At 55.5% G+C, this 46843-nt stretch carries 47 protein-coding genes; 16 read left to right on the top strand and 31 right to left on the bottom strand.

Going from position 1 to position 46843, the window contains the following annotated elements; translation table 11 throughout:
* The 3 genes from C2U68_RS17805 to C2U68_RS17795 form a co-directional block, all read left to right on the top strand.
* Positions 1-616: PilX N-terminal domain-containing pilus assembly protein (locus tag C2U68_RS17805; RefSeq protein WP_222101931.1), on the top strand; the 616-nt coding region annotated here is incomplete at its 5' end.
* A gap of 31 nt (positions 617-647) precedes the next feature.
* Complete coding sequence (locus tag C2U68_RS17800) at positions 648-5600, top strand: pilus assembly protein (protein WP_140913814.1); 4953 nt, start codon at positions 648-650, stop codon at positions 5598-5600.
* A 9-nt stretch (positions 5601-5609) separates the two neighbouring features.
* A complete protein-coding gene (locus C2U68_RS17795) occupies positions 5610-6041 on the top strand; it encodes a type IV pilin protein (RefSeq protein WP_140913813.1) in 432 nt (143 codons plus the stop codon).
* A 39-nt stretch (positions 6042-6080) separates the two neighbouring features.
* Here C2U68_RS17795 and queA read toward each other — a convergent pair whose 3' ends face one another.
* The 9 genes from queA to C2U68_RS17750 all read right to left on the bottom strand — a co-directional run bounded on the left by queA (position 6081) and on the right by C2U68_RS17750 (position 13692).
* Positions 6081-7100: a tRNA preQ1(34) S-adenosylmethionine ribosyltransferase-isomerase QueA gene (gene queA, locus C2U68_RS17790; protein WP_140913817.1), complete on the bottom strand. Its 1020-nt coding sequence runs from the start codon at positions 7098-7100 to the stop codon at positions 6081-6083.
* Between the two features lie 72 nt (positions 7101-7172).
* On the bottom strand, positions 7173-7460 hold the full coding sequence (locus C2U68_RS17785; protein WP_140913812.1) for a succinate dehydrogenase assembly factor 2: 288 nt from the start codon (positions 7458-7460) through the stop codon (positions 7173-7175).
* Positions 7457-8239, bottom strand: a complete 783-nt coding sequence (locus C2U68_RS17780) for a succinate dehydrogenase iron-sulfur subunit (protein WP_140913811.1) — start codon at positions 8237-8239, stop codon at positions 7457-7459. The genes C2U68_RS17785 and C2U68_RS17780 overlap by 4 nt, the downstream gene beginning before the upstream one ends.
* Complete coding sequence (gene sdhA, locus C2U68_RS17775) at positions 8239-10023, bottom strand: succinate dehydrogenase flavoprotein subunit (protein WP_140913810.1); 1785 nt, start codon at positions 10021-10023, stop codon at positions 8239-8241. The genes C2U68_RS17780 and sdhA overlap by 1 nt, the downstream gene beginning before the upstream one ends.
* Positions 10024-10026: 3 nt before the next feature.
* Entirely contained in the window at positions 10027-10407 is a 381-nt protein-coding gene (gene sdhD, locus C2U68_RS17770) for a succinate dehydrogenase, hydrophobic membrane anchor protein (protein ID WP_140913809.1), read from the bottom strand.
* A gap of 15 nt (positions 10408-10422) precedes the next feature.
* Entirely contained in the window at positions 10423-10794 is a 372-nt protein-coding gene (gene sdhC, locus C2U68_RS17765; RefSeq protein WP_140913808.1) for a succinate dehydrogenase, cytochrome b556 subunit, read from the bottom strand.
* Between the two features lie 36 nt (positions 10795-10830).
* Complete coding sequence (locus C2U68_RS17760; RefSeq protein ID WP_140913807.1) at positions 10831-11004, bottom strand: DUF1674 domain-containing protein; 174 nt, start codon at positions 11002-11004, stop codon at positions 10831-10833.
* A complete protein-coding gene (locus tag C2U68_RS17755) occupies positions 11001-12329 on the bottom strand; it encodes a citrate synthase (RefSeq protein WP_140913806.1) in 1329 nt (442 codons plus the stop codon). Before C2U68_RS17755 ends, C2U68_RS17760 begins: the two co-directional genes overlap by 4 nt.
* A 181-nt stretch (positions 12330-12510) precedes the next feature.
* On the bottom strand, positions 12511-13692 hold the full coding sequence (locus C2U68_RS17750; protein WP_140913805.1) for an NAD(P)/FAD-dependent oxidoreductase: 1182 nt from the start codon (positions 13690-13692) through the stop codon (positions 12511-12513).
* A 144-nt stretch (positions 13693-13836) separates the two neighbouring features.
* Here C2U68_RS17750 and ppdK point away from each other — a divergent pair, with 144 nt between their 5' ends.
* Positions 13837-16578: a pyruvate, phosphate dikinase gene (gene ppdK, locus C2U68_RS17745; RefSeq protein ID WP_140913804.1), complete on the top strand. Its 2742-nt coding sequence runs from the start codon at positions 13837-13839 to the stop codon at positions 16576-16578.
* A gap of 45 nt (positions 16579-16623) precedes the next feature.
* Here ppdK and C2U68_RS17740 read toward each other — a convergent pair whose 3' ends face one another.
* Positions 16624-17862 carry a diguanylate cyclase domain-containing protein gene (locus C2U68_RS17740; protein WP_140913803.1) on the bottom strand — a complete coding sequence of 413 codons (1239 nt, stop codon included), beginning with the start codon at positions 17860-17862 and terminating at the stop codon, positions 16624-16626.
* Positions 17863-18061: 199 nt separating this feature from the next.
* Between C2U68_RS17740 and C2U68_RS17735 the strand changes: the two genes are divergently transcribed.
* The 6 genes from C2U68_RS17735 (at position 18062) to C2U68_RS17710 (ending at position 22766) form a co-directional block, all read left to right on the top strand.
* On the top strand, positions 18062-18544 hold the full coding sequence (locus C2U68_RS17735; RefSeq protein ID WP_140913802.1) for a transcriptional repressor: 483 nt from the start codon (positions 18062-18064) through the stop codon (positions 18542-18544).
* A gap of 210 nt (positions 18545-18754) precedes the next feature.
* Positions 18755-20710: a BRCT domain-containing protein gene (locus C2U68_RS17730; RefSeq protein WP_140913801.1), complete on the top strand. Its 1956-nt coding sequence runs from the start codon at positions 18755-18757 to the stop codon at positions 20708-20710.
* Positions 20707-21486, top strand: a complete 780-nt coding sequence (locus C2U68_RS17725; RefSeq protein WP_140913800.1) for a hydroxymethylpyrimidine/phosphomethylpyrimidine kinase — start codon at positions 20707-20709, stop codon at positions 21484-21486. Before C2U68_RS17730 ends, C2U68_RS17725 begins: the two co-directional genes overlap by 4 nt.
* On the top strand, positions 21483-22094 hold the full coding sequence (gene thiE, locus C2U68_RS17720; protein ID WP_140913799.1) for a thiamine phosphate synthase: 612 nt from the start codon (positions 21483-21485) through the stop codon (positions 22092-22094). Before C2U68_RS17725 ends, thiE begins: the two co-directional genes overlap by 4 nt.
* A gap of 17 nt (positions 22095-22111) precedes the next feature.
* The gene (locus tag C2U68_RS17715) at positions 22112-22318 is read left to right on the top strand and encodes a dodecin (RefSeq protein WP_054763253.1); all 207 of its coding nucleotides are present in this window, start codon (positions 22112-22114) and stop codon (positions 22316-22318) included.
* A gap of 10 nt (positions 22319-22328) precedes the next feature.
* Positions 22329-22766: a nucleoside deaminase gene (locus C2U68_RS17710; RefSeq protein WP_140913798.1), complete on the top strand. Its 438-nt coding sequence runs from the start codon at positions 22329-22331 to the stop codon at positions 22764-22766.
* 7 nt (positions 22767-22773) lie between these two features.
* On the opposite strand, the gene C2U68_RS17705 is transcribed toward C2U68_RS17710, so the two are convergent.
* From C2U68_RS17705 to C2U68_RS17650, 12 genes are all read right to left on the bottom strand, one after another.
* A complete protein-coding gene (locus tag C2U68_RS17705; RefSeq protein ID WP_222101930.1) occupies positions 22774-23322 on the bottom strand; it encodes a methylated-DNA--[protein]-cysteine S-methyltransferase in 549 nt (182 codons plus the stop codon).
* Positions 23315-24316: a hypothetical protein gene (locus C2U68_RS17700; RefSeq protein ID WP_140913816.1), complete on the bottom strand. Its 1002-nt coding sequence runs from the start codon at positions 24314-24316 to the stop codon at positions 23315-23317. Before C2U68_RS17700 ends, C2U68_RS17705 begins: the two co-directional genes overlap by 8 nt.
* 132 nt (positions 24317-24448) lie before the next feature.
* Positions 24449-25372, bottom strand: coding sequence for a 1-aminocyclopropane-1-carboxylate deaminase/D-cysteine desulfhydrase (locus tag C2U68_RS17695; protein WP_260839389.1), 924 nt, complete (start codon positions 25370-25372; stop codon positions 24449-24451).
* The gene (folP, locus tag C2U68_RS17690; RefSeq protein ID WP_140913795.1) at positions 25372-26187 is read right to left on the bottom strand and encodes a dihydropteroate synthase; all 816 of its coding nucleotides are present in this window, start codon (positions 26185-26187) and stop codon (positions 25372-25374) included. The genes C2U68_RS17695 and folP overlap by 1 nt, the downstream gene beginning before the upstream one ends.
* Positions 26188-26310: 123 nt before the next feature.
* The gene (locus C2U68_RS17685; RefSeq protein ID WP_140913794.1) at positions 26311-26529 is read right to left on the bottom strand and encodes a Nif11-like leader peptide family natural product precursor; all 219 of its coding nucleotides are present in this window, start codon (positions 26527-26529) and stop codon (positions 26311-26313) included.
* 202 nt (positions 26530-26731) lie between these two features.
* Complete coding sequence (locus C2U68_RS17680) at positions 26732-27220, bottom strand: flavin reductase family protein (protein WP_140913793.1); 489 nt, start codon at positions 27218-27220, stop codon at positions 26732-26734.
* 95 nt (positions 27221-27315) lie between these two features.
* A complete protein-coding gene (gene lysS / locus C2U68_RS17675; RefSeq protein ID WP_140913792.1) occupies positions 27316-28812 on the bottom strand; it encodes a lysine--tRNA ligase in 1497 nt (498 codons plus the stop codon).
* 33 nt (positions 28813-28845) lie between these two features.
* Positions 28846-29214, bottom strand: coding sequence for a DUF5615 family PIN-like protein (locus C2U68_RS17670; protein WP_140913791.1), 369 nt, complete (start codon positions 29212-29214; stop codon positions 28846-28848).
* Complete coding sequence (locus C2U68_RS17665; protein WP_140913790.1) at positions 29211-29441, bottom strand: DUF433 domain-containing protein; 231 nt, start codon at positions 29439-29441, stop codon at positions 29211-29213. The genes C2U68_RS17670 and C2U68_RS17665 overlap by 4 nt, the downstream gene beginning before the upstream one ends.
* Before the next feature lie 29 nt (positions 29442-29470).
* Positions 29471-30568: a peptide chain release factor 2 gene (gene prfB, locus C2U68_RS17660; protein ID WP_140913788.1), complete on the bottom strand. Its 1098-nt coding sequence runs from the start codon at positions 30566-30568 to the stop codon at positions 29471-29473.
* 69 nt (positions 30569-30637) lie between these two features.
* Positions 30638-31426: a prolipoprotein diacylglyceryl transferase gene (lgt, locus tag C2U68_RS17655; protein ID WP_140913786.1), complete on the bottom strand. Its 789-nt coding sequence runs from the start codon at positions 31424-31426 to the stop codon at positions 30638-30640.
* Positions 31427-31520: 94 nt separating this feature from the next.
* The gene (locus C2U68_RS17650; RefSeq protein ID WP_140913785.1) at positions 31521-32468 is read right to left on the bottom strand and encodes a LysR family transcriptional regulator; all 948 of its coding nucleotides are present in this window, start codon (positions 32466-32468) and stop codon (positions 31521-31523) included.
* Between the two features lie 109 nt (positions 32469-32577).
* Here C2U68_RS17650 and ppc point away from each other — a divergent pair, with 109 nt between their 5' ends.
* From ppc to C2U68_RS17625, 5 genes are read left to right on the top strand one after another with little or no spacing between them, the layout of a single operon-like run.
* Complete coding sequence (gene ppc, locus C2U68_RS17645) at positions 32578-35376, top strand: phosphoenolpyruvate carboxylase (protein WP_140913784.1); 2799 nt, start codon at positions 32578-32580, stop codon at positions 35374-35376.
* A gap of 27 nt (positions 35377-35403) precedes the next feature.
* On the top strand, positions 35404-37062 hold the full coding sequence (locus C2U68_RS17640) for an ABC transporter ATP-binding protein (RefSeq protein WP_140913783.1): 1659 nt from the start codon (positions 35404-35406) through the stop codon (positions 37060-37062).
* 1 nt (position 37063) lies between these two features.
* Positions 37064-38419, top strand: a complete 1356-nt coding sequence (locus tag C2U68_RS17635; RefSeq protein WP_140913782.1) for an HlyD family secretion protein — start codon at positions 37064-37066, stop codon at positions 38417-38419.
* Entirely contained in the window at positions 38416-39828 is a 1413-nt protein-coding gene (locus C2U68_RS17630; protein ID WP_140913781.1) for a TolC family protein, read from the top strand. Before C2U68_RS17635 ends, C2U68_RS17630 begins: the two co-directional genes overlap by 4 nt.
* Before the next feature lie 10 nt (positions 39829-39838).
* A complete protein-coding gene (locus C2U68_RS17625; protein WP_140913780.1) occupies positions 39839-40279 on the top strand; it encodes a hypothetical protein in 441 nt (146 codons plus the stop codon).
* A gap of 22 nt (positions 40280-40301) precedes the next feature.
* Here C2U68_RS17625 and C2U68_RS17620 read toward each other — a convergent pair whose 3' ends face one another.
* From C2U68_RS17620 to C2U68_RS17600, 5 genes are read right to left on the bottom strand one after another with little or no spacing between them, the layout of a single operon-like run.
* Complete coding sequence (locus C2U68_RS17620; RefSeq protein WP_140913779.1) at positions 40302-40616, bottom strand: non-heme iron oxygenase ferredoxin subunit; 315 nt, start codon at positions 40614-40616, stop codon at positions 40302-40304.
* 34 nt (positions 40617-40650) lie between these two features.
* A complete protein-coding gene (locus tag C2U68_RS17615; RefSeq protein ID WP_409563865.1) occupies positions 40651-41394 on the bottom strand; it encodes a class I SAM-dependent methyltransferase in 744 nt (247 codons plus the stop codon).
* 27 nt (positions 41395-41421) lie between these two features.
* Positions 41422-41817, bottom strand: a complete 396-nt coding sequence (locus C2U68_RS17610; protein WP_140913777.1) for a hypothetical protein — start codon at positions 41815-41817, stop codon at positions 41422-41424.
* Between the two features lie 6 nt (positions 41818-41823).
* Positions 41824-42279 carry a Fe-S cluster assembly sulfur transfer protein SufU gene (gene sufU / locus C2U68_RS17605; RefSeq protein WP_140913776.1) on the bottom strand — a complete coding sequence of 152 codons (456 nt, stop codon included), beginning with the start codon at positions 42277-42279 and terminating at the stop codon, positions 41824-41826.
* Positions 42279-43502 (bottom strand): cysteine desulfurase, encoded by a 1224-nt coding sequence (locus C2U68_RS17600; RefSeq protein WP_140913775.1) that lies wholly within the window; start codon positions 43500-43502, stop codon positions 42279-42281. The genes sufU and C2U68_RS17600 overlap by 1 nt, the downstream gene beginning before the upstream one ends.
* 80 nt (positions 43503-43582) lie before the next feature.
* Between C2U68_RS17600 and C2U68_RS17595 the strand changes: the two genes are divergently transcribed.
* A complete protein-coding gene (locus C2U68_RS17595; protein ID WP_140913774.1) occupies positions 43583-44143 on the top strand; it encodes a Uma2 family endonuclease in 561 nt (186 codons plus the stop codon).
* 20 nt (positions 44144-44163) lie between these two features.
* On the opposite strand, the gene sufD is transcribed toward C2U68_RS17595, so the two are convergent.
* Genes sufD through C2U68_RS17575 form a run of 4 tightly spaced genes read right to left on the bottom strand, consistent with a single transcriptional unit; the run spans position 44164 to position 46713 of the window.
* The gene (gene sufD, locus C2U68_RS17590; RefSeq protein WP_140913773.1) at positions 44164-45468 is read right to left on the bottom strand and encodes a Fe-S cluster assembly protein SufD; all 1305 of its coding nucleotides are present in this window, start codon (positions 45466-45468) and stop codon (positions 44164-44166) included.
* Positions 45465-46214, bottom strand: coding sequence for a Fe-S cluster assembly ATPase SufC (gene sufC / locus C2U68_RS17585; RefSeq protein WP_140913772.1), 750 nt, complete (start codon positions 46212-46214; stop codon positions 45465-45467). The genes sufD and sufC overlap by 4 nt, the downstream gene beginning before the upstream one ends.
* Positions 46215-46253: 39 nt before the next feature.
* Positions 46254-46496 carry a DUF2442 domain-containing protein gene (locus C2U68_RS17580; protein ID WP_140913771.1) on the bottom strand — a complete coding sequence of 81 codons (243 nt, stop codon included), beginning with the start codon at positions 46494-46496 and terminating at the stop codon, positions 46254-46256.
* Complete coding sequence (locus C2U68_RS17575) at positions 46468-46713, bottom strand: DUF4160 domain-containing protein (protein WP_260839390.1); 246 nt, start codon at positions 46711-46713, stop codon at positions 46468-46470. Before C2U68_RS17575 ends, C2U68_RS17580 begins: the two co-directional genes overlap by 29 nt.
* Positions 46714-46843 lie beyond the last annotated feature (130 nt).

Below are 46843 nucleotides of genomic sequence, written 5' to 3'. Positions count from 1 at the left end.
GACAAGCTCAGCCCGAACGACATTTAACGGCCGGGTTCACAATCATTCGCACCGCGTTATGCGGACAGCAATATCTCCGGGGCATCGCCAAAGCGGCGCGACGTTGTTTACCGCCCTAATCTTTTTGATCATCCTTGCTGTATTTGGGGTGAATGTCGCCCAGATGAGCACTCTGGAAGAACGGATGGCCGGAAACAGCCGTAATCAGGACTTGGCGCTACAAGCCGCTGAAGCTGCACTTGAATATGTTGAAAAAAATTTAACAACCGGCATCAAAATACGCACGTTAATTCCGGTTCCCGCCGATACCACCAGCGGCACGGTAACGGGTCCCGGCCTACGAGCAATCAACGTCTGCTTACCCAACAACGCCAGCTATTGGAACGGAACCGGAGCAGCCGATTGCAACGGTACTACTCGCCAATTTGACTGGTCCGACACTACCGCGCTAACTGCAGCGCTTGCGCTCAACCAAATTGCGGCACAGCCGATGTATGTCGTGGAACGTATGCCGAATGAAGGTTCAACGGAAAAATACCGTGTCACCACGCGGGCTATCGGCGGCGATAGTAATGCAATCGTTATTCTGCAAGCCTTGTTTAGCGTCACCCCTTAGGGATGGGTAACAAATTTTTAGGACAACAATCATGAATAGAATGTCTGCAAGATTATTGTTACAGGCCGTTGCGTTTTTCGCGATTTCCCGCGGAGTTTATGCCGCACAACTTAATTTGGCCGATACCCCGTTGTTCCTAACGTCGTCGACAACGCCAATTTTGATGCTCAACATTTCTAAAGACCACCAGTTGGCATTCAAGGCATTCGACGATTACTCCGACCTTGACAACGACGGCGTTCCGGAAACTTCATACAAGCATAGCTTCGATTACTACGGGTATTTTGACAGTTACAAGTGTTATACCTATAACACGACAAACAAAAGATTTGAGCCTAGCGCCACGACCAGCAATAAATATTGCAGTGGGGCGTGGAGTGGTAACTTTCTGAATTGGGCGAGTATGACCCGGATAGATACCATACGGAAAATATTGTACGGCGGGAACCGTTCAACCGATACCGGCGACACTACTAGCACGACCACGACAACCACGCCTCCCGTAACCTCTGCCCCGGTTGCAACTGGTCCTGCCTCGCCCGCGACAGCTTACACGTTGACAAACACGTCCCTGACCAACACCACCCAAGGTGAGACATACAACGGAACAAATACGCAATGTTCCCAACTGCCGATAACCAGCGGCGAGACTTTACCAAGCGGCGATTCAAACCCCAGCACGACTCAGAACGGCCCAACGACGGATAGTGTTGCGACGAATACCACGCCCACCAATAGTACTCCGGTTACCACGTACACTGAGTCGGCATTGGGTACCGTGACCACGACAACCTATACGACCAGCTACGACAGCTCCTTCAATAGAACGACTTCTACCTTCTACACCACAACCTATACCGCCTCGTATACTGTTACCGTAAAGAAAGACAAGTTATCTGGCGGCATGTGCAGCACCAAGGTGACGCCCTATACCAACACCTACACCAAGACATTCAGCTCTACCAGCACGACCCCTTACCAAACCACCACCACCACTACGACCACAACAATTACAGGCCCGGTTGTCGGCACTACCGTTCTGCAACGCAGTTACCTGCCGAACGATGCCCACAGTTTCGCCAAATTCTACAGCGGGTCCGATCTAACCCAGTTAACCCCGTTCTCCTCAACCGACGTTACTAACGGCATCACGCTATGTAACACAACGGTTTCGAGTACAACCTTGTCGCAAAACGTTACAGACGACCCGTTAATTCGGGTAGCAAAAGGCAATTATTCTTTATGGGCATCTAACGAGCGCTGGCAATGTCGCTGGTCGGAAGAAAAAGCCGCTTCTAACGGTAATGTATCCGCCAGCTCCGGAATCAGCGCCCAAAGCAGCAATCCGAGCAAAGCAAGCCAAGGCTTGGGGTCGCAAGATTATGTGGCTAAGGTGAAAGTATGTGACGCAAACTACATCGGCACCGAAAACTGCAAAATTTATCCTGACGGTACCCGCAAACCAATCGGTTTATTACAAACCTACGGTGACGACGATAAAGTGCGTTTTGGCCTGCTAACCGGTTCGTACGGCAAAAACAAATCCGGCGGGGTCCTTCGCAAAAACGCATCGTCACTATCTGACGAAATCAACGTATCAACGAACGGCACCTTTAAGTCAGCCCCCTCTACCGGCGCAATCATTAACACGTTAGACAAGATGCGAATTTACGGGTACCGCCACGATGATGGTACCTATCACAGTCTAACCGGCAGTGCGGGTTGTATCTGGGGATTGAATAGCTTCTCTAACGGTTCCTGCAATAACTGGGGCAACCCACAATCCGAGATATTATTAGAGTCGCTACGTTATCTGGCAGGTAAATCCGCGTTATCGACCTTTAACGTTGACGACTCCAGCTACATCTCCGGCCTTACCACCGCAACTGCCAGCGACCCGGTGATACCAGAGCAGTGGTGCGCCACCCAAAACATCATCCAGTTCAACTCCAGCACCAGTTCTTATGACGGCGACGAACTCAGCGCTGTTACCGATTTGGGCGCCTCAGGCATGGACACGTTGACCAACGCCGTGGGGACCGGGGAAAGCATCCCAGGCAATAGTTACTTCGTCGGCGAAAACGGCGCCGATAACAACCAATTGTGTACCGCCAAAACGGTGAGCAGTCTCAGTGGCGTGCGCGGTACGTGCCCAGACGCGCCAAGGCTTGCAGGTTCATATCATATTGCCGGATTAGCGCATTATTCCCATACTAACGATATTCGGTCCGCTTTAAAGGGTAAACAAGTCGTCACCACTTACGGAGTGGCCCTATCGCCGCAGGTTCCGAAAATCGTAGTGCCAGTGCCGGGTAGCTCAACAAAAACCGTGACTATTTTACCGGCCTGCCAAAACACCGATATCGGCGGAAACTGTGCAATCGTCGATTTCAAGATCGTCAGCCAGTCCAGCACCGCGACGACGAACACAGGCAAACTCTATATAAACTGGGAAGACAGCGAACAGGGCGGGGATTTCGATCAGGATCAATGGGGCGTTCTCAGTTACTCGGTCACCTCGACTCAAGTCACTATCACTACCGACGTTATAGCCCAGTCGACTCCCTATCAAATGGGTTTTGGTTACATCATCAGTGGGACAACCCAAGATGGATTCCACGCCCATTCCGGCATCAACACTTACGATTACACCGATCCTCTAGGCGTCACCGCATGCACAAGCTGTAATACCAGTGATGCGGCAACCTCGGTAACCTATACGATCGGTTCGAGCTCAGCGAACAGCTTGCAACAACCGCTGTATTATGCCGCCAAGTGGGGAGGTTTTATCGATGCCAATAACGACAATATACCGAGCACTACTGCCGAATGGGATAGTAATCTGGACGGAAAACCGGACCGCTATTTCTTCGCGATAGATCCCAAAAATTTGGAAACATCCTTGAAAAGTGCATTGGACGATGTTTTGAAGCGTACTGCAGCTGCCTCCGCTGCCGCGGCAAACTCAACCAGCATTCAAAGCGGTACCATGCTATACCAAGCGCAATTCAACTCGACAGATTGGAGCGGACATTTATTTAACTTCCCAGTCAATGCCTCCGGATTTGTGGTGGATGTCAATAACGACGATAAACTTGATATCAACGACGCCAATTGGGATGCGGGGGCGCTAATCCCGTCAGCGGCGGCCCGTAACATCTATACCTTTAACCAATCTGCGGGTACCACTTTTCTGTGGGACAACCTGAGCTCCGGTCAGCAGACGGCTCTTCAGACCAACTCGTCGGGTGTACTCGGTACCGTTACTACCGGTCAAAATCGTTTGAATTGGATCAGGGGGGATTCCAGCAACGAAGTTCGTAACGGCGGCAAGTTTCGCGACCGTACCGGCTCCGTGTTGGCAGACGTTATCAACTCCGACCCTCTTTACACCAAAAGCGAAAGTTATGGCTACGAAAAATTACCGACCACGGTTTCCGGTCAATCGAGCTACGCCCAATTCGTAACCAACAAAACCAGTGTGTCATCCCCGCGTATTCCGATGATTTACGTCGGCGGGAACGACGGCATGTTGCACGGATTTCGGGCCGATACCGGAAACGTCAACTCCGGCAAAGAGGTCATCGCCTATGTGCCTGCTGGTGTCTATGACAAGCTCAGCAAACTCACCGACACGGATTACGCTCACACCTACTACGTAGACGGCTCTCCACATATCAGCGACGCTTACTTAAACGGCTCGTGGAAAACAGTACTCGTAGGGGGCCTAAATAAAGGCGGGAAGTCAATTTACGCGTTGAATATTTCAAATCCTGCCGCATTTAGCCCCGCGGCAGACGTATTGTGGGAGTATCAAGGAACCAGCGCCGATACCGGAAATGTCGGTACAACCGATAGTAACGGACTGGGCTTGACCTACAGTCAACCTCAAATCGGTTTACTGAGTAGCGGCGATTGGGTTGCTATTTTCGGGAATGGTTACAACAGTACATCGGAAAAAGCCTTTCTCTATATCGTCAATTTAACGACCGGTAGTTTAATCAAGAAAATACCAACCAACGCCAGTACCAGCAACGGCCTGTCCACACCAAAACTATACGACAGCAATGGCGATAAAATCATTGATTACGTCTACGCCGGGGATCTGCAGGGTAATCTCTGGAAGTTTGATTTAACGAGTACTTCTGCAACCGGCTGGGGCTTAGCAAACGCCGGCGCGCCGTTGTTTACCGCTGAACGAACGACTGGCGTACCCCAACCTATTACCGCGCAGCCGATTTTGGGGGCTCATTCCGATGGAGGTGTCTTAGTTTTTTTCGGCACAGGCAGATACTTAACCACTACAGATGTAACAAATAATGATGTTCAGACTTTTTACGGTATTTGGGATAAACCTAATACAACGGGCACCGTATCTCGTAGCAATTTAGTCGCGCAAACGATTACCGAAGAAGTGGCCAAAGGCACAACAAAAACGATAAGCGACTGTACTGACGATCCGTTAACCCCAACAAACGAGTGCCTAGTAACCTACCAATACAACTTAAGAGGAACTTCGGCAAACTCTGTGGACTATACTAGCAAACGCGGTTGGTATATGGATTTACTGCCTTCCTCTGCTACGCCTGAAGGAGAGAGAGTTATATCCGGCGCTCTGTTAATGTTAGACCGAATCATATTTTTGACGGCAATTCCATCTTCAGACCCCTGCAGTCCAGGTGGAGTCAGCTGGCTAATGGAACTCAATTTCATGACCGGCGGCGCAACAACTACCTCCTCATTCGATTTAAACGATGACGATAAATTTGATAGCAAAGATTCATTACCCAGCGGAGGATTCGCATCCGGCGCTCAATTCTCAGTCGGTATGGTTAAATCTTTAGTTTGGTTAGATAAAGAAGGCACCGGAATAGCCGTAAAAGAAGGCTCGGGCACCAGCAGTAAAATCGAATCGATTAAAAATAAGGGACAAACGGTTTCCGCAGGAACTGCTAACCGTTTATATTGGTTGCAAATTCAATAAAATAGCGTTATGAAAAATACCTTACAAGATGGTGTTACTCTAATCGAATTGATGGTGACGGTGGGAATCGTCGGAATTCTTGCCGCTATCGCAATTCCATCGTACTCGGAGTACGTTCACAGAGGAAACCGAACCGAAGCCAAAGCTATTCTTTTAGAAACCGCCCAGTTTCTGGAAAGAAACTTCACTGAAAATAATAAATACGATAAAAACTCTTCGGGAACTAACGTCGTTTTGCCGTTTAGCACGTCCCCCAAAACTGGTACCGCTTTATACAATATCAGTGCCTCGTTAAGTACGACAACTTATACGATCACGGCTACTCCGGTTGCCGGGGGAAGCATGAGCGACGACAAATGCGGGTCTCTGTCCATCGACCAACTTGGGCAAAAGACAGTCGCTTCGGCAACATTAGACGCGAATAGTTGCTGGAAAAAATAGCAAGGCCGGCACCAATTTAATGTTTTTTGCGCAATTAAGTCAGTAAATCAACATCGCATCGCCGTAACTGAAAAAACGGTAACGTTGGTCTATGGCATGGCGGTAGGCGGCCATTACCGCGTCGTAACCGGCAAATGCGGAAACCAACATGAGTAATGTCGACTCCGGCAAATGAAAGTTGGTGAATAACGCGTCGATCGATTTAAAACGGTAACCGGGCGTAATAAACAAATCGGTATCGCCGACTCCCGCCGCCAGCTGACCGCCAGCTGACGCCGACTCCAACGCCCTGACCGCAGTCGTCCCTATCGCGACCACCCGCCCTCCCCGCAACCGCGCAGCTTCGACTGCAGCGACAACGCTTTGCGACACGCTGTAAAACTCTTTATGCATGGTGTGCTGGCTCAGGTCTTCCACTCGCACCGGCCTGAAGGTGCCGCTACCGACATGTAAGGTCACAAACGCCCGTTTCACCCCTTTGCGGTCCAGCCTATCCAACATCGCTTGGTCGAAATGTAGACCGGCGGTCGGCGCCGCGACGGCGCCGGCCTGCTCCGCGAATACGGTCTGATAGCGTTCCAGATCGCTATTTTCATCATCGCGATTGATATACGGCGGCAGCGGAATATGTCCAACTTCGTCCAACAACGCCAGGACACCATCAGCCCCAGAAAAACGTAGACGGAATAAATCCGCCTCCCGCTCGACGACTTCCAGACAAGAGCCGTTTTCCAACTGAATCCTGGCGCCCGGCTTCGGCGACTTGCTGGCTCTGATATGAGCCAAAGCCTGCTGCTGGCTTTCGATGCGTTCGATCAAAATCTCGACCTTACCGCCGCTGGCTTTACGACCGAAAATACGGGCTGGAATAACTTTAGTATCATTGAATACTAATAAATCATCAGGCGACAACAAGTCGACCAAATCGGTAAACTGGCGGTCAAACACTACACTGCTTGACTTATCCAGGTGTAACAGGCGGCTGGCGCTACGCTGCGGTAAGGGGTATTGGGCAATTAACTCTTCCGGCAAGCGGTAATTGAAGTCGCTCTTTTTCATCATAAGATTGGGTAACGATAAGACGTCCGGTGGCTACCGAACCGAGAATAGATGGGCAAACAAAAAACCGGCTTAATTCGATATGTCGTCGGGGGTAGCGGACGATTCGTCCGTTTGCTGTATGGCAGGTAATGAGCGTATGGCAATAACCAGCTCTGCCAAACTATCGTCTGCCGGTAACCGGTCGGTCATCAAATACGGCATCAGTTCGACGTCTTCCATATCCAATACGCGTAGAAAGGCATGTTGCCGTTCTGGGGGGGCGGACAAATACGCGTGTTCTAAATAGCGGAGCAATAATAAATCCAGTTCCAAGGTGCCGCGCCGGCAACGCCAGCGCAGTTTATTCAATTCGCTCACAAGTGGTCGCGTTCTACCAACCGCTTCTTGATTTCGGCAATGGCCTTGGCCGGATTCAGACCTTTCGGACAAGTGTCGGTACAATTCATGATGGTATGGCAGCGGTAGAGCTTGAACGATTCGTCCAATTCGTCTAAGCGTTCCTTATCGTTGTCGTCGCGGCTATCCGCCAACCAGCGGTAGGCTTGCAACAAAATCGCCGGCCCTAGGTACTTATCGCTGTTCCACCAATAACTCGGGCAACTGGTCGAACAGCAGGCGCACAGCACACATTCGTAGAGACCGTCCAATTTAGCCCGATCTTCCCGACTTTGCAGCCGTTCGCTATCGGCCGGCGCTTCACCTGAAGCCGTCAGCCAAGGTTTGATCGATGCATACTGTTCGAAAAAATGGCTCATGTCGGCCACCAAATCCTTGATTACCGACATATGCGGCAGCGGGAATATCTTGATGGTGCCTTGGTAATCGCTGATGGCTTTGGTGCAGGCCAAGGTGTTTTTGCCGTTGATGTTCATTGCGCACGAACCGCAGACCCCTTCTCGACAGGAGCGGCGAAAGGTCAAGCTGCTATCGATTTCGTTCTTGATCTTCAAAATCGCATCCAGCACCATCGGGCCGCAGTGATCCATATCGATCTCGTAACTATCGATCCGCGGATTTTCTCCCGAGTCGGGGTCCCAACGGTAGACTTGAAACAAGCGGACGTTAGTTGCCCCGTCAGCTTTGTACAACTTGCCTTTTTTGACGACGGAGTTTCTGGGTAAAGTAAATTCAACCATTAGTAGACCCTCTCTTTCGGCGCCACGACTTCCACTTCGTCAGTCAGCGTATATAAATGGACAGGACGATAATCGATAGTTACTTGATTATCCTGGCGCCAAGTCAATGTGTGTTTCAGCCAGTTTTTGTCGTCACGCTGCGGAAAATCCTCGCGGGCGTGGCCGCCGCGGCTTTCTTGCCGGTTGGCGGCGGCGGCAATCGTGACTTGGGCTTGGCCCAACAGATTATCCAGCTCCAGGGTTTCCACCAAATCGGTATTCCAGATCAACGATTTATCGCCGACTTTGACATCACCGAACGATGCGGCAATCTCTCCGATGCGTTCCACGCCTTCCCGTAACGTCTCGGCGGTACGGAATACCGCCGCCTTGGCCTGCATCGTGGTTTGCATGTCCAAGCGAATCTCCGCGGTCTTTCTGCTGCCATTGGCATGGCGGATAGCGTCGAACCGCGACAAGGCTTTGTCGCAGGCGTCTTTTATCAACGGTTTATGCGGCATGCCCGGCTTGATCAATTCGGTGGCACGAATCGCGGCGGCGCGGCCGAATACGACCAAGTCCAGCAAAGAATTGGACCCCAACCGGTTGGCGCCGTGAACCGAGACGCAAGCCGTTTCCCCGATCGCCATCAGACCCGGCACCACGCTGTCGGGATCGCCGTCCTTCAAGGTCACGACTTCGGCTTTATAGTTGGTCGGAATACCGCCCATGTTGTAATGCACGGTTGGAATCACCGGAATCGGCTGTTTGGTGACATCGACGCCGGCAAAGATGCGCGCCGTTTCGGCGATACCGGGCAGGCGTTCGTGAATGATGGCCGGATCGAGGTGTTCCAGGTGCAGCAATGCGTGGTCTTGTTTCGGACCGACGCCGCGGCCGGCGTTAACTTCCATCGTGATCGCCCGACTGACCACATCGCGCGACGCCAAGTCTTTCGCGTTGGGCGCGTAATTGGGCATGAACCGTTCGCCTTCCGAATTGGTCAGGTAACCGCCCTCGCCTCTCGCGCCTTCGGTGATCAGACAACCTGAGCCGTAAATACCGGTCGGATGGAACTGGACGAACTCCATGTCCTGTAGCGGCAAACCGGCCCGCAGGACCATGCCGTTACCGTCGCCGGTCACCGTGTGCGCCGAGGTACAGGAGAAAAACGCCCGGCCGTAACCGCCGGTCGCCAGCACGGTTTGATGGCCGCGAAACAGATGAATCGAACCGTCATCCAGACACCACGCCAGCACGCCGCGGCATTCGCCGTCTTCCATGATCAGATCCAGCGCGATGTATTCGACGAAAAACTCGGCGTTGTGCTTTAAAGCTTGTTGATACAGCGTGTGCAGAATGGCATGGCCGGTAACGTCGGCCGCCGCGCAAGTGCGTTGCGCCTGCGCCTTACCGTAATGGGTGGACATGCCACCGAACGCGCGCTGGTAAATTTTGCCTTCCGCGGTCCGCGAAAACGGTACGCCATAGTGCTCCAGTTCGATGATGGCCGGAATTGCCTCTCGGCACATGTATTCGATGGCGTCCTGGTCGCCCAGCCAATCCGAACCTTTGACGGTGTCGTACATATGGAACCGCCAGTCGTCTTCGCCCATGTTGCCCAATGCCGCACTGATACCGCCCTGCGCCGCCACCGTATGACTGCGGGTCGGAAACACCTTGCTGATACAAGCGGTTTTCAGCCCTTTCTCCACCATGCCGAAAGTCGCTCGCAAGCCGGCACCGCCGGCGCCAACCACCACCACATCGTGCTGGTGTTCAATGATGTTATATGCTGAGGCCATGATTTACCTTGCCAGAAGAATGATGACGATCGCCACTAACGCTGCGATGCCCAAAACCAAAAAAGTCAGATTGGTAGCCCGAATCGCCAAATGCCTTACCGGAATCGTCGATACGTAGTCCTCGATCACCACCTGTACCCCCAAAGCGGCGTGGTAAACCACCGCAACTGTCCAAGCGATGATAGCCAGCGTATTAAGCGGCGACGACAACCATGTCACGGTATCGGCGTATGGCGCATTCAAGGCCTTGTGCAACAGTATCAACAACCAAACCGATAGAGGCACCAAAGCAACTGCAGTCACCCGCTGGTACCAAAAGTGGCCCGATCCGCTGTGCACCGAGAAAAAATCGGCGGCTTTTTCCACGCAGGCTTTGTAATCCATAACCATCCTCCCTAATCAGGAAACGATAAACGTTAATAGCGTCAACGACGCCGAACACGCCAGTTCGTAAATTGCAAATTTATCCAGCGTCGCCCGCTCGAAGGTCTTACCGACATCCCAGATCAAATGCCGGATACCATGGACCAGATGAAAAAATAGCGCGTAAATAAAGCCCCAATACACCAGTTTGAATAACCAATACGCCATAAACGCCTGCATCGCCAGATAGGCGCTTTCGCCGGCGGCAATGGCAAACAGCACGTACACGAACAACACCAGGCCCATCGACAAAAACACGCCGGTCATCCGGTGGGTGATGGATACCAACCCGGTCAACGGTAAGCGGTACACCTGCAAATGGGGGGAAAGCGGTCGATTGGCAGACATAAATGACCCTATGTTGAGTTTGAAGTAATTGCGGCGTCAAAAATCGACGCATCGTCCCTTGCGCTCCCAATCGCCGAAGCGAGTGGGTTCCGGTCCTTTCGGACCGTTGAACTCTTCCGGCTTGGCCGGGGTTGGTTCGGCTGAAGCCGGCTTTAATGCCGCCGTCTCCTCAGCAGTCACTTTCTCGTCGCTAACGTTCGATGGTGTCATATCGATTTGACAAAAGGCTGGCGATCGACAATTGCCACAAAATCCCGGCGCGGCGGCCCCACGTAAAGCTGCCGTGGCCGGCTAATCGGTGTGGCGGTTTCTTCCATCATTTCCAGCCAATGCGCGACCCATCCCGCGGTCCTGGCGATAGCGAACATCACGGTAAACATATCCACTGGAATATGCAGTGCCTTGTAGATGATGCCGGAATAAAAATCGACGTTGGGATAGAGTTTTTTCTCGATGAAGTAATCGTCTTTCAGGGCAAATTCTTCCAAAGCCAACGCCAATTCGAATAGTGGGTCGTTGGTATGGGTGCGCTCTAAGACCTCGTAGCAGGTTTTACGAATGATGGTCGCCCGCGGATCGAAGTTTTTGTATACCCGATGCCCAAAACCCATCAAGCGGAACGGGTCGTTATGATCCTTGGCCTTGGCGATGTATTTCGGCACGTTCTCTACGCTGCCGATTTGTGCCAGCATGTTCAACACGGCCTCGTTGGCGCCGCCGTGGGCAGGTCCCCACAAAGCGGCAATCCCGGCCGCGACGCAGGCATAAGGATTGGCGCCGGTGCTGCCGGCCATCCTTACCGTCGAGGTACTGGCGTTTTGCTCGTGGTCCGCATGCAGAATAAACAACAGGTTCAATGCCTTGACCAGATTGGGATCGATATAGTGGTTCTGGTCTATGTAGTTCTGCGAAGAGCGCGAAAACATCATGTTCAGAAAGTTTTCGCAATAGCTCAAATCCATGCGCGGATAGACGAAGGGCCGACCGACCGAGTGCCGGTAAGAGGCTGCAGCGATAGTCGGCATCTTGCCCAGCAGCCTTGCCGCGCAGATGCGCCGGCTGTCGGGATCCTTGATATTCAAATCGCTATGGTAGAACGCCGACAAGGAACCGACCACTCCAACCAGCATTGCCATCGGATGGGCGTCGTAATGAAAACCGTCGAAGAATTTGCGCAGCGATTCGTGGATAGTGGCGCGGTCGCTGATTTCCTCGTTGAAGTCGCGCAACTGGGTCTGATCCGGCAACTCGCCATTCATCAACAAGTAAGCCACTTCGGTGAATTCGCAGTTCTCGGCCAACTGCTCTATCGGATAACCGCGGTACAACAAGATACCCTTGTCGCCGTCGATATAGGTAATTTTGCTTTTACAGCTGGCGGTCGCGATAAAGCCCGGATCGTAAGTGAAACAACCCAAATCCTTGTTCAAGGAGCGCATATCCGCAGTATCTGCACCTAAAGACCCCTTCAACAACGGATATTCCACTTCTTTCCCGGTGGCATTATGCCTAACCGTTAAAGTCTCGTTTGACATGGTTTCCTCAGTATTCTGTTAGCAGAAGCTTAGCAGGCAGACCGATTATCACACAGCATGATTGATCGACCAACCCTAAATCCGCAGCTCGGCGCGGAAGGATGGGCCGGTATGGCTGGCTAGCCGCGTCGAAGTCCGGTATTCGCTACCAGCCGGTGAATTGGCGCTTTGAGGTCGTCGGTTAAACGTACTGTCCGGCGCACCAGCCCGACGCCCAAGCCCATTGAAAGTTGTAGCCGCCCAGCCATCCGGTCACGTCCACCACCTCGCCAATGAAATATAAACCCGGTACCTGCAAACACTGCATGGTCTTTGACGAAAGACTGTCGCAATCGACTCCACCTACTGTAACCTCTGCGGTTCGGTAGCCTTCGCTGCCGTTTGGTTTGACGGTCCAGGTGTGGAGGCGTGCAGCCACCGCATCTATTTGCTTGTCGGAGCAATTTGCCGCCGCAGCCAGCAGGTAATTGTCGTCGAGCAAGGCTTGCAACAGTCGTTTGGGCAGATACTCTGCGAGTAAATTTTGCAATTTGGTATTGTTGCCATTACTACGCGCGGCTTTCAAGCGTTCGACCAGATCGAATTCGGGCAGCAAATCGATCGACAAGGTCTCGCCGGGGCGCCAATAAGACGAGATTTGTAAAATCGCCGGGCCGCTCAAACCTCTATGGGTAAACAGCAGGTTTTCTCGAAAAGTCCGCTCGCCGCAACTAGCCCGACAAGCCACGGCAATTCCGGATAGCGGCGCAAGGCGCCGACCATCGTCATCCTGCCAAGTCAACGGCACCAAGCCGGCCCGAGTCGGCCAAACCTTGATGCCAAATTGCTCGGCGACCCGATAGCCGAAAGGCGTGGCACCCATCTTCGGAATCGACAAACCGCCGCTAGCGATCACCAGGCTGTCCGAGCGGCGCTCGCCGAGGCTGGTGTCTAAGACGAAGCCGCCGTTTTCTGTCTGTTGCAACTTGTCGATCCGGCAATTCAACTCGATGACCACGCCATATTGCCGACATTCCGCCAGCAACGCATTCAGAATATCCTTGGCGCTGTCGTCGCAGAACAATTGGCCGTGCAAACGCTCGTGGTAGGGTATTCCATGCCGGTGAACGAAATCGATGAAATCCCATTGCGTGAAGCGGCTTAACGCCGATTTGCAAAAATGCGGATTGTGCGAAATGTAATTTGCCGCCTCCACCGTGTAATTGGTGAAATTGCAGCGACCTCCGCCCGACATCAATATTTTCTTGCCCGCCCGGTTAGCATGATCCAGCACCCGGACTTTACGGCCGCGTTTGCCGGCCTCGATGGCACACATTAATCCGGATGCACCAGCGCCAATAATAATCACGTTCGAATTATCCATTCCGAGCAACTTGTAATAGCCTAAAAAAATCGGTAAAAAGTGAGGGTATTCTAACCGCATTTCTCCGCAGGCCGCGGCGCTGCTCACGGCAACGCTCCGTCGGCTTGCAAGCCCTCAATTCTCACCACTTCGACAAGAGCGACAATGACTGCACAATACAGCTACTCATTCAACACCGGCGATGGTAAAAACAAGGCCTTATTAGGCGGTAAAGGCGCCAATCTGTGCGAAATGACCCAAATGGGTTTTAACGTGCCGCCGGGCTTTGTCATCACTACCCAAACCTGTCTCAGCTACCTGGAACAGAAACGCTTGCCGGACGGTTTGATGGACGAAGTGCGCGCACAAATTTCAGAGATCGAGCGGGTGACCGGCAAACATTTCGGCGGCGCCAACGACCCGCTGCTGGTCTCGGTGCGGTCCGGCTCGGCGATTTCGATGCCGGGCATGATGGACACCATCTTGAACCTGGGCCTGAACAAACAGACCCTGGCCGGCCTGATCGAGGAAACTTCCGACCCGCGTTTCGCTTACGACGCTTACCGGCGCTTCATTCAACTGTTCGGCAAGGTCGCACTCGGGATTGAAGACGAGAAATTCGACACCCATTTCAACAACGTCAAACGCGCCGCCGGCATCAAGGCCGACGTCGCATTGAGCGCGGACCAGTTACAAGAAATCAGCGAATTGTTCTTGATGGTCGTGCATGAAGAAACCGGCCGGCCGTTTCCGGAAGACGTTTACCAGCAATTGGAAATTGCGATCTGCGCCGTATTCAATTCCTGGATGGGCAAACGGGCGGTCGACTACCGCAAAGAATTCCACATCACCCCGGATATCGCCAACGGCACCGCAGTCAATATTGTGACCATGGTGTTCGGCAACATGGGCGACGATTGCGCTACCGGCGTCGGCTTCACCCGCAACCCCGGCACCGGCGAAAACGAGATGTACGGCGAATATTTGGTCAATGCCCAGGGCGAAGATGTCGTGGCCGGCATCCGCACCCCAAAACCGGTGCACGAAATGGCCAAGGAAATGCCGGAGCAATACCGGCAATTGGTGGAATTGCGCAACAAACTGGAAGCGCATTACCACGAAGTCCAGGACTACGAATACACCATCGAACGCGGCGTGTTGTACTGCCTGCAAACCCGCAACGGCAAAATGAATGCGGCGGCGATGGTCAAAACCTCGATCGACATGGTCGCCGAAGGCCTGATCAGCAAGGAGCAAGCCTTATTGCGGATCAATCCGGAGTTATTGGAACAGTTACTGCATCCGCAACTGGCGCCGGATCACACCAACAAACCGATCGCCACCGGCCTGCCGGCTTCACCGGGGGCGGCCTGCGGCCATTGCGTATTCGACGCCGATAGCGCCGTCCGCCTCGCTAAAACCGGTCAGGATTTAATCCTGTTGCGGGAAGAAACCAAACCGGAGGACATCCACGGTTTCTTCGCCGCCCAGGGCGTGTTGACCAGCCGCGGCGGTAAAACTTCGCACGCCGCGGTGGTGGCGCGGGGCATGGGCAAGGCCTGCGTCGCCGGCGCCGAAGACATCAAGGTCGATGTGCGGGCGCGGCTAGCCATTGTCGGCGACATCCACATCAAGGAAGGCGATCTGATCACGATCGACGGCAGTAACGGCAATATATATCTGGGCCGGATTCCGACCATCGCCCCGCGATTCTCCGATGAACTGAAAATCTTGCTCGGCTGGGCCGACGAAGTCGCCCGGCTGCGGGTCCACGCCAACGTCGACACGCCGGAAACCGCGCGTCTGGCGGTCAGTTACGGCGCCAAAGGCATTGGCCTGTGCCGCACAGAACGCATGTTCAACGCCGCCGACCGGTTGCCGCTGGTAGTCGACATGATCCTGGCCCACAACACCGAAGAGCGGGAAGCGGCGCTGGCCAAACTATTCCCGATCCAGCGCGACGACTTCGAACAATTGTTCGAAGCGATGTCGCCGCACCCGGTTACCGTCCGCTTGCTGGACCCACCGATGCACGAGTTCCTGCCCAACGAACACCAACTGACTGACGAACTGGACGCACTGAAACATTACCTCACCATCGTCAAGGGCCAACGGGTGACGCTGGACACCTTGACCAATGCCGGCGACCTGCCGGCGCCTTTCAACCGGCTGAACGAAGACGTGATCTTGGAAGCGATCGCCAAGAAGCAAATGATGCTGGACAAGGTGCTGGAGCTGTACGAAGTCAATCCGATGCTGGGCCACCGCGGCGTTCGCCTGGGCATGAGCTATCCGGAAATCTACAAGATGCAGATCCGCTCGATTCTGGAGGCGGCGGCGCGTTGCATCAAACAACGGATTCCGGTCGAGCCGGAAATCATGGTGCCGCAAGTCATCACGGCGCAAGAACTGAAAAAGGTGAAAGGCTACGTCGACGAAATCCAGAACGAGGTCGAAAGCCAGTACAAGATCAAACTGAATTTCAAATTCGGCACGATGATCGAAACGGTCAGGGCCTGCACCCGTGCCGACCGCTTGGCGGCGACGGCCAGCTTCTTCTCGTTCGGCACCAACGATTTGACCCAGGCCACCTTCTCCTTCTCGCGGGAAGACGCCGAAAACAAATTCCTGCCCTTATACGAAGAATCCGGCTTGTTGGAAGACAACCCGTTTGAAACGCTGGATATCGAGGGCCTCGGCAAACTGATGAAAATGGCGGTGGATTTGGGCCGGCAACAACGCCCGGAGTTGAAAATCGGCATTTGCGGCGAACACGGCGGTCATCCACGTTCGATCCGTTTCGTCCATAACTTGGGCTTGAACTACGTCTCTTGCTCCGCGCCGCGAATTCCGGTGGCCCGGCTGGCGGCTGCCCACGCCAAACTGTTGGAAAATAAGCCAATATAAGTCGATGCCGCCGGCGCCAAAACCAGGCGCCGGCCGCTTCGCTGTTTATTCCCGGTAACGTCCGACCCGGTTCCGACCCGAAGCTTTGGCGTCGTACAAGGCTTGGTCGGCACGATACAGCAAGCTATCGAAGGCTTGATCGTGGCCCGGAATGATGGTCGCCACGCCGAGACTGATCGTCACAAACTCGGAAATCTTCGAATCCGGATGCGGCATCCGCATGTTTTCTACCGCTTTCCGCAGGATTTCCGCCAACACCAGGATTTGGTCGGCGTCGCATGCCGCCACCACACAAAACTCTTCGCCGCCGTAACGGGCGATCAAATCGCCGGGCCGGCGAAAAAACCGCTTCAAGGTTCTTGCCACCTGCCGCAAACACTGGTCGCCTTCCAAATGCCCCAGATTGTCGTTGTAGGATTTGAAAAAATCGATGTCGATCATAATCATCGACAATGGGTATTGATGCCTTAACGCCCGTTTCCACTCGCGCTTGACGAAAGCGTCGTAGTAGCGACGATTCGGCAGTAATGTCAGCGAATCCAAATAGGCCAATTGCAGCCGGCTCTGGGCTTTGTCCAGTCGTTTGCTCAGCCGGGCTTGCGCCAAATACGACAATAACAACACAATCAAACCGATCAGCGCGACGATAGCATGCGTGATCACCAAATGCTCCACCCGCTCGTTGACGAAACTATCCAGGCTGGAGGCCGGTATATTCACGCTGACGCCACCCCTGACGTCGCCCAGCTTGTATCCGTCTTGATCGTGGCATTTCAGGCATTCCGGTTCGACCAGCAACGGCGCCATATAGCGGTAAAACGGTTTACCGTCGATCATGCCGGACCCGCTGACGCTTTTTTGGCCTTGCTTGAACGCAGCCATCGCTCCGGCCTCCCAACTATCCGGTTTGTTCTCCGGCCGCAACGGTTCGGTACTGGTGATATGGAAGTTGATACCGCTTTGACTCTGGCTCATTTCCGCCAACTGCCGGGTCATGAATGCCGGATTGATCAAAGTCAGCTTGACGCCTTCCTTGGTTTCGACATCGCGGTTGGGCACTTTCAAATAAGGATTGGGTTGCGTGCCTGGATCGATCGGAACGTACACGCCGCCGTGCGAGGCATTCCACTTTCTGACCAGCACAATGTGATCGAAAAACATTTCGGCCTGACGGGTGGCGATATTTTGCGCGTACTGTTTGGTGTCCATTACTTGCTGGTATAGGTTCAGGCTAAGCAGCATTAGCCACAGAACCGCATAAACCAGGAACGTAATCCGTCTCATCAATTGCCTCAAAAAATACTTGCCACCACGCCGTGCTCCTCACCGGCCGCGTATCCAACAACCATACTATGGCGCCCGTGGAAGCGCTGTCACATCATATCAGCAGACAACTTCGATATGAATTGAAATGGCCTGTTGATGCTGGCACTATAAACAAGCCGGACGCCCAAATGAATGAACCTTATCACTCTTCCAGCAAATGACAGAATCAGAACGTATCAGCCACGCGGAACACGACCACAACCAATGCATTCGAAAAGCGATAAGTGTAGCGGAACAGCTTTGCTTGTCACGCGGCGTGCAGTTAACCCCGATCCGGCACAAAATTCTGGAGTTGATTTGGAACAGCCACAAGGCGGTTAAAGCTTACGATCTGCTCGACCAAATCCGCCCGGTCAACGATGCCGCCAAACCCTCGACCGTCTACCGGGCGCTGGATTTTTTACTGGAACAAGGCCTGATTCACCGAGTGGAAAGTCTTAATGCTTTCGTCGGCTGCCATTGCTCCGGCACCCAGCACGACCAACTCTTGCTGATCTGCACCGCCTGCCATACCGTAGAGGAGCGCGCCGCCCCAAACGTACTGAGCGCGCTGGCGGTGGAATTGACCACTGCCAACTTCATCCCGCAGCGGAAAACCATCGAGATACACGGATTGTGTAAATCCTGTAAACCTGCTTAGACCACCGCGTCAGAAAAAGCGGACAAACATTGACCTGGGTCAATGCTTTTATCGGCTAAAGCCCTAAACTGCAGCCATGTCGAACGCTTTCCTACCGTCGACATGATCCTCTTGAAAGATAGATGCCTGGCGGGCGAGTTTACTCTCCCGCCTTTTTTTTGCCGCGCGATCCTCCTATAATCGCCGCCCTACCCACTCCAAACCACCCGCATGCTCAGCGACAGCCAAAAACGCCTGCTCCAACAAACCGGAGACGAGTTGCAGGACATCGGCGAACACCGTTTTTGCGAGCTGTGTCGCCATCCGCAGCAAATCGAATCCACCGCCGACAACGAGTTGATCGCCTTTTTGAAAGTCGCCAACGCCCTGTACCGCGGCGGCGAACCGGCGATCAGCGACAGCGACTACGATTTCGTGTTTCTGGCCGAACTGAAACAGCGCCACCCCGAACATCCGTTGCTGCACGAAGTGGAGCCGGAACCGGCCTTCGCCGGTAAAACCGTCGATCTGCCGGTGATGATGCTATCGACCGACAAGGCTTACAGCCGCGACGAAGTCGAACGCTGGGCGGCCCGCATCGAAAAAGCGGCGGAAGAACTGGGCCAGAACTTTGCCGAGCTGCAATTCAAAATCACGCCAAAACTGGACGGTTACGCCGCCTACGACGACGGCCGCATGCTGTATACCCGCGGCGACGGCCGCAAAGGCCAGGACATCAGCCGCGTGTTCGAGCGCGGCCTGCAAGTTGCCAACCAAGGCCAGCGCGGCCTGGGCGCCGGCGAAATCGTGGTCAGCCGCAGTTATTTCGATCGGAACCTGGCCGACTTTTTCGACAACCCGCGGAATTTTCAGGCCAGCGTGATCAAGGAAAAAGAGCTGGACGAACACGCCCAACAAGCCATCAACGACCATGCCGCGGTATTTTATCCGTTTGCGTTACTGCCGGCCTGGACGGGCGCCTGGGCCGAATTGATCGCCGACTTCGAAAGCCACGTCAAAACCATCTGGCATAAAGTCGACTACGACGTCGACGGCGTGATTCTGGAAATCGCCGACGAGGGATTGAAAACTTACTTAGGCGCCACCCGCCACCACCACCGCTGGCAGTTGGCGTACAAGGAAAACCTGGAAACCGCCGAAGTCAGAATTTTGCATGTCGTGCCGCAAACTTCGCGCTCGGGCCGGATTACGCCGGTCGCCGAGCTGGAACCGACCCGACTCAGCGGCGCCCTGCTGTCGCGGGCCACGGCCCACCATTACAAAATGGTGCTGGACAAGGGCATCGGACCCGGCGCGCTGATCCGCCTGGCACGTTCCGGCGAGGTGATTCCGAAAATCGAGGCGGTCATCCGCCCGGCCGAACCCGACATCCCCGAGGCCTGTCCCAGTTGCGGCCACGCTTTGATTTGGGATAACGACTACCTGCTTTGCCCGAACAACCTAGCTTGTCCGGCACAAATCAGCAACAGCATGGAGCATTTCTTCAGGGTATTGAAAAACAACGACGGTTTCGGCGCCGCCAGCATCAAACGCCTGTACGAACATGGTATCCGCCGCGTCGACCAAATCTACGCCCTCAACGCCGAGCAATTCGAAAGCATGGGCTTCGGCCCGAAACAGTCGCAAAATCTGGTCGACCAGTTGTTGCGCAGCCGGCGCGAAGCGGTCGAAGACTGGCGCTTCCTGGCCGCGTTCGGCGTGTTCCGCATGGGCTTGGGCAACTGCGAACGTTTGCTGGCCCACTACCCCCTGCAAGCTATCTTCGAATTGAGCGAAGCCGATATCGTCGCGATCGAAGGCTTTGCCGAAAAAACTGCCGCCGTGATTACCGAAGGCTTCGCCAATATCAAACCCTTGTTCGACAATTTAATGGCGCTGGGATTTAACTTACAGGCCAGTCAAGCGCAACCCGACGAAAACGCACACCCGTTGGCCGGCAAAACCCTGGTATTTACCGGCACTTTGCACAGCGGCAGCCGCGACGAGCTTAGCAAACAAGCCAAAGCCAAGGGCGCAAAAGTCGGTAGTTCGGTATCGGCCAAGACCGACTATCTGGTGGCCGGCGACAATGTCGGCGCCAACAAAACCAACGCCGCCCGCGAAAAAGGCGTCGCGGTAATCAGCGAACAGGAATTTGTGGCCTTGCTAAACGGAGACACAGCATGAGCCGGCCGATCATATTGTGTTTTTCCGGCCACGACCCCAGCGGCGGAGCCGGGATTCAAGCCGATATCGAAGCCATCGTCAGCCACCGCTGTCACGCCGCCAGCATCGTCACGGCATTAACCGAACAAGACAGCCGCAACGTCAAAAAGCTGATTCCGCAGCGCGCGGAGGATATTCTCAGCCAAGCCGAAACGCTGTCAAACGACTTCATAGTTGCCGCCTGCAAAATCGGCCTGATCGGCGACGCCGAAGTAGCCAGAGCGATTGCCCAGGTATTGCGGCAATATCCGACCGTTCCGGTGGTACTGGACCCGGTGCTGGCTGCCGGCGGCGGCACCGAGTTGGCCGGCCGGCAGTTGATAGACGTCATCGTCTCCGAACTACTCCCGCTCACCACCTTACTCACCCCCAACAGCGATGAAGCCCGCCGCCTCTCCGGTCAAACCGATCTGGCCGACTGCGCGCACTGGCTGCAACAGCGCGGAGCCGAGTACGTGCTAATCACCGGTACCCACGAAAACTCCGAGCTGGTACACAACCGTTTATACATGCCCGACGGCCTCAACCAAACCTTCAATTGGGAACGCCTGCCCTACCACTACCACGGCTCCGGCTGCACGCTGGCCAGCACGATTGCCGCGTTGCTGGCCCAAGGCCTGGACATGTTCACCGCCGTCAGCGAAGCCCAGGAATTTACCTGGCAATCCCTGGCTGCGGCCTACCTGCCCGGAAAAGGCCAACATCATCCGGACCGGCTATTTTGGGTGGAGGCATGAAGTTTCCCGGCAAAGGCCTGTACGCCATCACCCAACCGGACGGCAAATCCATTGCTCAAGTCGTCGCAGACGTTGAAGCGGCGTTACGCGGCGGTGCCGCCGTGATCCAATACCGCGACAAAAATCCCCTGGATGCCGGCAAACTGGCCGCCGCGCTGTTGGCCGTTTGCCACGCTTACCGGGTGCCGCTATTGATCAACGACAGCGTCGAATTGGCGCTGGCGGTTGGTGCCGACGGCGTGCATTTGGGCCGCGACGACGGCGATCTGGCGGCCGCCAGGACCGCATTGGGGCCCGACGCGATCATCGGCGTGTCCTGCTACAACGACATCGGCAGAGCGACAGCGGCCGTCGCCGCCGGCGCCGATTACGTGGCCTTCGGCCGCTTTTTCCGTTCCGGCTCCAAGCCATTGGCCGCGCCGGCCGAAATCGGCACGCTAGAAATAGCCAAGCGCAGCTTGCAAGTCCCTATCGTCGCGATCGGCGGCATATTGCCGGAAAACGCTGGACAGCTATTGGCAGCCGGTGCAGACTTACTCGCCGTCATCGGCGGCGTATTCGACGGCGACCCGTTCGCAGCCGCGCGCCGTTTCCAGGCATTGTTCTAATTTTTGCGGAGGCCGCCATGCCAGACCATGTCTACCAAAAAATCGAATTAACCGGCTCGTCCACTGTCAGCATCGAAAACGCGGTGGAAAACGCCGTGGCCAAGGCCGGCGAATCGGTGGCCAATATGCGTTGGTTCGAAGTAATCGAAACCCGCGGCCATATCGCCGACGGCAAAATCGCCCACTGGCAAGTCACGATCAAAGTCGGTTACACGCTGGATTAAAGCGCCGGTTATGGACGCCTTTCTGCAAGCCGCGATCGCCGAAGCTGAAGCCGGTTTGGCGGAAGGCGGCATCCCGATCGGCTCGGTGCTGGTTTATCAGAATCGTATCATCGGCCGCGGCCATAACCGCCGGGTGCAACAGGGCAGCGCCATTCTGCACGGCGAAATGGATGCGCTGGAACATGCCGGCCGCTTACCGGCCCAGGTCTACCGCGACAGCGTGCTCTACACCACCTTGTCGCCTTGCGCGATGTGCAGCGGCGCGATTTTGTTATACGGCATCCCGCGCGTCGTAATCGGCGAGAACCAAACCTTCGTCGGCGAAGAAGAATTACTGCGCCAACGCGGCGTAAGGCTGGAAATATTCCAAGACCAGCGCTGCATCGAGTTAATGCGGGATTTCATTGCCGCCCGTCCCGAACTCTGGAACGAAGACATCGGCGTCTAAGCCTCGCCTAACGGCGGGCGGTCAAAGCCTCGCGCTCGCGTTTCAACAACTCGGCTTTGCGTTCGATTCCCCAGCGGTAACCGGCCAGTTTGCCGTCGCTGCGAACCGCCCGATGGCACGGCACCGCCAAGGCCAGCGGATTGGCGGCGCAAGCCGAGGCGACCGCACGCACGGAGCGTTCCGCACCGATACGGCCGGCGATAGCCTGATAACTTAGCGTCGCACCCAACGGAATCTCGCCTAAAACCTGCCACACCCGCCGCTGAAACGGCGTACCTCGCAAATCCAAAGGCAAGGCCAACCCCTTAGCCGGCTGCTCGATAAAAGCGATGATTTGCTGCAGCCATGCTTTGCAATCCACATCGCTCGCACCGATTTCCGCATCCCGAAATTGCAACCGGAGTTGGTTGACCAGCGTATCAGCGCCGTCGCCCAGCGCGATCGCACAAACGCCGCCTGCCCCGCCGGCGACCAGTACTGCCCCCAAAGCACAACTACCGACGGCATAGCCGATGCCGTAGCCGTTCCGGGCGATTCTCGGCGACGGGCTAGACACCGCTAAACCGAATGTAGCGCCGCAACGGTGAACCGGCAGTCCAGACGAAGGCTTCGGTGTAGTAGTGCATCAAGGCCAGATAACCTATCAGCCCCAAGGTAACCGCCTTGTAGACTTGTGTCGCGAACAGGGTTTGTAGCAACAGATTGACCAAGCCGTCGCCGTAAGCCTGCAACAGGTAAGTCAACATAAACGATAACAGCGGCAATACCACCGCCGCCGGAATCCGGCAGCTTGCGGCAAACCGGAACAATGCGTTTTCCGGGCGGATGCCGTGGCGGTTGACGTCGTGGGTCACGTAAAAACTATAGGCGGTAATGTCATGCACCAGGCGCGGCATCAAAATTGCCAAAAAATAATACTGCTGGCTGTAGACGTAACAACTGGCGACCACCAACAAGGTATTCGCCCACAAAAAATACCAGCCCAAACGGTTCGACACGTAGCGTTGGCACACCAGCGTAGAAATACACAAGGCCGCAGTCAGCAATACCGCAACCTGCAACACCCGGGCGGCTGGTTCCGGCTCCAGGCTGTTGTGCATGAAGATGCCGATATAGGTAAAGATTCCGGCGCTGACGCTGAGCCACAATTGCAGATAAAACAACCGGTTCGGCAAACGGCACACGGCCTTGGCGACGCCGTGCTGTTGTTTCAACACATGGTAAACCGTCCAGCAGGCGCTGATCAGATACAGCACCCGGTACGGAATAAACAGGCTGCCGACCCCGAAAAACAGCACGATAAAGCCGGTCATGCCGATCAGCTTGTTTTTGTAAGTCGCCAGATACTCGGTGTGGCTGGCCAGCAGTAAATTACTGGCGATGATATGCGGCGTGCCGAACAAGACTTGGAACAACAGGAAATGGCTGGGACTGGTCGGCAAGGCTTCGCGCAAGGCGTGGTCGAATCCGGCGCTATCCAGCCACACCAGCACCAAACTCAGCGGTACGATGGCGTACAAACCGAGCAGAAAACGGAACGACACCGCCATCGGCCGGGCTATGTCGGGTTGGGGGTTGGTCAGGCTTACTGTCGCCACGGTGCCACCTATCGTTATTATTTTGGGCAGCCGTTATTATCGCTATTTTGCCCCGCGACTCAATACGCTTGGTTTTTCTGGCGGTTAAGCGTTACCGCGCTTGCCTTGCAAGCCGCCGGTATGCATCGCAACGATACGATGCCCGGCCGGAAAATAGCCGCGCGCGATCAAGTCGTATAGCGCATATAGCAATTTACCGGTGTAAACCGGTTCCAGCTCGATAGCGTGCCGGTTTTGAAAATCTACGATGAAATCGAGCAATTGCGGGGTGGTCTTGGCGAAGCCGCCGCAGTGGTAATCAGTCAGAATCCGCCATGCGGCATCGTTGGCAGCGCCAGCAGCATCCAACAAGGACTGGATATCTTCGATCAGGAATTCGCCGCCTTTCAGCGCGGCGACGCCGATCAATTCGGTGCCGGCCGGCGTAGCGCCGATCAAACCCGCCAACGTGGTGCCGGTGCCGCAGGCAACGGCCAGAGTATCGAAGCCGATATCGATTTCGGCGACCGATTCGGCGACGCCCTGCAACGCCAAATCCAGCGCTCCGCCTTCTGGCAGCCAATATTCTCCCGGTTTAAGGCCCGGCAGGCTGTCGGGGGTCCTAAAGGCGCGCAATTGCCGATAGTGCTGGCGCGACAGAAAACGCAGCTCCATGCCCCAGGCCACCAAATCCTGCAACGTTGGATTCAGTTCCGGCGGCCGCTCGCCGCGAATGTAGCCCACCGTGTTTAAGCCCAAAACACGGCCGGCGAAGGCCAAGGCATGCAAATGGTTGGAATAGGCTCCGCCCATGCTGAGTACGGTATCGGCGCCCCGATACAACGCATCGTTCAGGCTGTATTTGAGTTTGCGCCATTTATTGCCGGACACGACGGGGTGCAGCAGATCGTCGCGTTTCAGCCAAAGCTGGATGCCGCGCCCGGATACGATCGGATCGTCGACCCGCGTCAACGGCGACGGCTGCAATTGAGTTTGAAAGGCTTGCAGCCGCGGATGTAAGCCGCTCACTACGCCGTTTTGATCGCCCAGACCACATCGATGGCTTGGCGATTGGCTTTGACGTCGTGCACTCTAAACATCCGCACGCCGGCCATCACGCCCAGCGCCGTGGTTACCGCCGTGGCGGTGACTAGCTCGGCGGGCTGTTCGACATTGCAGATGTTGCCCATGAAGCGCTTACGGCTGGCGCCCAACAGCACCGGATACCCCATCGCAACAAACCGCTGCAGATGCGCCAATAGCTGCAAATTATCCTGCTTACGCTTGCCGAAACCGATACCGGGATCGATGGCGATATTCTGCGCCGCAATCCCGGCATTCAAAGCCGCATCGATGCGTTGTTGCAAGGCTGCCGCCACCTCCTCGACGACATTCTCGTAGTAAGGGTTCTCCTGCATGGTTTTCGGCGCGCCTTGCATGTGCATCAGAATGATGGGCATGCCGCTGCGGGCGGCGAAAGCCAACATATCACTATCGCCCTGCCCGGCCGATACGTCGTTGATGATATCGGCACCGGCATCGCGAGCGGCCGCCGCCACTTGGCTGGACATGGTATCGATGCTGATTCTGAGCGTCGGATCGAGTTGGCGAATTGCACGAATAGCCGGTACTACCCGGCGAATTTGCTCTTCCGCGGTGACCGGATCGGAGCCGGGCCGGGTCGACTCGCCGCCGACGTCAATGATGTCGGCACCCTCGGCGATCATTTTCTCGGCTTGGCTCACGGCTGCCGCCACACCGGTAAACTTGCCGCCGTCGGAAAAACTATCCGGAGTCACATTGAGTATCCCCATCAACTGGGGCCTGGCGGTGGGATTGAACATGTGGAAAAGCTCCTCGAAGACAGCCGGATAGTTTACCGCCTTGGAGTCGTTTTGGGGTTACCGGCCGCAACAGCCGGTTGGGAAACCGCCCCGCGCCAAGCGGCGAGAGGCGGTCGGGCTCGCTTAAGCCCTGAGCAAGGCCTTGACCAGTCTCTCCGACAGCTGTTCCTCAACGAATTGCGGTTCATTTGGCGGATATAACGAGACCTCATCGATCTCAAAACCGTATTCCTTGCCCAGTAAAATCAACTCTTTGATTTTCAAGCAAGCTTTGAGCTTTTCTTTCAAAGCCTCATCGGCTTTGGCTTTCTCGGAAAATTCTTTGATAACCTTTACTGACATTGTTAACTCCGTGATAACACTAAAAATGGATAGAATCCATTTACACGGAAGCAAAATTTCTGCCAGTTGTGAAATCGGAAATACCGCTGCTTTCGCGGCGCTTTAACGGGACCCGCTAACCGGGTTCAATATTTTCCCTTACAAATCTTGGTAAATTTGTCGCAAACCCAACAATGCGACAAATCAGCAAACCGCCCGCCAATTAGTCGGTCGCAGCCACCCGCCGATACGCGGAATGGTAGTAAAGCAACGGATCACCATCGCGGCAGACAACGCGGTCGACTTCGCCGATCACCACCCAATGGCTTCCGGCCTGGATTTGCTGCACCACCCGACATTCCAAAGCCGCCAGCGCTTCGTCCAAGACCGGCGCACCGTTTTCTCCGGCTTGCCAGGGTACGGCAGCGAACCGTTGCTCCTGCGTGGTACTGCCGGCAAACTGGTTGGAGACGTCTTCCTGGCTTTCGCCGAGGATATTGACCGCAAAGCGGCGACTCTCCAACAGCGCAGCGCCGGTATCGGTCGCCTGATTCAGGCACACCAGAATTTGCGGCGGCTCCAGCGATACGCTGCTGAAGGCGGTGGCGGTCATGCCCTTAGGCTGGTTTTCCCGGCTCAGAGTGGTCACCACCGTGACGCCGCTGGCCCATAATTTCAGCGCATTTTTGAATTGTTTGGCTTCGACACTCATGATGATTCACTTCCCGTAAGATTAATTTTCGCGATTGGCGGCCGCACAAAACCGGCAACGGCGCGGCCTTAGCCGGTGTTACGCCAATTATTCCGTCAATGTTTAGGCCGCATATGCGGGAACAGCAACACGTCGCGGATACTCGGCGAGTTGGTGAACAACATCACCAACCGGTCGATACCGATGCCTTCGCCGGCCGTCGGTGGCATGCCGTGTTCCAGCGCGGTGATGTAATCGGCGTCGTAATGCATGGCTTCGTTATCGCCGGCCTCTTTTTCCTCGACCTGCTTGCGGAAACGCTCGGCCTGGTCTTCGGCGTCGTTCAACTCGGTGAAGCCGTTGGCAATCTCGCGGCCGCCGACGAAGAACTCGAAACGGTCGGTGACGTGCGGATCATTGTCGTTGCGCCGCGCCAGCGGCGACACTTCCACCGGATAGGCGGTGATGAAGGTTGGGTTCATCAAACGGTGCTCGACGGTTTTCTCGAAAATCTCGATCTGTACCTTGCCCAGGCCGTAACTGTCTTTGACCGGTATTTTCAGATTTTCGGCAACCTTGACTGCCGCTTCGCGGCTGGTCAAATCGGCCAGCGTCAAATCGGGATTAAAGTGCAGAATCGACTCCAGCACCGTCATCCGCGCAAACGGCTTACCGAAATCGTAAGTTTCACCTTGGTACTCGATTTGAGTGTTACCGACGATGTCTTCAGCAATACCGCGCAGCATGGCTTCGGTCAAGTCCATCAAGTCGCCGTATTCGGCGTAGGCCTGATAGAACTCCAGCATCGTGAACTCCGGATTGTGCCGGGTCGACAGACCCTCGTTACGGAAGTTGCGGTTGATTTCGAACACGCGCTCGAAGCCGCCGACTACCAAGCGTTTGAGATACAGTTCAGGCGCGATGCGCAGATACAACTCCATGTCCAGCGCATTGTGAAAGGTCGTGAACGGCCGCGCCGTCGCGCCGCCCGGAATCACCTGCATCATCGGCGTTTCGACTTCCAGGAAGTCGCGGGCCACCAGAAAATCGCGAATGTAATTGACGATTTTCGAGCGCATGACAAAGGTCTTGCGCGCCTCGTCGCTCATGATCAAGTCAAGGTAACGCTGACGGTACTTGATCTCCTGGTCGGCGATGCCGTGAAATTTTTCCGGCAACGGCCGCAAGGCTTTGGTCAGCAGGCGAATGTCGTCGACCTTGACGCTGAGCTCGCCGACCTTGGTTTTGAACAAGGTACCTTCGGCGCCGAGAATGTCGCCGATATCCCACTTTTTAAACTGGTCGTTATAGACGCCCTCCGGCAGGTTGTCGCGCGCCACATACACTTGAATCTGGCCGGACATGTCCTGCAAATGGCAAAAACTGGCCTTGCCCATGATGCGGCGCGTCATCATCCGTCCGGCAATCTTGACCCTGATCGGCTCGGCCAACAATTCCTCTTCGGATTTTTCGCCGTATTCGGCCAGCAATTCTCCGGCCACTACGTTGCGGCGAAAATCGGTCGGAAACGCAATGCCTTCCTCGCGGATGGCATTCAGTTTTTCCCGGCGTTGTTTAATCTGTTCCTGTTCGTCGTGTTCGAGTTCTGACATGTTTTTAAAAACTAAAGCAAAAATAAAAATTAACTATCGGTCCAGCGGCAGCAAGCGCACCCGTTCACGTAACTCGTCGGCAACAACCAGAGCGCCGTTCTCGAGTTCGGTATGAAAACGCCGCAACAGCTCGATTGCCCTCGGTCCCAACGCTTGCGGTGCAATGTTTTGAGTGCGAATTTGAAACACACTGGGCGATTCAGCACCCGTCAGCGCCAACAAAGTCCCGAAGTCCAAATCATGGGTAAAAACCACGGCGCCATTCTCGCGCGCCCATCCAAACAACACGTGATCAGCGGAATTTGCTGCGCCTATTTCTGACCAATGCAGCGCCTCGAAACCCGCGCCAACCAACACCGGCACCCACGTCGGCGACAAGTTCATATCCAGCAATAGTTTCACGCCGCGTGCAAAGGCAATTCGATCTCCTCGGCTCGCCAAGCCGCAAAACGCAACGCCTCGGTGATATCGTCAGCCTCCAAATAAGGGTATAAATCGAGAATCTGCTGCACCGAATAACCGCTGGCAACCAAACCGACCACAGTACCAACGGTGACCCTAAGGCTGCGTATGCAAGGTCTCCCACCCATTAGACTCGGGTTGAAAGTAATCCGTTGAAAATTTTTCATCGCGCCCTCCGGTTCAGGTAAGGTTCGTTTTACAACCCGCTCTTCAAGCTCGCCTCAATAAACTGATCCAACGCCCCGTCCAATACCGCCTGGGTATTGCCGGTTTCGACGTTGGTGCGCAGGTCCTTGATCCGCGATTGGTCCAGCACGTAGGAGCGAATCTGGCTACCCCAGCCGATGTCGGATTTTGAGTCTTCAATCGCCTGCAAGCCTTCGCTGCGTTTCAGCATTTCCATCTCGTACAGCTTGGCTTTGAGCTGCTTCATCGCCGTGTCTTTGTTTTTGTGCTGCGAGCGGTCGCTTTGGCATTGGGTGACGATGCCGCTGGGCGCGTGGGTAATCCGCACCGCCGACTCGGTCCGGTTGACGTGCTGGCCGCCGGCGCCGCTGGCGCGGTAGACGTCGATCCGCAAATCGGCCGGGTTGATGTCGATTTCGATATCATCGTCGATTTCCGGCGAGACGAACACCGACGCGAACGAAGTATGGCGGCGGTTGCCGGAATCGAACGGCGATTTGCGCACCAAGCGGTGCACGCCGGTTTCGGTACGCAGCCAACCGAAGGCATACGGGCCCTCGAACTTGATCGTCGCGCTTTTGATACCGGCGACGTCGCCCGGCGATTCTTCGATCAGTTCGGTTTTAAAGCCCTTGGCCTCGCCCCAGCGCAAATACATGCGCTCTATCATCGATGCCCAATCCTGCGCCTCGGTGCCGCCGGAACCGGCCTGGATATCCAGAAACGCGTTGTTGGGGTCCATTTCGCCACTGAACATGCGCTGGAATTCCAGATTGGCAACCTGTTTCTCGTAGCCTTCCAGATCGCTGGCGACGGTATCGACCGTATCGGCGTCGTTTTCCTCGACCGCCATTGCCAACAACTCCTCGGCATCATTCAGGCCTTGCTCCAGATCCTTGATGGTATTGACGATACCTTCCAGCATCGCCCGTTCCTTACCCATCGCCTGCGCCTGTTCCGGTTTGTTCCAGATCGCCGGATCTTCCAGTTCGCGCAAAACTTCCACCAACCGTTCGCTTTTGCTGTCGAAATCGAGATAGTTCTTCAACCCGGCGCTACGCTCGCGCAGATCGGCAATCTTGTATTTAATCGGATTAATTTCTTGCATGAACCTATGCTCAAACAAAACGCCGGGCAAAGAACCCGGCGCAGATAAAAAACCGGTGATTATAAACGATTAGCCGACCGGTTTGGATTCCCGCGTGCGGAACGACCAGACGATACAACCGATTCCGGCCAATACAAACGGCACGCTCAACAACTGGCCGGTGGTGATCGCCATACCGTTGTCGTACATGGCTTGCTCGGTTTTAAAGTACTCCAGTACGAAACGGACGCTGAACAGCATCGCAATAAAGCTGCCGAATACGAAGCCGGGCTGGCCGCCGCGCTTGGTATAAATTCGCAATGAAACGACATAAACCAGCAGATAGCAAAACGCTTCGTAAAGCTGCACCGGATGGCGCGGCAAGTGGTCGACACGAGAAAACACCACACCCCACGGCTGCGCAGTCGGGATACCCAGAATTTCGGAATTGAAAAAATTGCCGATTCTGATCAAGGCGCCGGCCAATGCAGTCGGAATGCTGACCCGGTCCAGCAACCAGAAATAGCTATCGCCGTATTTGCGCCGATATAGATACAACGCCAGAATGATGCCCAGGGTGGCACCGTGGCTGGCCAAGCCGCCCTCCCATACCGCCAGGATTTTCAGCGGGTGCGACAGGTAATAACCCGGATCGTAAATCAGCGTGTGCCCAAGCCTGGCGCCGAGGATGGTCGCGATCACCATATACCAGAGCAAGGTATCCAGTTCCTCGACGTTCTTGCCTTCGCGCTGGTAAATCCATTGCATGGTCAAAAAGCTGCCGACGAAACCGCAGGCAAACAACAAACCATACCAGCGAATTTTTAAAAAACCGAAATCGACCAGAATCGGATCGATATTCCAGATCAAGTGTTCCATGACAGTGACGCGCTTGGTTGAGATCGTTAAAGGTTACTAGGTTACAAAAACCGGGGCAAATCGGCCGCCCCGAACCGAGCCTCAGCGAAGCCGCCTAAGCGCGGCTAACAGTGGCCGAGTCCGAAACGGGCGAAGTATCGGACAACAAGCCGAACAAGCCTTTTTGCGCCTGCTCCAAAATCGTATTCACCAACGGATGCTTCAGCCGCCGCTGTGCGGTCACTGCATAAAACCGCTCGACCACGCCGTCGGCGATGCCCAACGTGCGCACTCCGTATTGGTTCTCGATCGCCTCCGCCACCGCCAGCGGCGAGAAAAACAAGCCGCTGCCGCCGGCGCCGAAGGTCTTCAACAAGCCGCTGTCTTCGACCTCGACCTGCACCGTCGGACTGATTTGATTGACATCGAACCATTGGTCCAACGAGCGGCGCAATGCGGTATTAGCCGTCGGCAACAGAAACGGCGCGCCGTTCAGACAACGCGGAAAGTCGCGGCGGTAACGTTCGGCCAGCGCCGGAGCGGCGAAAATCGCCACCTGCGACTCGCCCAGAAAATGGTTGAATACTCGAGCACCGGTGGCCGGCGTGGCCGGTACGTCGCACAACACCAGATCCACGCCATGCAGGGCCAGCTCCGCCAGCAGACGCTCGGTCTTGTCCTCCAGACAATGGATTTGAACCGGCTCGGCCATCCGCAACAAAGGCTCGACCAAACAGTAAGACAACAATTTCGGCAATGCATCGCTGATACCCAAATTCAGGCGCATGCCGCGGCCGCCGCCGCCTTTCAGCATGTGCGTCAACTCGCGCCCCAGACTGAATATCTCCTCCGCATAGTGAAATACCGCACGCCCGGTATCGCTCAACACCAATTTCCGCCCCTGTTTGACGAACAATTGGCAGCCTACGGCCTGCTCGAATATCGCCAATTGGCCGCTGATGGTAGGCTGGGCCAAATGCAATACCTCGCAGGCAGCACTGATGCTGCCATGTTTGGCAACGACCCAAAAATAGTAAAGATGCTGGTAATTGATTCTATCCACGGCCTTAATACATCGCTATTTTCTATGAAATAAATTTATTTATCCGATTTTACTATTTTTTTAACAAGGCATATCTTTTGATCAAGACAAATTTTTTGCGAGACTACCCATGACCACCGCCCAGACATACGACGACAAAGCCCTGCGCAGCAACTTCCGCTTACTGAAACAAATTCTGGCGCAAGTACTCAAGACCGAAGCCGGCCCCAACATCTCCGGCATGGTCGAGCAACTGCAACGCCAATTCGCTGCGTTACAGCGCGACAACAGCGCCAGCCGCCGCCGACAGTTATCGGACACGCTGAACAAACTGCCGCCCGAGGCGCAAACCGAAGTGATCCGCGCCTTCAGCATGTTCTTCAGTCTGCTCAACATCGCTGAGGAATCAGCCAACTTGCACCAGCGCCGGCGCCTGGCCGAAAACGACAAGCACTTTTGGCCGGGCTCGTTCCACGATACCTTACTGAATTTGCGTCAGGCCGGCGTGGATGTCGCCCAATTGCAATGTTTACTCGATAATTTGAGCTATATGCCGGTGATGACCGCGCATCCGACCGAAGCCAAGCGGCGGGCGGTACGCGGCGCGTTGCGCAACATTTTCCTCAGCCACGAGAAACTCGACGACCCGCGGTTGAAAGGTTATTTCCGGGCCGAAGTGCTGGAGCGACTGCACAGCCAGATCCAATTGCTGTGGAAGACCGACGAGGTACGCGCCCGCGGCATGGGCGTAGTCGACGAGATCGACGCCGGCTTGTATTACTTTCCGTTGTCGTTGTTCGAAGCCACCGCCCGGGTGTACCGCAATTTCCAGCGCGCCCTGCATGACGTCTACGGCGCCGACGCCGCCGCGATCAAAGTCCCCAATTTCCTCAGCTTTGGTTCCTGGATCGGCGGCGACCGCGACGGCAACCCTAACGTCAAACCGGAAACCACCGCGCTGGCTTTGCGGATGCAGACCCGCACCGTCTTGCAAGCCTACATCGCCCGCGTCGCTGCGCTACGCGAACAACTGTCTTATTCGTACGGCTTGTGCCAACCCACTGCAGCGTTTTTGCAAAGCCTGCAACACGAACGCGAGCTGCTGGGCGACGTTGCAATTCCATTGGAACTCAGCTGCCGCCAAGAACCCTACCGGCACAAATTGAGCTTAATGAAATACCGGCTGGAAGCGGCATTGAACCGGGTCGAACAGCGCATCGAGCAAACGTCGGGCGCCAGCGATATTCACGCCTACGCCGGCGCCCCGCAGTTTTTAGCCGATTTGCGGCTGATCCGCGAGTCATTGATCAGCCACGGCGATCAAGCGGTAGCCGACCTGGAGCTGCTGGACTTGATCCGGCTGGTCGAGACCTTCGGTTTCCATCTGATGCAGCTTGACGTGCGCCAGGAATCGACTCGGCATAGTGATGCGGTGGCGGAAATATTTACCCTGGCGTTGCAAATCGACTACCACAGCCTGCAAGAATCGGAACGCTTGCAATTGTTGGGCGAAGCGATCGCCGCGCCCGGCAGCTTGAGCTACGACAATCAGCTGGTGAGCGACGCCACGCGAGAAACGCTGGAAGTGTTTCAAGTCATGGCCGACATGCGCCGGGAAATCGGCGCCGACTGTTTCAGCCGCTACGTGATTTCGATGACCCACTCGGCCAGCCACATCATGGAGGTCTTGCTGTTAGCCGCACAAACCGGCCTGGCCGGCCGCATCGGCGGCCGTTGGTATTGCCATGTCGGCGTGTCGCCCTTATTCGAGACTATCGAAGATTTAAGCCATATCGACACAGTTTTGCGCACCTTGCTGGCGCAGCCGGTCTACCGCGCGTTGCAACAGGCTTACGGCCAGCGTCAGGAAGTGATGTTGGGCTATTCCGATTCCTGCAAGGACGGCGGCATTCTAGCCTCGGCCTGGGGCCTCTACCGGGCTCAGCAACTGGTCATGGAAATCAGCGACAGCGAAGGCATCCCCTGTCGTTTATTCCACGGCCGCGGCGGCACCGTCGGCCGCGGCGGCGGCCCCACCCACCAGGCGATTCTGGCGCAACCGCCGGCTACCGTGCGCGGCCAGATTAAATTCACCGAGCAAGGCGAGGTGTTATTCTACCGCTACAACAATATGGAAACCGCGGTCTACGAATTAACCATGGGCATCACCGGCTTGATGAAAGCCAGTGTCAGCCTGGTGCAGCCGGTCGCCCCGGACCGGGCCGAATCGCTGGCGATCATGAGCGAATTAGCGGCCCTGGGCGAGCGCGGCTATCGGCAATTGACCGAACATACGCCCGGTTTCCTGGACTATTTTTACGAAACCACGCCGGTCACCGAAATCGGCCAACTCAACATCGGCTCGCGGCCGTCGCACCGGAAAAAGCAGGATCGCTCGAAAAAATCGGTGCGGGCCATCGCCTGGGTCTTCGCCTGGGCCCAATCCCGGCAGACCTTCCCGGCCTGGTACGGTATCGGCTCCAGCCTGGAAAATTGGTGCGCCGGCAAACCGGAGCGGCTGAAAACTCTGAGCGAGTTATACTGCACCTGGCCGTTCTTCCGGAATCTGCTGAGCAACGCGCAGATGGCATTAAGCAAATCGGATATGGACATCGCCCGCGAGTACGCCGCCTTGTGCGCCGATCCGGAAGTCGGCAAGCGTATCCATGGCTTGATCGCCGCCGAGCACCGCCGTTGCGTGGACTGGATTCTGGAAATTGCCGAAAGCGACAAACTGCTGGCCGATAATCCGGAGCTGGCTGCTTCTTTACATCGGCGCAACGATTATCTGGGTCCCTTGAACTTTTTGCAGGCCGATCTGCTCAAGGCGGTCAGACAAACGGAAGACAATGGCGAAGAAATAGCCGCGATGAAGCCATTGCTACGTACCATCAACGCTATCGCGGCCGGTATGCGCAATACCGGCTAATCTTGCTAGTCCGTTACGGAGAACACTATGGCTACATCAAATCCGCTACACCGCCTGAAACAGCTCATGCTGGCCGAACGCGAGGACATTGGCTCGTTGCTGGCCTACGGCGTCGGTATCGGTTTGATGTCGCTGGCCACGCCGATCGCGGTACAGGCACTGGTAAACACCATCGCCTTCGGCGCGCTGTTGCAACCCCTGGTGGTATTGACGCTAATCCTGCTGGTATTGCTGTCATTCAGCAATACTCTGGTGGCGCTACAGTTTTACGTCGTGGAGATGCTACAGCGGCGGCTGTTCGTACGCTTATTCGGTACATCGGCCCAACGCTTACGCAACGCTGTGATGTCGGTGCGCGACCACCAGTACTTGCCGGAGCTGGCCAATCGCTTCTTCGACGTGGTCTCGCTGCAAAAGACCGCCGCATCCTTGCTGCTGGAAACCCTAGGTTATCTGCTGCAAACGCTGATCGGCATGATATTGCTGGCGTTTTACCACCCTTTGCTGCTGGCCTTCGATTTATTCCTGGTCGCAGCCCTGTACTTGATTCTGTTCGTGATGGGCAAACGCGGGATTCCGACCGCGATCGAACAATCCAAAGCCAAATACGCGGCCGCCGCCTGGCTGGAAAATATCGCCGCCAATCCCTTGCTCGGCAAAAGCCGGGCTGGCGCCGAGTTCGTCGACCAGCAAACCGAAAAGTTCGCCCACCACTACCTCGAAGCCTGCGTTGCTCACTTCCGAATTCTGTCCAGGCAGAACATAGGCGCTCTGGTGTTGCATACCCTGGCCAACACCGCCTTATTGGGCATGGGCGGCTGGATGGTGATCGAACGCCAGCTCAGCCTGGGCCAGTTGATTGCCGCCGAGTTGGTGGTCAACGCCATGGTCTACGGCCTGACCCGACTCGGCAAAAACCTGGATAACTTCTATGAACTGGTCGCCAGCGTCGACAAGATCGGCTATTTGCTGGATCTACCACAAGAAACGGCGCAAGACGGACAACCGGAAATTACCGAGTCTGCCTACCGGCTGGAAATCCGCCAACTCTGTTTGCCGGACAGCCCTTACTGCGACGGCGCCAACGGTCTGGATTTGCTTTTAGCTGCCGGCGACAAACTGGCGATAAGCACCGGCGCCGAACGCGGTAGCTTGCTGGATACCATCTGCGGCCTGCGCACTCCGAGCGCCGGCCAGATCTTGTTGAACGGCCATGACTTACGGGATTTGAACCTGGGCCAATTACGCGACCACGTCTCTCTGGTTCGCCATACCGAGCTGGTAGAAGCGACAATTGCCGAGAACCTGAGCCTGGGACGTGATTTACCGTTGGTAAAGCTTCGCCAAGCCCTGGAACAAGTCGGCCTGCTGGAGACGGTTTCGGCGCTGCCCGAGGGCATGCAGACCGAACTTTGTCCGCAAGGCGGCCCGCTGAACGACGAACAAGCATTACGACTGACCCTGGCACGGGCCATCGCCGGCAACCCTAACTTGTTGTTGATCGACAAGGCTCTGGACCGCATCGACACTCGTTATCTGCCGGTTCTGCTCGAAGCATTAACGGCGCCCAATGCGCCATGGACTTTACTGGTCGTCAGCCACGAGCCGCTGGTGTTGGCGCACTTTCGGCGCCAAGTCATGCTGGCCGATGGCCGTTTGGTCGAAAACGATACCAAGGGAGAATGATATGCACAGCAACACCGATGACTGGCTAGCCAACACCGGATTGGGCGATTTGCGCGACGCGATCACCGCGCCGATCGCCGGCAAAATCGCCCGTTCCTTGTTGTTGCTACTACTCGTGCTGCTGATCCTGCTGCTACTGACGCCGTGGCAGCAGAACGTACGCGGTATCGGCCGCGTCGTCGCCTATATCCCCGGCGACCGCCAACAAACCGTAGGCGCTCCGGTGGAAGGCCGCATCTCGCGCTGGCTGGTCAAGGAAGGCAGCCGGGTCAAGGCCGGCGAAGTGCTCGCCGAGTTACGCGACAACGACCCGCTGTTGCTGCAACGGCTCGAAAGCGAACGCCAGGCCTTGCTCGGCCGGCAAACCGCGATCGACAACCGGGTGGAAACCTTTCGGGAACAATTGCGCATGGCCGAACAGGCCCGCCCCCAAGCCCTGGCCGCAGCCGAATCGCGACTGGAAATGGCTCGTCAACGCCAACGCCAAGCCGCACAAGGCGCCGAAGCCGCCAGTGCAGCCCGCTTGACATCGTCCTTGAATTTGACCCGCCAACAGACATTGCAAGACAAAGGTCTGGCCTCGCGGCGGACACTGGAGCTGGCGCAGCTGGAAATGGCACAACGTAGCGCCGATCTCGACCGCGCCCACGCGGCACTGGCGGCATCCAAGAGCGAAGTCGACGCGGTGGGCGCCGATCTGCGCAAATTGACCGCCGACACCACGGCCAGCGTCGAAAAAGCCCGCGCCGAGCTGAATAAGGCTATCGAAGACCAGAATTATTTGCGCGCCGACTTGCTGAAAGTGGAAACCCGTCTGGCTCGTCAGCAAACCCAAACCATCACCGCACCGCGCGACGGTACGGTATTGCGCTTGCTGGCCAACCCGAATGCGGAAATGGTCAAGGCCGGCCAGCCGCTGGCGATCCTGGTGCCGGACACCGACCAGCGCGCGGTGGAATTGTGGGTCGACGGCAACGACCTGCCGCTGATCGTCTCCGGCAGCAAGGTACGGCTGCAATTCGAAGGTTATCCCGCCATCCAGTTCGGCGGCTGGCCCGAATTTTCGATCGGTTCGTTTGGCGGCCAGGTAGTGCTGATCGACGCCACCGACGACGGCAAGGGGCATTTTCGGATCCTGGTGCAACCGGATCCGGACGACATTCCTTGGCCGGAAGTGCGCTTTCTCCGCCAAGGCGTAAGGGTCAACGGTTGGGTCTTGCTCGGCCAAGTCACGCTGGGCTACGAATTGTGGCGGATCTTCAACGGCTTCCCGCCGCTGGTATTGCCGGAGCCCGAAGTCAAGGACGCCGGTAAAGGCGATGACAAGAAAGCCGATAGTGGCGAGAAAAAAGAATGAAAACCAGAGCAGCGATTCTGATCTTAGTCTGGTTGCCGCTGCTGGCCTCGGCGGAGCCAGCGCCCGCACCGCGGCCGCTGGCTTTGGCGGAAGTGTTGGACGCGGCTTTGCGGGCGTTTCCGGGCTTACTGGCGGCGGAGCAGCGTAAGCAAGTCGCCGACGGCGAGCTGCAAACCGCAGAAGGCGGCTTCGATACCTTATTGAAATCGCAAAACCGCTGGTCGGTGGCCGGTATGTACGAGAGTCGCAATTACGATGTGGTGATCGAACAACCGACGACCCTTTGGGGCGCGACTTTTTTCGGCGGCTGGCGGCGCGGCACCGGCCAATATCCGGTCTACGAAGGCAAAAGCCAGACTGCGGACGACGGTGAGGCGCGAATCGGCGTCAACATCCCGTTGTGGCGTAACCGCGAGATCGACCGCCGCCGCGCCAGCCTCCAGCAGGCCGAACTCGGCAAATTGATCGCCAACCACGAGTTCGATCAAGTCTTATTGGAAGTGCGCCGCCAGGCCAGCCACCGCTATTGGGACTGGGTCTTGGCCGGTCTGCGCGCCCGCACCGCGACGCAACTGCTGCAAATTGCCGAACAGCGTAACGACGGCATTCTGCAGCGAGTCGCCGCCGGCGATATTCCGGATTTCGAAGCGCTGGACAACCAGCGGGCCATCATCGAGCGCCGCGAGCGACTGGTTGCCGCCAAACGTATGCTGGAGCAAAGCGCGATTCAATTGTCTTTGTATTGGCGCGACGCCGACGGCCAACCGCAATTGCCCACCGACGAGTTGCTGCCGAGCGGCTTTCCGGAACGCGAGCCGAAAATTGAAGCGGATTTCGAAAACGCCGCTCATTTGGCCCGCAGCCAACGACCGGAATTGAAACGTTTGGAATTGCAGAGTCAGCAGACCGAGACCGAACTGGCTTTGCAAAACAACCAGCGCAACCCGGCCGTGGATTTCTCGGTGATGGGCGCCAGCGATATCGGTTATGCCAAAGAAAAATTGAACCGCGACGAACTCTATCTGGGTTTGAATGTCGATATACCGCTACAACAACGGGTCGCCGGCGGTCGGGCGCAAACGGCAGCGGCGAATTTAAAGCGTCTGCGCTGGGAGCGTACCGGCACCGAGGACAGGATCAATGCTGAAGTGAAGGATGTGCTGTCAGCCTTGAACGCCGCCCGCCAACGGCTAACGCTGAGCGAACAGCAGCGGCAAGCGGCCCGTCAGTTGGAGGAAGGGGAACGCACTCGCTTCGAATGGGGTGAAACGACTTTGTTATTTGTCAATCTACGTGAAATAGCCAGTGGCGACGCGACGCTGCAAGCCGCCGATGCGGCAGCCAGCCTGTTCAAGGCCCATGCCGACTTTCAGGCCGCGGTCGCCGCACCTTTGGATTACGCACAATGAGGTGATGAGTATGATTAGAAAGTTTGATAGAGCCGATTTTTCTAGAACAACGGTAGTTAAGACTTTGGTGTTGGTCGGCGGGTTAATCGTCTGCGTCAAATTCCCTGTCGAAACTTTGCACTTTTTCGGCGTGGCGGTTCATACCGTTTACGAAAGCGTGGCCTTTGCCATTGAAGAGTTGTTGACGCACGTTTTCGGTTTCAGCAAGTTCCAGGCGCAAATGATCGTGTTTTATAGCAGTTGCGCCATCGCTGCCGGCGTTTTGTACCGGATCGTCCGACACTTGCCGATCTGGTTGCAGCGGGCGAAACGCTACTGCATAGGATGCTGCGTGCGCTTGCGGGAACGCTGGCAAAGCTATTGGGAGATGTTGCCGGTGTTGCAGAAAACGCAGTTGTTGGTAGTGGAATTCGCCTTTTTGGCCGGTAGCGTCGGCTATATGTTGGTTTGACAACCAGCCATTTCGGCTCGCCTCATTCCGGCGCGGCGACCTGGAGCCGACCGGCCTCGACCCGCACCGGAAACGTGGCCACATCCTCGTAGGCGGGCGCGCATTTAACCTGGCCGGTCTTGACGCAAAACCGGGCGCCGTGGCGCGGACAGACGATTTCGTCGCCGTCCAGCTCGCCGCTGGCGATCTCGGCGCCGTCGTGGGTGCAGACATCGGCAATCGCGTAAAACTCACCGCCGATGTTGAACACGGCAACGTCGTCGCCGTCGACTTCCACAACTACATGTTCGCCGTCGGCCAAGGCCGAGGCAGCCACTAAGTCAATCCACTCTGCCATGCTGTTCTCGCTTGTTTGGTAACACGACTTTCGTCTATTTCAAATACACATCGTAACGGAGCAGTTTGCCTTGCAAACTCTCACTCGGCTTGCCGCCCAACGGTTCGGCATAATCCGGGCTTTTGACGACCACCCGTTTGCCGGTCGCGGCCCAAGCCGCATCGAACAATTGTTGCCTATCCAAATCATCGCCGAGAATATCGCGCAGAATCGCCATCGACTTGCGGGTCGCCGCCGACTGCTTGCGCTTGGCGGGAAACATCGGATCGAGATAAATGCAGTCCGGCGCTTCCGGCAGGTTCGCCATTAACTCGATGGCGTTACCTGCCAATAAGGTTGGCGGTTTGAGTTCGCGCCGCAGCACCCAGTCTTTTTGCGCCAAACGTTCGAAACCGTCTGCAATCAACGCCGCCATTACTGGCGAACGCTCGATGCAAGTCACTTGATAACCCATCCGAAACAAGGCCAGACTGTCTTGGGCCCAACCGCAGGTGGCATCGACCACGGTATGGCTTTTCTTACCAACCGCCTGCGCCAGTAAATCTTTTTTCGGGGCGGGATAGGAATGTTGCTCGCCGGGACGCGGATCGATTTCAACTGCCAGTCCGCCTTTTTTCAGGTTTTGTCGGTCCAGCAGTTTTAGGCAGCCGTCGCGATAAGTTAAGAAATAAACGCAATTGTCGGTCTGATCTGAACCGTTATCCAGAATGATCGCTTCTGCTGTAGAAACCAATTGACGCAATTTAATATCGGCGTTTTGTTCGCCCGTCAATATCAAACCAGTTTTTTCCAACCCTATCATGAGTTAGGGGTTAACATTCATTTCAATGACTATTGGCAAACTAACCCAATCGCATGTAGGAGGCGCTTTAATCGTGAGTCCCCTTACCGCCCACGAAAAGCATCCTGCAGTGGCTGTTTTTGGCTGGTAATCCACATTTATAAATCTCCCAGCTAGATCAATATCCGCCACCAATGAAAAACGTTCAGTACTGGCTTTGGGTTGTTTTAAACACTCTTGCATCTCTGGCCCCAAAGCACCGATAGCCGGATAGAACGTTTCGTTGAAATATTGCTTTGCTGAAGGATTAGCCTCGATTCTTTTCGCTAAAGCTACTCGTTCATCAAAAGACAGAACTTTGCTGTCTGCAAAAACCTTTGTCGTTAGCAGTAAAACAATAAACCACCGAGAAATTGCCATCCGAGACTATTCCGTCGAAACCGCTTCCTGTTGATTCTTCAAAGCCGCATCCAGCGTATGCCAAGCCAAGGTCGCACATTTGACCCGCGCCGGATATTCGCGGACGCCGGCCAGTACCGCCAGTTTGCCGATCGCTTCCAGGTTGATGTCCTCGGTCTTGCCGGTGGTCATTTCGTGGAACTGCTTGAACAAGGCTTCGGCTTCGGCTTCGCTCATGCCCTTGATAATCTCGGTCATCAGCGACACCGAGGCGGTGGAAATCGCGCAGCCGGACCCTTGGAAACTGGCATCCTGAATCACATGGTCGACGCCGATTTTCAAAAACAAGGTGAGTTTGTCGCCGCACAGCGGATTAAAACCATCCACCCGCCTGTTCGCGTCATCCATGATGCGGAAATTGCGCGGGTTGCGGTTGTGGTCGAAGATGACCTCTTGGTATAGGTCGCGTAATTCGTCAAACATTAGCCAAACACCTCAATTAGGGACTTGATGCCTTGCATCAAAATATCGATTTCTTGCCGGGTATTGTACATGGCAAATGACGCGCGCGCCGTGGCCGGCACGCCGTAAAAATCCATGACCGGCATCGCGCAATGATGACCGGCGCGCACGGCGATACCCAAGCTGTCCAGCATGGTGCCGATGTCGTGCGGGTGGATGTGGTCCAGCGTGAACGACAGGATGCCGCCCTTATGCTCGGCTTGGCCGATGATATTCAGGCCTTTGATTTGCCGAGCTTGCTCGGTGGCGTAATCCAGCAATTCAGCCTCGTAAGCGGCAATGTTATCCATGCCAATCGCGCTGACGTAGTCAATCGCGGCACCCAGCCCGATGATTTCGGCAATCGCCGGGGTACCGGCTTCGAATTTGTGCGGCAGTCCGGCGTAGGTAGTCTTTTCGAAGGTCACTTGCCGAATCATGTCGCCACCGCCTTGATACGGCGGCATCGCTTCCAGCAGGGCTTGCTTGCCGTACAACACGCCGGTGCCGGACGGGCCGTAGAGTTTATGGCCGGAAAATACGTAAAAATCGCAATCCAGCGCCTGGACATCGACCGGCATATGCGGAATCGCCTGAGCGCCGTCCAGCAGCACTGGGATATTTTTAGCGTGGGCGACTGCGATGATTTTCTCGACCGGATTGATACTACCCAGCGCATTGGACATGTGGGTGATGGCGACCAATTTGGTGTTGGCGTTCAATTGCTTTTCGAACTCGTCAAACAGCAATTCGCCTTGCTGATTGATCGGCGCGACTTTTAAAACGCTGCCTATCTGCTGGCACAGCATCTGCCAAGGCACGATGTTGGCGTGATGTTCCATCGCACTAATCACGATTTCGTCGCCGGCTTGCAACTGCGAGCGCCCGTAACTCTGCGCAACCAAATTGATCGCTTCGGTCGCACCGCGCACGAAGATGATTTCTTTTTCGCTGTTGGCATTAATAAACGCCCTGACCTTTTCCCGTGCCGCCTCGAAGCGATCCGTGGCCCTGACGCTGAGCGTGTGCACACCGCGATGGATGTTGGCGTACTCGTGGCTATAGGTATGCACGATGGCATCGATCACCGCTTGCGGCTTTTGGCAACTGGCGGCATTGTCCAGATAAACCAGGGGTTTATTGCGGATCTTTTCACCGAGGATGGGGAAGTCGGCGCGGATGTGTTCGATTGGAAATGTGCTCATCGCTAACTGTTTGGTTTAATTGATTTCGTCTTTTCTAAACACTAGAATCGATTCAGTCGATTCGTTCATTGGATAAAACTATGGTCGCCGTTTTCCCGCAAAAACACCTCACCGACATCGCCGAGTGGCATCGCATGGGCGAGGCCGGGATTTTTCCGCCTGAAAGCCGATTAGAACTCATTGAAGGAGAAATTCTCACGATGGCACCGATAGGATTCAACCATGCCGGACATATCAATCGTCTGAATCATATCCTCAACCGTTTATTGGGCGATCAGGCCGTGGTTAGCGTTCAAAATCCGATTCAACTCGGCGATTTGTCGGAGCCGGAACCCGATTTTCTGCTGCTGAAGCCGAATGCCGATTTCTACACCACCCGCCACCCAAATGCGGTCGATGTATTGTTACTGATCGAAGTTTCCGACAGTACCTTGCGTTTCGACCGCGAGCAAAAGCGCCGTCTGTACGCTTCGCATCAAATCCCCGAGTATTGGATCGTCAATCTGATCGACAACTGCCTGGAAATCTACCGGCAACCCGACGATGGCGATTACCAGGAGCAAACGACCTTAGCCAAGGCCGACACTGTCAATCTGGTTGCGCTGCCGGGCATCCAAATCCAAGTGGCGGACATCCTGTAGGGGCGAATGATTATTCGCCCCTACAAACTCATCGCCGGAAACCGCGCCAATAACTCCTGCAATAACAAGCCCTTCAACTCGGCATTCTCAACCTTATCCGCCATTTCATTGGCAAAAGCAAAGGTCAAAATGTTTCGTGCGGTTTCCGCATCGACGCCGCGCGATTGCAGATAAAACACCGACTTTTCTTCCAACTGGCCGACGGTAACGCCGTGCGAACATTTGACGTCGTCGTTGTAAATTTCCAGTTGCGGCTTGGTATCGACCTCGGCATCGGCCGATAGCAACAAATTGCGGTTGTTCATTTCCGAATCGGTATGTTGCGCGCCTTCGGCGACCACCACCCGGCCCTGAAACACACCACGCGCCTTATCACCCAGGACACCTTTATAAAACTCGCGGCTGATACCGTGCGGTTGTAAGTGGTTGATGCGCGTGTGGTTGTCCAGATGCTGGCGACCGCTGGCGACGAACAAGCCGTTCAAGGTGCATTCCGACGCTTTGTCCAGATCGCTATGAATGTCGCTACGCGCCAGCAAACTGCCGAGCGCAAAATTGTGGTGAGCAAAACGGCTATCCGGCGCTTGCTTGACGTAAGTACCGCCAAAGTGCTGCGCCTTGGCGGCTTCCAATTGCGCTTTGTAGAAAGTCAAACCGGCGTTGCGGCCCAACAGACATTCGTTGACCGACACCGTGAAATAGCTGTCGGCACTGCCGACGTAAGTCTCGATGATTTCCGCTTCGGCCTGGTCGTTGACGAGGAACAGATTGCGGCTGACGGCCAGCGCGTTGGCCTCGGTCACCACGTGCAGAACCTGCAACGGTTTATCCAATTGCTGCTTGGCGGCAACCTCGATCACGACACCATCGGCGAACCAGGCGGCGTTGAACGCGACCAGATTGTGTTCGCTACTGGCGACCGCTTGGCCCAATTTATCGGCGACAGACTCAGGATTTTGCGCCAGCACCTCGACCAAGCTACGCACGCTGACGCCGTCGTTCAAACCGGACAAAGCCGACAAACCGGCAACATAGCGACCGTTAACCAGCACCACGCTATAAGCGTCTTCCAGGCGGTATGGCTGTAACCACGCCGCGTCAATGCCCTGTTCCGCAACCGGCGCGAACACGGTTTTGTTCAACGCCGACAGATTGGTGTAGCGCCATTCTTCCTCGCGAATATTGGGAAAACCGCGCTCGGCAAAGGCAGCCAAACCTTCGGCACGCAGTTGCTGCAACCATGGCAGATCGACACCCGGCAACGACGGTGCCAAGTCTTGATAGGCCGCCAAATAAGAATAAGCTGATTGTTCGGCGGCGATCATGCGGCTTGCCCTTCCAGCCAGCTGTAACCTTTTTCTTCCAGCTCCAACGCCAGCTCCGGCCCGCCGGACTTGACGATCTTGCCGTCCGCCAACACGTGCACTACGTCGGGTTTGATGTAATCCAGCAGGCGTTGGTAATGGGTGATCATCAAGAACGAACGCTCGGCGGCACGCAGCGAATTGACGCCGTCGGACACAATCCGCAACGCGTCAATGTCCAGGCCGGAATCGGTCTCGTCGAGGATGCACAATCTCGGCTCCAGCACTGCTGCCTGCAAAATCTCGTTACGCTTCTTCTCGCCGCCGGAAAAACCTTCGTTGACCGCGCGGTATAGAAACTTCTCGTCCATCTGCAGCAACTTGACCTTGCTTTTGACGATGGTCAGAAAATCCATCGCATCGACTTCCGGCAGGCCCTTGTGCTTGCGCATCGCATTCAGGGCCGCTTTCAGCAAATAGATGTTGCTGACACCCGGAATCTCGACCGGATATTGAAACGCCAGAAACACGCCCTCGCGGGCGCGAATTTCCGGGTCCATCTCCAGCAAATCCTTGCCGTCGTAAGTCACGCCGCCTTCAGTGACGCTGTAACCGGGTTTGCCGGACAGCACGTGCGACAAGGTGCTCTTGCCGGCGCCGTTAGGGCCCATGATGGCGTGAACTTCGCCTGGGTTTATTTCCAGGGTTAGGCCTTTTAAGATGGGTTTGTCGTTGATGGTGACGTGGAGATTTTTTATGCTGAGCATACGTTTTGTACCTAAAATTAAAATTCTGACTGCCTTTGATCAGGCTGCGTGTTGTATTGTCGTTTTTAGAGCAAACTGATAAAGCGTTTTTGGCTCAACATCCGCTTTGCCGTCATTAAACTCCAGACATCCCCATTCAGGATCAATCTTGGCCGTTTTTACTTGATCCGGAGAAACGTATTGGCCAATTAAATCCTGCAAATTTACTTTAAAGGTCTGGCCATTTTCAAAAGCGAGCTCAAAACTGTAACCGTCAAGATATTGAAATTGTTTGAGTTTCATTTCTGTTACTCCAAAGGGGCAATACTGTGAAAATTTTGGCCCACATAGCTATCAGCTCGTCTTGATGCAATTCGGCCCATCCTCGAACTAATGCGCGGCATTTTCTGGGAATGCCACCTTCAATGATATTCAAATTCTCCAACTCCATAACCGCCTGATATTCGCCATATTTGATATGTATATGGCGAGGCGGATGTTCGCTGTCGATCAAGAACATCCGAATAATGATTCCGTAGAAGCGGGATATTTCTGGCATTGATTTTTTCAGTTCTTCAACAATTAGTGTCGCTATCGCGACGGCTATTTAACGTCGGGTCTCGGCCCGACAGCCGAGATACTTTCTTTTG

The organism is Methylomonas koyamae (genome assembly GCF_006483455.1).
Classification (GTDB): domain Bacteria; phylum Pseudomonadota; class Gammaproteobacteria; order Methylococcales; family Methylomonadaceae; genus Methylomonas; species Methylomonas koyamae_B.
The sequence above is the reverse complement of the archived record's forward strand: the minus strand, read 5'-3'. Positions and strand labels throughout refer to the sequence as shown.

What these genes read in the sequence shown, in the direction of transcription:
- ppc (WP_140913784.1), top strand. Translation starts at nt 32,578, where the DNA reads ATGACCACCGCCCAGACATACGACGACAAAGCCCTGCGCAGCAACTTC.
- prfB (WP_140913788.1), bottom strand. Translation starts at nt 30,568, where the DNA reads ATGCAAGAAATTAATCCGATTAAATACAAGATTGCCGATCTGCGCGAG.
- C2U68_RS17575 (WP_260839390.1), bottom strand. Translation starts at nt 46,713, where the DNA reads ATGTTCTTGATCGACAGCGAACATCCGCCTCGCCATATACATATCAAA.
- C2U68_RS17730 (WP_140913801.1), top strand. Translation starts at nt 18,755, where the DNA reads ATGCTCAGCGACAGCCAAAAACGCCTGCTCCAACAAACCGGAGACGAG.
- C2U68_RS17700 (WP_140913816.1), bottom strand. Translation starts at nt 24,316, where the DNA reads ATGGCGGTGTCGTTCCGTTTTCTGCTCGGTTTGTACGCCATCGTACCG.
- C2U68_RS17760 (WP_140913807.1), bottom strand. Translation starts at nt 11,004, where the DNA reads ATGACACCATCGAACGTTAGCGACGAGAAAGTGACTGCTGAGGAGACG.
- folP (WP_140913795.1), bottom strand. Translation starts at nt 26,187, where the DNA reads ATGTTCAATCCCACCGCCAGGCCCCAGTTGATGGGGATACTCAATGTG.
- ppdK (WP_140913804.1), top strand. Translation starts at nt 13,837, where the DNA reads ATGACTGCACAATACAGCTACTCATTCAACACCGGCGATGGTAAAAAC.
- C2U68_RS17685 (WP_140913794.1), bottom strand. Translation starts at nt 26,529, where the DNA reads ATGTCAGTAAAGGTTATCAAAGAATTTTCCGAGAAAGCCAAAGCCGAT.
- C2U68_RS17780 (WP_140913811.1), bottom strand. Translation starts at nt 8,239, where the DNA reads ATGGTTGAATTTACTTTACCCAGAAACTCCGTCGTCAAAAAAGGCAAG.
- C2U68_RS17625 (WP_140913780.1), top strand. Translation starts at nt 39,839, where the DNA reads ATGATTAGAAAGTTTGATAGAGCCGATTTTTCTAGAACAACGGTAGTT.
- C2U68_RS17795 (WP_140913813.1), top strand. Translation starts at nt 5,610, where the DNA reads ATGAAAAATACCTTACAAGATGGTGTTACTCTAATCGAATTGATGGTG.
- queA (WP_140913817.1), bottom strand. Translation starts at nt 7,100, where the DNA reads ATGAAAAAGAGCGACTTCAATTACCGCTTGCCGGAAGAGTTAATTGCC.
- sdhA (WP_140913810.1), bottom strand. Translation starts at nt 10,023, where the DNA reads ATGGCCTCAGCATATAACATCATTGAACACCAGCACGATGTGGTGGTG.
- C2U68_RS17800 (WP_140913814.1), top strand. Translation starts at nt 648, where the DNA reads ATGAATAGAATGTCTGCAAGATTATTGTTACAGGCCGTTGCGTTTTTC.
- C2U68_RS17755 (WP_140913806.1), bottom strand. Translation starts at nt 12,329, where the DNA reads ATGTCAAACGAGACTTTAACGGTTAGGCATAATGCCACCGGGAAAGAA.
- sufD (WP_140913773.1), bottom strand. Translation starts at nt 45,468, where the DNA reads ATGATCGCCGCCGAACAATCAGCTTATTCTTATTTGGCGGCCTATCAA.
- C2U68_RS17725 (WP_140913800.1), top strand. Translation starts at nt 20,707, where the DNA reads ATGAGCCGGCCGATCATATTGTGTTTTTCCGGCCACGACCCCAGCGGC.
- C2U68_RS17715 (WP_054763253.1), top strand. Translation starts at nt 22,112, where the DNA reads ATGCCAGACCATGTCTACCAAAAAATCGAATTAACCGGCTCGTCCACT.
- C2U68_RS17750 (WP_140913805.1), bottom strand. Translation starts at nt 13,692, where the DNA reads ATGGATAATTCGAACGTGATTATTATTGGCGCTGGTGCATCCGGATTA.
- sufU (WP_140913776.1), bottom strand. Translation starts at nt 42,279, where the DNA reads ATGTTTGACGAATTACGCGACCTATACCAAGAGGTCATCTTCGACCAC.
- sdhD (WP_140913809.1), bottom strand. Translation starts at nt 10,407, where the DNA reads ATGGATTACAAAGCCTGCGTGGAAAAAGCCGCCGATTTTTTCTCGGTG.
- C2U68_RS17630 (WP_140913781.1), top strand. Translation starts at nt 38,416, where the DNA reads ATGAAAACCAGAGCAGCGATTCTGATCTTAGTCTGGTTGCCGCTGCTG.
- C2U68_RS17610 (WP_140913777.1), bottom strand. Translation starts at nt 41,817, where the DNA reads ATGGCAATTTCTCGGTGGTTTATTGTTTTACTGCTAACGACAAAGGTT.
- C2U68_RS17635 (WP_140913782.1), top strand. Translation starts at nt 37,064, where the DNA reads ATGCACAGCAACACCGATGACTGGCTAGCCAACACCGGATTGGGCGAT.
- C2U68_RS17680 (WP_140913793.1), bottom strand. Translation starts at nt 27,220, where the DNA reads ATGAGTGTCGAAGCCAAACAATTCAAAAATGCGCTGAAATTATGGGCC.
- C2U68_RS17740 (WP_140913803.1), bottom strand. Translation starts at nt 17,862, where the DNA reads ATGAGACGGATTACGTTCCTGGTTTATGCGGTTCTGTGGCTAATGCTG.
- sufC (WP_140913772.1), bottom strand. Translation starts at nt 46,214, where the DNA reads ATGCTCAGCATAAAAAATCTCCACGTCACCATCAACGACAAACCCATC.
- C2U68_RS17580 (WP_140913771.1), bottom strand. Translation starts at nt 46,496, where the DNA reads ATGAAACTCAAACAATTTCAATATCTTGACGGTTACAGTTTTGAGCTC.
- sdhC (WP_140913808.1), bottom strand. Translation starts at nt 10,794, where the DNA reads ATGTCTGCCAATCGACCGCTTTCCCCCCATTTGCAGGTGTACCGCTTA.
- C2U68_RS17735 (WP_140913802.1), top strand. Translation starts at nt 18,062, where the DNA reads ATGACAGAATCAGAACGTATCAGCCACGCGGAACACGACCACAACCAA.
- thiE (WP_140913799.1), top strand. Translation starts at nt 21,483, where the DNA reads ATGAAGTTTCCCGGCAAAGGCCTGTACGCCATCACCCAACCGGACGGC.
- C2U68_RS17640 (WP_140913783.1), top strand. Translation starts at nt 35,404, where the DNA reads ATGGCTACATCAAATCCGCTACACCGCCTGAAACAGCTCATGCTGGCC.
- C2U68_RS17600 (WP_140913775.1), bottom strand. Translation starts at nt 43,502, where the DNA reads ATGAGCACATTTCCAATCGAACACATCCGCGCCGACTTCCCCATCCTC.
- C2U68_RS17665 (WP_140913790.1), bottom strand. Translation starts at nt 29,441, where the DNA reads ATGAAAAATTTTCAACGGATTACTTTCAACCCGAGTCTAATGGGTGGG.
- lysS (WP_140913792.1), bottom strand. Translation starts at nt 28,812, where the DNA reads ATGTCAGAACTCGAACACGACGAACAGGAACAGATTAAACAACGCCGG.
- C2U68_RS17595 (WP_140913774.1), top strand. Translation starts at nt 43,583, where the DNA reads ATGGTCGCCGTTTTCCCGCAAAAACACCTCACCGACATCGCCGAGTGG.
- C2U68_RS17710 (WP_140913798.1), top strand. Translation starts at nt 22,329, where the DNA reads ATGGACGCCTTTCTGCAAGCCGCGATCGCCGAAGCTGAAGCCGGTTTG.
- lgt (WP_140913786.1), bottom strand. Translation starts at nt 31,426, where the DNA reads ATGGAACACTTGATCTGGAATATCGATCCGATTCTGGTCGATTTCGGT.
- C2U68_RS17620 (WP_140913779.1), bottom strand. Translation starts at nt 40,616, where the DNA reads ATGGCAGAGTGGATTGACTTAGTGGCTGCCTCGGCCTTGGCCGACGGC.